The sequence below is a fragment of the Mesorhizobium sp. WSM4849 genome, assembly GCF_055811385.1.
On sequence record NZ_JBVVPW010000002.1, the window covers coordinates 56444 to 114114 of the forward strand.

A 57671-nucleotide genomic window follows, 5' to 3' on the forward strand; every position below is an offset into this window, starting at 1 on the left:
CGCGCGACGATGCTGGGGCTGTCGCGGGTGCCGTCCGAAATCGACGATTTCAGCGAGATGGCCGGCTGCACGGCACGCCAGAAACTGTGGCGCGTGCTGTTGCCGTCGGCGCGTCCAACGCTGATGGTAGGCGTCAACCAGGTCATCATGCTGGCGCTCAATATGGTGATCATCGCTTCGATGATCGGCGCCGGCGGCCTCGGTTACGACGTGCTGCTGGCGCTGCGCGCGCTAAAGGTCGGCGAGGCCATGGAAGCCGGCCTCGCCATCGTGGCATTGGCGATCGCGCTCGACCGGCTGAGCCAGGCGATCGCGCGCAATCACGCGCAAGGTCATGTCTATCAAATGGTCAGTCCGAGCTTCTGGCGGCGCTACCCCAACCTGACGCTGGCCATCGCCATCCTTGCCGTCACGACACTGCTAGGTCTGTTCGTGCCGGCCTTCGCCGCAGTGCCGAAGGCGATCACCTTCACCACCGCGCCGATGTGGAAGACAGCAGTGAGCTGGATCACGATCAACTTCTTCGACACGATCGAAGCGTTCCGCGTGGCGCTGATCCTCAATGTGCTGAACCCGGTGCGCGCCTTCTGCGAGGGCTTCCCGTGGCTGGGCGCGGTGTTTCTGCTTGGCCTTGCCGGCTACCAGCTCGGCGGCCTGCGCCTCGCCGCCCTGGTCGCCGCGCTGACCGTCTTCTGCGCGGTAACCGGTCTCTGGGAAAAGACCATGGCGACGGTCTACCTCTGCGGCATCTCGGCCTTCATCGCCTGCCTGATCGGCATCCCGATCGGGCTGATGGCATCGCGCAGCGATCGTGTCGAGAAGATCGTCACGCCGGTCATCGACACGCTGCAGGTGCTGCCGTCGTTCTGCTTCATCATCCCGGTGGTGATGCTGTTTCGCGTCGGCGACGTGACGGCGATGATCGCGACCGTCGCCTTCGCCGTGGTGCCGGCCATCCGCTACACCAATCACGGCCTCAGGCAGGTGCCGCCGGCGCTGATCGAGGCGGCAAAGGTGTCGGGCTGCACCAAGCGCCAGACGTTCCTGCGCGTGCAGCTGCCGCTGGCGTTGCCCGAGATCATGCTTGGCGTCAACCAGACGATCCTGATGGCGCTCGCGATGATCATCATCTGCGCCATGGTCGGCACCCGCGATCTCGGCCAGGAGGTGTTCATCGCGCTGTCCAAGGCCGATTCGGGCCGCGGCATCGTCGCCGGCCTGGCCATCGCCTTCATCGGCATCGTCGCCGACCGGCTGTTCAACGCCTGGACGGCGAAGGCACGGGCAAGGCTGGGATAGCTGGAAAATACATCGCGCGTCCCACCTTCGTCTTGCCCAAAATGCATCCCAAGCTGGCTTCATGCTGAAGCGTCCCACCGTGATTCTAGCCTTTCTCCTCATGCTTTCCGTCGCTGCTCACGCTGCGGACGGCCTGGAGGAGCGGCTTGAAAAGCTCTTTGATGAGGCCGAGCGCCTGACGCCGCTGCGCACGGTTGCCATCGCGCATGAGGGCGCGGTGGTGGCGGAGCGTGGCTATCGCGGCTACTCTCCGGCACGTCCTGCCAACATAAAATCCGCCTCCAAGTCGATCATCTCCGCGCTCGTCGGCATCGCCGTCGACAAGGGCGTGCTCCAAGGCCCCGACCAGAAGATCGCTCCGCTTCTTCAGGGCGACCTGCCCGCCGACGGGGATCCGCGGCTCCAGCAGGTTACGATCGGTCATCTGCTTTCCATGCAGGCAGGGCTGGGTCGGACCTCCGGCCCAAACTACGGGCGCTGGGTGGCAAGCGATAACTGGGTGCGGGCAGCGCTCGCCTTGCCCTTCGACGACGAACCGGGCGGTACCATGCTCTATTCCACCGGCTCGACCCATCTCCTTTCGGCGATCCTGACGCGCCGGACCGGCCGCTCAACGCTGGAACTGGCGCGCGAATGGCTGGGGCCGCAGGAGGGCTTTTCCATCGTCGCCTGGGACCGCGACCCACAGGGCATCTATCTCGGCGGCAACCAGATGGCCATGAGCCCGCGCTCGCTGCTCGCCTTTGGCGAGCTCTACCGCAGCGGCGGGATGAGCCGCGGAGGACGGCAGCTCGTGCCGGCCGATTGGATCAAGCTCTCCTGGCAGCCACGCACCGCCTCCCGTTTCACCGGTGACGGTTATGGTTATGGTTGGTTCATGCGTCAGATCGCGGGCGAAGCGGTCTTCTACGGGTGGGGGTATGGCGGGCAGATGGTCTACGTTGTGCCCGGGCGCGCGTTGACAGTGGTCATGACATCCGAAGAAAACGGCCCCGCCGGCCGCAGCGGCCACCGCGACGATCTCCATGCCCTGCTCGAGCGGATCATCGAGGCGACGAAAGACGTGCGCGAGGCTCGCAGCAAGTAATGCATGTCGCGCAAGCGCAGCGGTTTTGCGATAATGACATGCATAAAAAAGAACTTAAGGCGCGTCGCATGAATCCATCCAAACGCGACGCGCTTTAGACCCTCTGCACAGAGGATTTGACGGGTTCGATGGGTTGCAAGCTGGGCAGGCTGTCATGCAGCCCGGTGCGGCGAGGAAGCCGCTACTCCGCCGCCACCCCTTTCACTTCCAGATAGGATTCCATCGAATCGTCCATCGCCTGCAGCCAGGCCGTGTGGTGCAACGGCGCCATCGTGCCGGTCATCAGCGAGCGGTAGGCGTGGTCGCGGAAGCTCATGATGTCGTGCGCCTTGTGGTGCTCCCATTCCATGAAGGTCTGATTTGTCGCCTCGACGTCGAATCCCGGATAATCGGTCTGCTCCATCAACTCCTTGGTGTAGTCGCCCTGGAACCAGATCATCTGCTCGGCGTCTTCCAGCGTTTCCTCGCGCGCCCGCCATCTCCTGCCATGTTCCGCCATCACTTCTGCCGAGGGCAGTTCGATGCGGCCCATGATGACGTCGCGCGCGAACCAGGCCTGCGCGTCGAACATGTTGAAAGTGTAGAATTGGTCCTGCATGCCGATATAGAACAGCTGCGGGTTCTTCGCCCAGACGACGCCCTCATAGAGCCCGTCCGGCCACATGCGGTTGGCGGTCTTGAGCTTCAGATCCTCGGTGAGGAACGGGAATGAATGGAGGTAGCCCGTGCACAGGATGATGGCGTCGACATCCCTGGTGCTGCCGTCCTTGAAATGCGCGGTCTTGCCGACGACCTTCTGCAGCAGCGGCACTTCCTGCCAGTTGTCAGGCCATTTGAAGCCCATCGGCTTCGAGCGGTAGCTGGAGGTGATCGATTTGGCGCCGTATTTGTAGCATTGCGAGCCGATATCCTCGGCCGAATAGGAGCGGCCGATGATCAGAATGTCCTTGTCCTTGAATTCCATTGCGTCGCGGAAATCATGGCTGTGCAGGATGCGGCCATTGAAGGTCGAAAAACCCTCGAAATAGGGAACGTTGGGTACGGAAAAATGCCCCGAGGCAACAACGACGTTGTCGAACTCTTCGGAATAGGTGACGTCGTTGGTGCGGTCATGCGCGGTGACGGTGAACTTTTTCGTCGCGTCGGAGAAGGTCACCATGCGCACCGGGCTGTTGAAGCGCACCCATTTGCGCACGTCGGATTTTTCGACGCGGCCCTTGATATAGTCCCACAGCACCGCGCGCGGCGGGTAGGAGCCGATCGGCCGGCCAAAGTGCTCCTCAAACGTGTAGTCGGCGAATTCGAGGCATTCCTTCGGTCCGTTCGACCAAAGGTAGCGGTACATCGAGCCATGCACCGGGTCGCCATGCTCGTCGAGGCCGGTGCGCCAGGTGTAATTCCACAGGCCGCCCCAGTCGGACTGCTTTTCGAAGCAGACGATTTCCGGAATGTCAGCACCCTTGTCGGCCGCCGACTTGAAGGCTCGAAGCTGGGCCATGCCGGAAGGTCCGGCTCCGATGACGGCAACACGACTTTTCATTGCGGGCCTCCCGGTTCATTTCTCTAACGAAACAAATTTCACTGACAGGACAGTAATTGCCCATTCGATGCTGTCAACAGGCCTTCTGCTGAAACCACGTTTCAGCAGATTGGATTTTCAGCAAAACCGCTGATGGCGGAAACCCGGAGAGCACGCCATTCGACATAAAGTGGCTTGCTGTCGCAGTTGCGCTCTGTATCCGCACTGAATATGTTCACCGTGAGTGAAATAAATCTGCAGAACGGGGTGGCGACATGGCGAAAAAAGCTTCCAATTTCAGGAATGGGGCAGCCGCCAAGGCCAAGCCATCGCCGAAGGGCGTGGCAACGATCCGGACGCCACTGACCCAGGACCCGCACGCTGTTCGCGACACTCGCGAAAAAGTCCTGGAGGTGGCGATCGGCCGCGAGGTGCGGGCGTTTCGCAAAAAACTCGGCATCACCGTCGCCGATCTTGCGGCTGCCACCGACATTTCGCTTGGCATGCTGTCGAAGATCGAAAACGGCATCACCTCGCCGTCGCTGACCACTTTGCAGGCGCTGTCGCGGGCGCTCGGCGTTCCGGTCACCGCCTTCTTCCGCCGCTTCGAGGAAGAGCGCAGCGCCGTCTTCGTCAAGGCTGGCGAAGGCCTCGACGTCGAGCGCCGCGGCACGCGTGCCGGCCACCAGTACAATCTGCTCGGCCATATCGGCTCCAACACCAGCGGCGTCGTCGTCGAGCCCTATCTGATCACGCTGACCGAGGATTCCGATGTGTTCCCGACCTTCCAGCACGAAGGCATGGAGTTCCTCTACATGCTTGAAGGCGAGGTTACCTACCGCCACGGCAACAACCTCTATCCGATGAAGCCCGGCGACAGCCTGTTCTTCGACGCCGATGCGCCGCACGGACCGGAGGTGCTGACGGTTCTGCCGATGCGCTATCTCTCGATCATCTGCTATCCGCAGAGTAGTGCGGGATGAGCGGGACGCAAGCAGACCCCCTCACCCGGATTACCAACCGAATTGCGAAGGGCAATTCGGGGCAATCCGACCTCTCCCGAGGGGGAGAGGAGACCGGCAGCGCCGGCGCCTACCTCTCTTCTCCCCAGCGGGAGAAGGTGGCCGCGAAGCGGCCGGATGAGGGGGACCTTGCTTTAGTCCGGCCCGAAGCCTGCTGACGTCGGGCTGCCGTCGTCGAGCTTCGACAGCCACTCGACCAGCGTCGGCCGATAGCGCGTCAAGCCCTTGTAATTGGCGAGTTCTTCGGGAAGGTCACGGATGACGCGGTGCAGGCGCCGCGCCCATTTCGGCTGCGTCACCAGTTCGTCCATCTTGATCAGATAGCAGCGGATCGGGAAGACGATGCCGTTCGAGCGCGGCAGCCGCCAGAAGCTCTGCAATTCGACGCGAAGATGGACCTTGTCACCGACGTTTTCGGGCGTCACCGTCGCCCGGTCCGGACCCCATTTGTGATAGTTTTCCGGGCTGGTGTCGAGGCGCGGATTGATGGTCATCGTCCAGTTCAGCCGCCGCGCCGGCTTGCCTTGCTGGATGTTGGTGAGGAATTTCAGCGCCCGGACGAATATGCCCCTCTCATGCGCCAGCGGCACCGGCGCGTGCCACTCGAAGAAATTCATGCCGATGTCGAAATCGAGCGACCAGTCGGCCTGGGTGGTGACCATGCCGGCATCCATCCACAGGTTGCCGTCGCGCTGGTCAAGGATGCAGAAATCGCCTTGTGATTGCCGCGTGATGTATTCCATCGGCCCATAGGGCAGCGTCGACACGTCGCCGAAGGTGAACGTGTCGTCGATGCCGAGCGGCCGGTTTATCCAGCGCCATCTGTCGCCGTCGCGCGTCAGCGTGAAATGCTCGGGATAGCCCAGCGCCTGCTGTTCCATCAGAAGTTCGAGCAGGTCCCAGCCGGCCAGCGTCATGTGCGGCAGCGACTGGCAGCGCAGCGGGTCCTCCGCCAGCACCAAAGCGCGGTCCTGCATTTCGGCGACATAGTGCTCGTCAACGTCGATCAGGTTTTCGAGCACGCTGCCCTTCGGCCCCAGAACATGCGGCTCGATGTTGACCGCATACATGTAGCTGTCTTCGTGGAACGGGAACGGAAACCGCCTGATGTGCTCCGGGCTGTTCCTGAAGGTAAAATCGTTACGGAACGTTTCGTTACGAAAGGTGATGCCCAAGCTCCGCCTCCTATCTTTCCAGCACCAGCGACCTGCCCTCGAAGCGCGATACGCAAGGCATGATCTTCTTGCAGGATCGGTGCTCTTCCTCGCTCAGCCAGTGGTCGTTGTGGATGAATTTGCCGTCATGCGCGATGACATTTGTTTCGCACTGGCCGCAGACGCCGCCGCGGCAGAGATAGGGCGGATCGACGCCGGCGGCCTCGATCGCCTCGAGCAGGCTCTGCTGCTCGCCAACGCGGATCGTCTTGCCGCTGACCGCCAGCGTCACGTCGAACGGCGCGCCGGGCTGCGGTGCGGCGAAATGCTCGAAATGCACAGTTTCCGCCGGCCAGCCCAGCGCAGCGGCACGATCGCACACCCAGCCGATCATGCCGGACGGGCCGCAGACATAGAGATGCGTGCCGAGCGGCTGCGACGACAGCAGCCGGTCGAGCTCGATGCGCTCGTCGCGATCGTCGTGATAGAGCCTGACCCGGCGGTCGTAGCGCTCTCTCAGCACATCGGCATAGGTGCCGAGCGATGCGGTGCGGCAGGTGTAGTGCAGCTCGAAATTGCCGCCTTGCGCCGCCAGCTGCGCGGTCTGCGCCATGAACGGCGTGATGCCGATGCCTCCCGCCAGCATCAGGTGTTTTCTGGCGCGCAAATCGAGCGAGAACAGATTGACCGGATAGCTGATCACCATCTCCATGCCCGGCCTGACGTTGCTGTGCATGAACAGCGAACCACCGCGGCCGACATCGTCGCGGCGCACCGAGATCGTGTATTCGCGCGTATCGAGCGGCGAGCCCATCAGCGAATAAGGATTGAGCCTGGTCCGCTCGCCGTCGCGCATTTCGACGACGACATGAGCGCCGCCGGAAAATGTCGGCAAAAGCTGCCCGTCGCGCCTGCGGAAATGGAAGCGCGTGACCAATTCGTTGACCGGAACGACGTCGCTCACCACGACGTCGAGCTTTGTGGTGCCGGTGCTCATCGAAAGATCTCCTCCGTCGGAGGAATTTCGCTGCGGTCTTCCGCATTGATGCAGACGCCCTGGAACGCCGCGAGGCGCCTGGAATAGTGATCGCGTACCAGGAGAAGCAGGCCGCAATGCGAACAGGTCGCCGGCTGCGTCGTCACGTTCTCGGTGATGCCCTTGCAATGGACGCACTGGATGCGGCGCGCCAGCGAGCCGCGATGCTCGGTCTGGATCGAGGTGTGGTCGATGCCGGCTTCGAGCGCCACCTGCATGGCCTGGCCGATCAGGCCCTCGGTACCGGCGAGATAGAGGCGCAGGCCCATATGCGCGTTGGCCAAGGTCTGCTTCAGCCGCGGCAGGGCGCTGGCGAAGGTAGGCCCCCGGTAGAACTGCGCCGGCTTCAGCGCCTCGAGCGCCGTGACATGCTTGCCGTCATTGCCGGGGATGAAGATGATGTGGGCATCGGCAAAGAAGCCGGCCGGCGCCTTGGCGGCCAGGTCCGATATCGCCAGCGCACCTTCTGCATCGGCCACGAAAAGATGGTGCTTGCCAGGCTGCGGCGACAGGGTTCCGTAGACCGGCCGGCTGATGATGCTTTTCGCTGCCATCCTCCCAGTATGCCTCAGCCTTTCGCCGTGCGCTTGGTCTTCTTCGGATCATCGAACGGAAGCGGCTCAGCCGTCGCGCTGATGGCGCCGCTCTGGTTGCGGATCTCGAGCCTGGTGCCCTGGACGGCACAGTCGACATCGAGCCGGGCAATGCCCATCGATTTCTGGACCAGCGGCGAATACATGGCGCAGGTCACCACGCCGACCTTTTTGCCGTCGCGATAGACCGGCGCGCCCTCGTCGGCCGGCTCCTTGCCTTCGAGCAGCACGCCGAAGATCTTGAACCGCTCCTTGCCCTTGAGGCGGTAGTGCTCCTCGGCACCGCGAAAGCCTGTCTTGCCGGGGCTGACGGTGAAGTCGAGGCCGAGTTCCCACAGCGTGTCGCCGGGGCCCTCGTTCTCGAACGGATATTTCTGCGAATTGTCGTAGGGATAGAACAATAGGTAGCTCTCGACACGCAGCATATCGAGCGTGGTGAACCGGCACGGGATGATGCCGGCGCTCTTGCCCTCATCGAGGATGGTGTCCCAGATCGTGCCGGCATCCTGGCCACGGCAGAAGATCTCGTAGCCGCGTTCGCCGGTGTAGCCGGTGCGCGAGATCATCACCGGAAAACCGAACAGCCGCGTCTGCATGTGATGGAAATAGGCGAGGTCGCGAATGCCCGGCACATGCTTTGCCAGATAGTCGACGGCTATCGGCCCCTGCAGCGAGAGGTCGTGCAGATTGTCATCGAAGCGCAGCGAGACATCGCGGCCCATGGCGGCCCGCTGCAACTCCTCATGGCCGGTGCCCGAACCGTGCACGACCATCCAGGCATTCGGGCCGGTGCGGTAAAGGATGCAGTCGTCGGTGAATTTTCCCGCCTCGTTCAGCATGCAGGCATAGGCAGATTTGCCGGGATAGATCTTCTCCACGTCGCGCGTCGTCGCCAGGTCGATCAGATGCGAGGCATGCGGCCCGGTGATGTGGACCTTCTTCAGGCCCGACACGTCCATCAGCCCGGCCTTGGTGCGGATGGCGATGTATTCCTCGTCCGCGTCCTTGTCGTAGGTCCAGGCGGTGCCCATCCCGCTCCAGTCTTCGAGCTTCGAACCAAGCGCACGATGGCGATCCGCCAAGGTCGAAAATCTCCAGGATGCCGTCATCCGCTCGTCCTCCGTTGTGAAATTCGCTGTTCCCCGCTCCTGTGCGCGGAGGCCGGAGCATTGACCGAATATTGACCGCAAACGCAGGAGCCCTGCAATACCCGCAAGCAAATTATTTCATTGTCAGGCAAAATCCGGCGCGGAACAACGGTTAATCGAGTGTAAAATCGGCTTGACAATTCCAGAATTCGGACAGAACTTATGAAAAAAATTTCACTCTCTTGAAAGAGAGCGATGGAGGGGAAACGATGTCCAACCTGCAACAGCGCATTGAAGCGTTATACCGTTCCGACGTGCGCGGATCGGTGCTCCTGATCGTTTGCCTGTGGGCGACGATCCTCTTCGTCCTTGTGATGACCTGGCCATACATCCCCGACATGGGGATCAAGGTCGTCGTCGCCGTCGCTGCCGCCGCCGTGCTGATCTTCAACACGGCCGCCATCCTGGCGATGGTCAACCACTACAAGGAAGACAAGGACTTCATTTACGGGCTCGACATCAAGCACGCCGACGCCTTCCGCAACCGCAAGTCCTGAGGGGAGAGAGCATGTCGCGCTATACACCGCCGGAGCAAAGCAAGGCCGGCCAGGTTTTCGATATTGCCGTCGTCGTGGTCGCCATTTTCGTCGCCCTATGGCTGCCGCTCAAGTTGGGACTGGCGGGTGCGGCAAAATCGATCGACAAGATCGACGCGGCGACATGGGAAGCGCTTGGCCAGAACCCCACAATGGCGTCGATCTGGGAGAAGCTCGGCTACACGCCAGCGACCGCGCATGACATCATCCAGAACCGGTTTCACTACGTCATCGACTGGCCGACGCTGATCATCATGGCCGCGGTTCTGATCGGCTATTTCGTCTTCCTGTTTCGCGCATCGGACCGCGAATATCGCGACGTTATCAACGAAAAGTTCGGCGACAAATAAAAATTCGAAGACGAAGACAGGCAAATATCGGGGAAGCGTCATCATGTGGATCGCACTCTCTTATGCATCGTGGGGCATCTCGATCGTGCTCGCGCTGTGGATGCTCTACGACTGGTTCAAGATCGACACGACTTTTTCCGAGGAGGTTCTGACTTCGTCGCGTGAAGGCGAGCTTGAAGCCGTGGCCGAAAAACACCGGATCTGAGTGGAGATTGAACAATGACGATCGCACTTGAACCAGCAGTGCAAGGTGACAGGGTTTCGCTGCTCAGGGTGCTCGGCCCGGCCCATGTCTGGGCGCTCGGCGTCGGCATCGTTCTGGTCGGCGAATTCACCGGCTGGAATTTCGCGGCGGACAAGGGCGGCGCACTGGCGGCGCTGATCGTCTGCTGGGTTGTCGGGCTGCTCTACACGTCCGTCGCCATGATCGATTCCGAGGTCACCTCGACCGTCGCTGCCGCCGGCGGCCAATATGCACAGGCAAAGCACATTGTCGGGCCGCTGATGGCGTTCAACGTCGCGCTGTTCCTGGTCTTTGCCTACACCATGCTGGAAGTGTCGGATTCCATCCTGCTCGGTGACACGATCATCGCCAAGGCGGGCGTCGAGGGGCTCAACCGCAACGCCTTCATCGCCGCCACCATCGTCGTGCTGGCATGGCTGAACTACCGCGGCGTGCTGATGACGCTCAATGTGAACTTCGTCATCACGGCGCTCGCCTATGTCTCGATCGTCATCCTGTTCTTTTCCGTCAGCCCATGGACGCAAGGCGCCGTGCTAAAGCTGAACGAGCTGGTGACCCCCGGCAATGCCCTGCCCTATGGCTGGATCGGCGTCATTGCCGCGTTTCAGTTCGGCATCTGGTATTATCTCGGCATCGAGGGCACCACGCAGGCAGCCGAGGAAGTGCGCTCCCCGGCCCGCTCTTTGCCTTACGGCACGATGGCCGGCATGATCACGCTTTTGATCGCCGCAGCCATGACCTGGTATGTCTGCGCCTCGATGATGCCGTGGGAATATCTCGGCACCACCTATTATCCGCTTTGGGACGCGGCCAAGCTGACCGGCAGCCCGCTGCTTGAAAACCTTTTGTTCATCGCGACGCTGCTTGCGGCGCTGGCATCCGCCAATGGCTGTATCAACGACGCGGCGCGCGCCTGGTTTTCGCTCGGCCGCGACCGCTATTTGCCGAGCTGGTTCGCGGCCGTGCATCCGAAATACCGCACGCCCTATCGCTCGATCCTGTTCCTGCTGCCGATCGCGCTCGCCTTCGCCTTCATCGCCGACCTCAACCAGGCGATCACCTTCTCCATTCTGTCGGGTGTGCTGCAGTACACCTTCATGAGCATCAACATCATCATGTTCCGCAAGAAATGGCCCCTCGGCTCGATCCGTCGCGGCTACACGCATCCGTTCCATCCGCTTCCGGCCATCGTGCTGTTCTGTCTGTGCGTGGTCACCTTCTTTGCAATCTTCCTCGGTTTCGGCTCGCAGCTGATCGCGATGGTGGCGTTCTACTTCCTGATCTCGCTGTGGTTCCATTTCTATCGCTATAAATTCGTGCGCCGCGGTGCCCAATTCACCATGCCGTGGCCGAAGCCGCAGGGGTATTAGAGCGCCGCGCCTCCACGGTTTACGGGCGGGCGTCGGCGTGACGAGGTAGTTCAAGTGATCTCAGCATTGCTCGCCGGCGCGGTCGCCCTGGCACTTGTGCTTCACCTTGCCTGGCTTGCGCGCGCCAGCCGCGACAGGGCCTTGGCCGCGCTTGCCGCCGATGAAGCCAGCGTCCGTGCCATCATCCCGGACGCGGCCAACGTCTCCGACGGCACGGCCGGCGTCGTCACCTGGGCCGGCTCGTGGAACGGCCGGCGGGCCCAGGTGCGGACCATCATCGACACGCTGGCGACAAGAAAGCTTCCGACGCGATGGCTCAGTATTTCGATTACCGAAAGAGTCGCGGTGCCAGGCACATTCGATATGATGATGCGGCCGGGTTCGCCGACCACCTTCTCCAACTTCGATCATCTCGACCATACGCTTCCCAAGCCGGCAGGATTTCCAGCCGAGGCGGTGCTTCGAACGGATCGCAAAGGCGTGCGCTTCCCGCTGGACACCATCACGGATCACCTTGATATGTTTGCCGACGGACGCGCCAAGGAACTGTTGATCACGCCAAACGGTGTGCGCATCGTCTGGCTGCTGGCAGAGGCCGAACGGGCCCGCTATGGCGTGTTCCGGCAGGCTGAATTCGGCAGTGTCAGGTTTGATCCAGCGCTGATCGAAAAGCTGCTCAAGTCCGCATCCGCGCTTCGCGATGCCATCAATCTTGCCGAACGGCGGGTCGCATGATCAGCCAGACCACGTCGCCCGCACCACCAAACCCGTATTTCGTGCTCGGCGCCGCGATTGTTTTGCCGGGAAGCGGGCATGTCGTTTTGGGCGTGCCGGTGCGCGGCCTGCGGTTTCTTTTCTTCATGGTGATCCTGGCATGGGTCACGGCCAAGATCGCACCAGCCGATGCCAGCTTCATCGGCCGCCACGCCGGCGGCGTCCTGATCTATGCTCTGTCGGTCCTGGACGCCTATAAGATCGCCCGCATCCGCCATGCCAAATGGGTTCACAACACCCTCCAGGGCAGCGATAGTGCGAGCGGCGATCCACAGGTCGATCTGTAACCACAGGAAAATTTTTTTCATCCCAATTGAATTTCCAAGACTCATTCGATACATCTCCAAGGGAACAAACCTCGGGAGCCTGACATGTGCGGAATCGTCGGACTGTTTTTGAAGGACAAGTCGCTCGAGCCTCAGCTCGGCTCGATGCTGTCGCAGATGCTGATCTCGCTCAGCGATCGTGGTCCGGACAGCGCCGGCATCGCCATCTACGGCGCGCCAACAGGCAACGAGGCCAAGATCACCATCCAGTCGGCAAAGCCGGAGCGCGACTTCCGCGGTCTCGACGCTGAACTCGCCAAGGCGATCGGAGCCCCGGTCGGCATTGCGGTGAAGTCGACGCATGCGGTCGTCAGAACCACGCCCGCCAAGATCGATGAAGCGCGCGAGGCCATCCAGACGCTGCGCCCAGACGTCCGCATCATGGGTGCCGGCGACGTCGTCGAAATCTACAAGGAAGTTGGCTTGCCTGAAGCGGTCGTCGATCGCTTCGACGTGCGCAGCATGACCGGCACGCACGGCATCGGCCATACCCGCATGGCGACGGAATCGGCGGTGACGACGATGGGCGCGCATCCGTTCTCGACGGGCGCCGACCAGTGCCTGGTGCACAATGGCTCGCTCTCCAATCACAACAATGTCCGCCGCGAACTGATCCGCGAAGGCATGACATTCGAAACCGAGAACGACACGGAAGTTGCGGCCGCCTATCTCTCCTCGCAGATGGCGCATGGCAAGAATCTCGGCGAGGCGCTGGAAGGCACGCTGAGCGACCTCGACGGGTTCTTCACCTTCGTCGTCGGCACCAAGAACGGCTTCGGCGTGGTGCGCGATCCGATCGCCTGCAAGCCTGCCGTCATGGCCGAGACCGACCAGTATGTCGCCTTCGGCTCGGAATATCGCGCGCTCACCAAACTGCCCGGCATAGATAATGCGAGGGTCTGGGAACCCGAGCCCGCAACCGTCTATTTCTGGGAGCATTGAGTTCATGCCGGCAATCAACGTCTCCAAGGCACTCGACCAGAGCCATGCGTCACGGGTCTTCGACCTGGCCGAGATGCCGCTGCGCGAGCTCAACCAGGCGCTTCATAATTTGACCCTCGGTTCGAACGAGACCGCCTGGGAAGTGCTCAATCCGAAAGGCAGCCATTCGGTCGCTGTCGGCGTCGACCAGCCGGTCACCATCGATGTCCGCGGCAGTGTCGGCTATTATTGCGGCGGCATGAACGACGGCAGCGCCATCACCGTGCATGGCTCGGCCGGACCCGGCGTCGGCGAAAACATGATGTCGGGTTCGATAACGGTCAAAGGCGACGCCAGCCAGTATGCCGGCGCCACCGGCAGGGGCGGGCTGCTGGTCATTGAGGGTAACGCGTCGTCGCGCTGCGGCATTTCGATGAAGGGCATCGACATCGTCGTCCACGGCAATATCGGCCACATGTCGGCCTTCATGGCGCAGTCCGGCAATCTGGTGGTGCTGGGCGACGCCGGCGATGCGCTCGGCGATTCCATCTACGAGGCGCGTCTGTTCGTGCGCGGCAAGGTCGAAAGCCTTGGCGCCGACTGCATCGCCAAGGAGATGCGGCCAGAGCATCTGGAATTGCTGCAAGGCCTGCTCGACCGCGCCGGGGTGACCGGCGTCAAAGCGGCGGAGTTCAAGCGTTACGGCTCGGCACGCACGCTCTACAATTTCAACATCGACAACGCCGACGCGTATTGAGGCTCAATGACTTATCGCAACCCGCCGACGACGCCGCGCAAATCCGCGACCTTCGACGACTACACACTCTCCGAGATCCGCCGCGCCGCGGCGACCGGCATCTATGACATTCGCGGCGCCGGCGCCAAGCGCAAGCTGCCGCATTTCGACGACCTGCTGGTGCTCGGCGCCTCGATCTCGCGCTATCCGCTCGAAGGCTATCGCGAGCGCTGCGACACCAGTGTCGTGCTGGGCTCGCGCCATGCGAAAAAGCCGATCGAGCTGAAAATCCCGATCACCATCGCCGGCATGAGTTTTGGCTCGCTGTCCGGCCCTGCGAAAGAAGCTTTGGGCCGCGGCGCGACGCTGTCGGGCACCTCGACGACCACCGGCGACGGCGGCATGACCGAGGAAGAACGCGGCCATTCCAAGACGCTGGTCTACCAGTACTTGCCGTCACGCTACGGCATGAACCCGCGCGATTTGCGCCGGGCGGATGCGATCGAGATCGTCGTCGGCCAGGGCGCCAAGCCCGGCGGCGGCGGCATGCTGCTTGGCCAGAAGATCTCCGACCGTGTCGCCGAAATGCGCACGCTGCCGAAGGGCATCGACCAGCGCTCGGCCTCGCGCCACCCCGACTGGACCGGGCCCGACGATCTCGAGATCAAGATCCTGGAACTGCGCGAAATCACCGACTGGGAAAAGCCGATCTACGTCAAGGTCGGCGGCGCGCGGCCCTATTACGATACAGCACTTGCGGTGAAATCAGGCGCGGATGTCGTCGTGATCGACGGGATGCAGGGCGGCACCGCCGCAACCCAGGAAGTGTTCATCGAGAATGTCGGCCAGCCGACGCTTGCCTGCATCCGGCCGGCGGTGCAGGCGCTGCAGGATCTCGGCATGCATCGCAAGGTGCAGCTGATCATCTCGGGCGGCATCCGCAACGGCGCCGATGTGGCCAAGGCGCTGGCGCTCGGCGTCGACGCGGTGTCGATCGGCACCGCCGCACTTGTCGCGCTCGGCGACAACGATCCGCGCTGGGAGGCGGAATACAACGAGCTCGGCACCACCGCCGGCGCCTATGACGATTGGCACGAGGGCCGCGATCCGGCCGGCATCACCACGCAGGACCCCGAACTAATGAAACGGGTCGATCCGATAGCGGCCGGCCGACGGCTGGCGAATTATCTCAAGGTGATGACGCTGGAGGCGCAGACGATTGCCCGCGCCTGCGGCAAGAACAGCCTGCATAATCTCGAGCCCGAGGATCTCGTCGCGCTGACGATCGAAGCCGCCGCCATGGCCGGCGTGCCGCTGGCCGGGACCAACTGGATACCGGGGAAGAACGGCTTCTGATATCAAACTACCAAATACCAATAAGCGAGGAACTATAATGGGGAACGATCTCGCCGCCTTCGCCAAAGGGAACGGCGTCAAATATTTCATGATTTCCTACACCGACCTGTTCGGTGGGCAGCGCGCCAAGCTGGTACCGGCGCAAGCCATCGCCGATATGCAGAAGGACGGTGCCGGCTTTGCCGGCTTTGCCACCTGGCTCGACCTGACGCCGGCGCATCCAGACATGCTGGCGGTGCCGGATCCAGATTCGGTCATCCAGCTGCCGTGGAAGCCGGAAGTCGCCTGGATTGCTGCCAATTGCATGATGGACGAAAAATCGGTCGAGCAGGCGCCGCGCAACACGCTGAGGCGGCTGATTGCCGAGGCGGCGGGCGACGGCATGCATGTCAAGACCGGCGTCGAGGCCGAGTTCTTCCTAATCTCGCCGGACGGCAAGACGATTTCCGACGAATACGACACGGCGTCAAAGCCCTGCTACGACCAGCAGGCGGTGATGCGGCGCTACGATGTCATCGCCGAGATCTGCGACCACATGCTGGCGCTCGGCTGGGGCGCTTACCAGAACGACCATGAGGACGCCAACGGCCAGTTCGAGATGAACTGGGCCTTCGACGATGCGCTGGCGACCGCCGACAAGCATTCCTTCTTCAAGTTCATGGTCAAATCTGTTGCAGAAAAGCACGGCCTGCGCGCCACCTTCATGCCAAAACCATTCCCCGGCCTGACCGGCAATGGCTGCCACGCCCACATCTCGGTGTGGGACAAGGACGGCAAGACCAACGTCTTTGCCGACAACGCCATGGAGCTCGGCCTGTCGGCGAAGGGCAAGAATTTTCTTGGCGGCATCATGAAGCATGCCTCCGCACTTGCCGCGATCACCAACCCGACGGTCAATTCCTACAAGCGCATCAATGCGCCGCGAACCATCTCGGGCGCCACCTGGGCGCCGAACTCGGTGACTTGGACCGGCAACAACCGCACCCACATGGTGCGCGTGCCCGGCCCCGGCCGTTTCGAGTTGCGCCTGCCCGACGGCGCGGCAAACCCTTATCTGCTGCAGGCCGTCATCATCGCCGCCGGCCTCGATGGCATCCGCTCGAAAGCCGATCCCGGCAGGCGCTACGACATCGATATGTACCAGTTTGGCCATACGGTGGAGGGCGCGCCGAAGCTGCCGCTCAACTTGCTCGATGCATTGCGCGAGTTCGACAACGACAAATCACTCAAGGCGGCGCTGGGTGAGGAATTTTCGTCGGCCTACCTAAAGCTGAAGCACCAGGAATGGAATTCCTATGCTTCCCACTTCACCCAGTGGGAGCGTGACCATACGCTCGATATCTAAAGCATCGGACCGAAAAGTGTGAAGCGGTTTTCGGATGATTCCGATGCGTCAAGAAAGGTCCTGCTTGGCGCGAGCGACCTCGGAATAGATTTATGAAATACTCGATCTTCTCCCTCGCCCGCGCCGCATTTTCCGGCCACAAGAATTGGCAGCGCACCTGGCGCGACGCCAGCCCGAAGGACCGCTACGACGTGGTGATCATCGGCGGCGGCGGTCACGGCCTGGCGACGGCATGGTTCCTGGCCAGCGAGTACGGTATCAGGAATGTCGCCGTGCTCGAAAAGGGCTGGATCGGCTCCGGCAATGCCGGCCGCAACACAACCATCATCCGCTCCAATTACGGGCTGCCCGGCAATACCGGCTTCTACGAGCTGTCGATGAAGCTGTGGGAGCGCATGGAGCAGGATCTCAACTACAACACTATGGTCAGCCAGCGCGGCGTCATCAATCTCTACCATTCCGATGCGCAGCGCGACGCCTATGCGCGGCGCGGCAATACGATGCGCATCAACGGCATCGATGCCGAACTGCTCGACCTGGCGGCGGTCAAGAAGGTGATGCCGTTCCTGAACTTCGACAATGCACGCTTTCCCGTGCAAGGCGGCCTGCTGCAGCGGCGCGGCGGCACGGCGCGCCACGACGCGGTGGTCTGGGGCTATGCCCATGCGGCGAGCGCGCTCGGCGTCGACATCATCCAGAATTGCGAGGTGACAGGTTTTGCGCGCGACGCCAACGGCAAAGTGACCGGCGTCGAGACGTCGCGCGGCACAATCGGCGCCGGCAAGGTCGGCATGGCCGTTGCCGGCAGTTCGTCGCGCGTCGCGGCGATGGCGGGAATGCGCCTGCCGATCGAGAGCCACGTGCTGCAGGCCTTCGTCTCCGAGGCGATCAAGCCACTGATCCCCAACGTCATGACCTTCGGCGCCGGCCATTTCTACGTAAGCCAGTCCGACAAGGGCGGGCTGGTCTTCGGCGGAGACATAGACGGCTACAATTCCTATGCCCAGCGCGGCAACATGCCTGTGATGGAAGACGTCTGCGAGGGCGGCATGGCGCTGATGCCGATGATCGGTCGCGTGCGCCTCTTGCGCCAATGGGGCGGCATCATGGACATGTCGATGGACGGCTCGCCGATCATCGACAAGACGCCGGTGGACGGGCTCTATCTCAATGCCGGCTGGTGCTATGGCGGCTTCAAGGCAACGCCCGGCTCCGGCCTTGTCTTTGCCCATCTTCTGGCCCGCGACGAACCGCACAGGGAGGCCACCAGATTCCGCCTCGACCGGTTCCGGCGCGGTGCTGTGATCGATGAAAAGGGCGTCGGCGCCCAACCGAACCTGCACTGAGGACGGTCCAAAGCATGCGTATTGTCTGTCCCTTCTGCGGCGAACGCGAACTCGGCGAGTTCACCTATCTCGGCGACGCCAAGCCGGCGCGTCCGGCAGCCGGCGCCTCGGAAGACGCGGTGTTCGACTATGTCTACCTGCGCGACAACATTGCCGGTGCGATGAGCGAACATTGGTACCATGCTGGCGGCTGCCGGGCCTGGCTGAAGATCACCCGCAACACGCTGACGCATGAGATTTCCTCGGTCGAGCCGGCGGCAGGCGTTGGTGCGAGGCGGTCCGCGAAATGAATTCTCCTGTCCAACTCAGCGCTGCCCCTCACCTGCCTGCCGGCATCCTCTCCCCGTATAGGGACGGGGAGAGGGACGCTGTCGTCGGCGATTTCGCCAATCGCCAGCGTTGCAGACGGAATGCCAAGGTCGCGGCCAGCCCCCTTCTCCCCGTCACTATACGGGGAGAAGTGCCCGGCAGGGCGATGAGGGGCGGCGCGGCGCTCCTGCATGATCTCGAAGCGACGGAAGGCCGGCAATCGTGATTTCCAGCCAGCCCTATCGTCTCGCATCAGGCGGTCTCATCGACCGCTCGGCGCCGCTGAACTTTCGCTTTGACGGCAAAACCTTTGCCGGCTTCCAGGGCGACACGCTTGCCTCGGCGCTGATCGCCAATGGCGTCAAGCTGGTCGGCCGCTCGTTCAAATACCATCGGCCGCGCGGCATCCTGACATCAGGCTCGGAAGAACCCAACGCGCTGGTCGAGCTGCGCACGGGGGCGCGGCGTGAGCCCAACACCAAGGCGACCACGGCCGAACTTTATGACGGTCTGGAAGCGGCCAGCCAGAACCGCTGGCCGTCGCTGCGCCACGATGTGATGGCGGTGAACCAGATGTTTTCGCCGATCTTCGTCGCCGGCTTCTACTACAAGACCTTCATGTGGCCGGCAAAATTCTGGGAGGCGATCTACGAGCCGGCGATCCGCCGCGCCGCCGGTCTCGGCCGGGCGGCGGGCGTTGCTGACCCAGATCATTACGACAAGGCTTGGGCGCATTGCGACGTACTGATCGCCGGCTCCGGCCCGGCCGGGCTGGCCGCAGCGCTCGCCGCCGGCCGATCTGGCGCCCGCGTCATCCTGTGCGAGGAAGATTTTGCGCTTGGCGGCCGCCTGCTTGCCGACGGCGGCACGATCGACGGTATGCCGGCGGCCGAATGGATCTCCCGCACGCTGGCCGAGCTCGCCTCGCTGCCCGGCGTCCGTCTCATGACCCGCACGACGCTGTTCGGCGTCTATGACGGCGGCAGCTATGGCGCGATCGAACGGGTCAACGATCACCTGCCCTCCCCGCCGGAGCATCAGGTGCGCCAGCGACTGTGGCGGATCATAGCAAAGCGCTCAGTTGTTGCCGCCGGTGCCATAGAACGGCCGATCGTCTTTGCCGGCAACGACACGCCCGGCGTGATGATGGCTTCGGCGATGCGGACTTATGTCGCGCGCTATGCGGCAACGCCCGCAAAGCGGATCGCGCTGTTCACCAACAATGAGGATGGCTGGCGCACGGTCGAGACGGCGCTTGGCGCCGGATTGCAGATCGCGGCGGTCGTCGATGCGCGTCCGGACGTGTCCGCCACGCATCGCGCGCTCGCCGCCAAAGCCGGCTTTGCCGTTTTGAACGGCTCCGTCGTCGGTGTCGAAGGCGGCAAGGACGGTGTCAGGAAAATCTCGATATCGCTGGCCGGCGGCGCACGCGCCGAAGTCGAAGCCGACGGTCTTGCCGTTTCCGGCGGCTGGAACCCGGCAGTCGGGCTGACCTCATACCATCGCGGCCGGCCGAAATGGCAGGGCGATATATCCGCCTTCGTGCCGGACGGCGCCCCTGCGGGCATGGCGGCCGCCGGTGCCGCCAACGGCGCTTTTGGCCTCGGCGCCTGCCTGCGACAGGGATTCGCCGCCGGTGCGGCGGCAGCGCAGAGTGCCGGAAACAGCGGCAATGCCGGCGCTCCGCCAGTCGCCGACGACGAGGCTTTTTCGCTGACCCCGCTCTGGCATGTTGCCGGCAAAGGGAAAGCCTTTGTCGACTACCAGCACGACGTCACCGCTGCGGACATCGAACTGGCGCAGCGCGAAGGCTTTGAATCCGTCGAGCATCTGAAACGCTACACGACGCTCGGCATGGCCACCGACCAAGGCAAGACCTCGAACGTCGCCGGCCTCGCCATCATGGCGGCGGTATCAGGCAAATCCATCCCCGAGACCGGCACGACGATCTATCGCCCGCCCTATGTGCCGGTCGCAATCGGCGCCTTCGCCGGCCATCATCGCGAGGAGAATTTCCATGCGACGCGGCTGACGCCGTCGCATCACTGGGCGGCCGAGCAGGGCGCGGTGTTCATCGACACCGGCCTGTGGAAGCGCGCGCAATGGTATCCGCGCGCCGGCGAGAAGGGCTGGCTGGAATCGGTCACCCGCGAGGTCAAGGCGGTGCGCGGCGGCGTCGGCTTTTGCGACGTCTCGACGCTCGGCAAAATCGACGTGCACGGACCGGATGCCGGCGCGTTCCTCGACCGCGTCTACATCAACACCTTCTCCAATCTCGCTGTGGGGAAAGCGCGCTACGGGCTGATGCTGCGCGAGGACGGCATCGTCTATGACGACGGCACCACGTCGCGACTGGCCAAGGACCACTATTTCCTGACCACCACCACCGCCAAGGCCGGTCCGGTGATGCAGCACCTCGAATTCTGCCGGCAGGTGCTGTTTCCAGAACTCGACGTGCAACTCACGTCAGTCTCCGACCAGTGGGCGCAATTCTCGATCGCCGGGCCAAAGACCCGGGACCTACTCCGCGAAATTGTCGATCCAGCCGAGGATTTGTCGAACGAGGCGTTTCCATTTATGGGCGCGCGGGAAGTCGCGCTTCGCGGCGACATCGGGGCGAGGCTGTTCCGCATTTCGTTCTCCGGCGAGTTGGCGTTCGAGATTTCCGTTCCGGCCCGCTACGGCGACGCGCTGGTGCGCAATCTGATGCTAGCCGGCAAACAATTCGGCGTGACGACCTACGGCACCGAAGCGCTTGGCGTCATGCGCATCGAAAAGGGCCATGTCGCCGGGCCGGAACTGAACGGCACGACGACCGCCGCCGACCTCGGGCTCGGCAAGATGATGTCGACCAAGAAGGATTTTATCGGCCGCGTCATGGCCGGGCGCGAGGCGCTGGCGGCAGCGGATCGGCAGGTCGTGGTCGGCATCAAGCCGACGGACAGAGCGCGCCGCCTGCGCTCCGGCGCACATGTCATTCCGAAGGGCGAGATACCGGGTTCCGCCAACGATCAGGGCTATGTCACGTCGGTCTGCTTCTCGCCGACGCTCGACCAGTGGATCGGGCTGGCGCTTGTCGAGCGCGGCCGCGAGCGCATCGGCGAGATCGTCCATGCGCATGATCCGCTGCGCGGCGAAGACTATGACGTCGAGCTGTGCAATCCCGTCTTCTACGATCCGGATGGAGGGCGCCAGCGTGGCTGAAATTTCGTGGATTTCTCGCAGTCCGCTGGAGCATGTCCTTGTCGTGGGCGCCTATGGCGCGCGCGACGTCGAACCGGGCATTTCGCTCACCGAGATTCGCAATTTCGACCTGATCCAGATCATGGCGCGGCGCGGCAAAGGGGCGGAACTGGCAAACGCCGCCAAGGCCCGTTTCGGCATGGCGGCTCCGGAGGTGCCGAAGGCCGTCAGCGCTTCGGACGTGATGCTCATCTGGTCGGGGCCGGATCAGTTCCTCGTCCTGTCGAAGGGCGGCAAGCATGCGATCGACATTTTGAGCCAGGCGTTTTCGCAACCCGCCTCGCTGTCGGACCAGTCGCATGCGCGCGCCCTGATCAGCGTCTCGGGAACGAAGGCGCGCGCCATGCTGGCCAAGCTGTCGTCGCTCGACCTGCACCCGGCGTCATTCCCGATCGGCGCCGCTGCCGCGACATCGATCGATCATACCAGTGTCAATCTCTGGCGTGGAAATGACCGGCCGGATGGGCAGGCGGTGTTCAATCTTCTGGTGTTTGCAACCTTCGCCGAAAGCCTGTGGCGCACGATGCTCGACGCCGCCGCAGAGTATGGCGTCGACGTCGGGCACTCGGAGGAATTGGGGTAGTCTCGACTTTTGCCGGAAGAGGGCCAATTTGATATCTCGGCGCTGCCCCTCATTGCCCTGCCGGGCATTTCTCCCCGTTAACGGGGAGAAAGAAGCTGGCCGCAACGCTGGCGCCTTTTTGTGCAACGCTGGTGATTGGCGAAATCGTCGAGGAGAGCGCCCCTCGCCCCGTTTACGGGGAGAGGATGCCGGCAGGCAGGTGAGGGGCGGCGCCGACGCTTGGAAGATAAGCTCGATCGGCGAACTCAAACCCAAGCGATTGCGCCCAGCCCATCCCCTTTGCCTTGCCAAAACTGCAAGCACTGCTATTCTTCCCGCTAAAATAATTTCACGTACAGGCAAACTTGTTTCTCAAGACATAGGGTTGAGATGAGCCAGTCGCCCTACCCCGCCGTCGCCGCCGGACCGCCCCGGCCGAGCCTCATCCTGCGGCCCGGCCAAATGGCGCTGCCGGCTGGCATGGAGCGCTATTTCGTTCACGGCAATGGCGCGGTGCTCATCGATGTCGAGGCCGACGATACCATCAGCGTACGCAACGTAGAGGGCGGCCAGGCTTGCGAACTGCTGGCTTGGGACAAGAGCGGCGCTACCGACCCCAGCATTTTAGGCGAGAAATCGAACAGCAACGCCGCCGGCATCAAGGCGCTGCTGGCCGATGGCGACGACAGCCTCGCTTCCTTGCGCCGAGGGCTCGAGCGACGCCAGGTGCAGCTTGATCAGGCAAAGGCGGTTCGCGTCTTCGGCGGCGCCACCCCGGCCGGCACCGAACAGGGTTTTACGGTCGCCCGTAATGGGTCGATGCTGATCGCCGCCCCGGGTGGGCCGATGTTGGTCGACGGCCACGACACGGCGACACCGCTCAACGTCATCGTCCGCCGCGCCACGATCCGTCCGGTGGCGAAGTCGCAATTGGGCGATCCCCTAGCCGATCCGGTGCTCGACCTGCGCGTCCATTCGGCGACCGCGGAAGCCTACTTCGTCAAGGCAGGCGACTATCTGCAGATCATCGATGTCGACGGGCGCCAATGCACCGACTTCCAGTGCTTTTCGGCGCGCAAGCTTGACAAGGGCAGCGATCATCCGCTCGACGTGACGACGACCCGCACGCTGATGGGCTCGAGCTATCCGATGCCAGGCCTGCACTCGAAATATTACGACCAGGACATGGAGCCGCTGGTCGAAGTGGTGCAGGACACATGCGGCCGGCACGATGCATTCGCGCTCGCTTGCGCCGCCAAATATTACGACGACATCGGCTATCCCGGTCACCCCAACTGCTCGGAGAATTTCAACCGCGCGCTCGCCGACAAGGGCGTCACCCCGCGCGCGGGCTGGATGGCGATCAACTTCTTCTTCAACACGGCGATCGACGCGCATGGCGTCATGGTGTCCGACGAGCCGTGGTCGCGGCCGGGCGACTATGTGCTGCTGCGCGCCTTGACCGACATCGTTTGCGTTTCGTCGGCCTGCCCGGACGACACGACGCCGGCCAATGGCTGGAACCTGACCGACATCCATGTGCGGACCTATTCCGGCCAGCACAAATTCTCGCGAGCGATCGCCAGACGCATGACGCCCGATTCGGAACCGAAAATGACCCGCGAGACATCATTTCATTCGAGCTTTGCCAAACACACCCGCAACTTCGTCGAGTACAGGGGCTATTGGCTGGCCAATTCCTTCGCCAGGCAAGGCCCGATCGACGAATACTGGGCCTGCCGACAGGCCGCCGTCATCATGGACCTGTCGCCGCTGCGCAAATTCGAGGTCACCGGCCCGGATTCCGAAGCGCTGCTGCAATACACGCTGACCCGTGACATCAAGAAGCTCGGCGTCGGCCAAGTCGTCTATTCCGCTATATGCTACGAGCATGGCGGCATGATCGACGACGGCACGCTGCTTCGGCTCGGCAAGGATAATTTCCGCTGGGTCGGCGGCGACGATCTATCCGGCGAATGGCTGCGCGACACCGCGCAAAAACTCGGCCTCACCGTGCTGGTCCGCTCGTCGACCGACCAGATGCACAATGTCGCCGTGCAGGGACCGAAGAGCCGCGACATCCTCAAGGAGATCATCTGGACCTCGCCGCTGCAGCCGTCGATCGACGAGCTTGAATGGTTCCGTTTCGCGGTCGCCCGCATCGGCGGCGGCAACGGCATTCCGGTCGTGGTTTCGCGCACCGGTTACACCGGCGAGCTCGGCTACGAGATCTGGTGCCATCCGCGCGACGCCGAGAAGGTGTTCGACGCCATCTGGGAGGCCGGCCAGCCGCACGGCCTGAAGCCGATGGGGCTGCAGGCGCTCGACATGGTGCGCATCGAGGCCGGGCTGATCTTTGCCGGATACGAGTTCTCCGACCAGACAGATCCGTTCGAGGCCGGCATCGGCTTTACCGTGCCGCTGAAGACCAAGAGCGACGATTTCATCGGCCGCGAGGCGCTGATCCGGCGCAAGGAAAACCCACAGAAGAAGCTGGTCGGCCTCGATATCGACGCCAATGTCGTGGTCGGCCATGGCGATTGCATCCATGTCGGCCGCGCCGAGATCGGCGAGGTCACTTCGAGCATGCGCTCGCCGGTGCTGAACAAGACCATCGCGCTGGCCAGGCTCGACGTCACCCATGCCGCCATCGGCACCGAGGTCGAGATCGGCAAGCTCGACGGCCACAGCAAGCGGCTGCCGGCGCGGGTCGTCGCGTTCGCCCACTACGATCCGCAAAAGACCAGACCGCGGTCCTGACGACGGTTGGTTCTTACCTTCTCCCCTTGTGGGAGAAGGTGGATTGGCGCGCAGCGCCAAGACGGTTGAGGCGCCTTCATTGCTGGAACACCCCGACCGAGCTTCGCTCGGCCACCTTCTCCCACAACGAGGGGAAAAGGAAAGGCCGCACCGTTGGCAGCGCGCCGCGAAAGCTAGCATGTTCCACATCTGCGATGTGCACAGCTTCACAAAAAAGCTTGACGTGAAAGCGTGACGCGCCGATGTTCACTGTCAAGAAAAAAATACTACTGAGCGGAAAACGCCTAAGGTCGTTCAACGCGTGCGTCGGTGACGCCTCGCGCGGTTGCGACTGTCGCCGATGGGGAACATCAGAAATGGGGAATTCACGTAAATGAGCACGATAGTCTCTGCCTTAGTGCCGGCTGCCGAAGGGAAGCTGCACCGGAACATCGATTGGCGCGGCGCCTTCTGGGTGGCAAGCGGCGTTCCCGCCCTTGTCCTGTTTTCGATCGGCGGCATTGCCGGCACGACCGGCAAGCTTGCCTTCCTGATCTGGACCGTGTCCATGATCATGGGCTTCCTGCAATCCTTCACCTATGCGGAGATCGCCGGCCTGTTTCCGAACAAGTCCGGCGGCGCTTCGATCTATGGCGCCACCGCCTGGCTGCGTTATTCCAAGTTCATCGCGCCGCTTTCGGTGTGGTGCAACTGGTTCGCCTGGTCGCCGGTGCTGTCGCTCGGCTGCTCGATCGCCGCCGCCTACATCCTCAACGCGCTGGCGCCGGTGCCGCTGTTTACCGACACCTCGCCGGAAGTCGCCGCCTATATTGCCGCAAATACGGGGACCAGTGCCGCCGACGCCATCGCGGCGGTGACCGCGGCCGCCACGCCGGCGATCCGCAACTGGACGCTCTACGGCCACACGCTGGGCCCGGTCTCCTTCACCTTCAACGCCACTTTCTTCATCGGTGCGGTGCTGATGCTGATCATCTTCTCCATCCAGCATCGCGGCATCCTTGGCACCGCCAACGTGCAGAAATATATCGGCCTGTTCGTCATCATTCCGATGCTGATCGTCGGCGTCGTACCGATCGTCACCGGCCAGATCGACTGGGCGAACTTCTCGCCGCTGGTGCCGCTGGCGGCCGCCTATGCGCCCGAGCCCGGGGCGTGGAACATCGCCGGCTGGACGCTTGTTCTCGGCGGCATGTTCATCGCCGCCTGGTCGACCTACGGTTTCGAGACCGCCGTCTGCTACACGTCGGAGTTCAAGACTCCGGGCACCGACACGTTCAAGGCGATCTTCTATTCCGGCCTGCTGTGCATGCTGCTGTTCATCCTGGTGCCGTTCACCTTCCAGGGCGTGCTCGGCTTGAACGGCATGCTGGCAACCCCGATCGTCGACGGCTCCGGTGTTGCCGATGCCTTGGCCGGCATGGTCGGCGGCGGCCAGTTGATCCATAGCCTGCTGGTGATGCTGATGATCCTGGCGCTGGTGCTGTGCATCATGACGGCGATGGCGGGGTCCTCGCGCACACTTTATCAGGGCTCCGTCGATGGCTGGCTGCCGCGCTATCTCAGCCATGTCAACGAGCATGGCGCGCCGACGCGGGCGATGTGGACCGACCTGATCTTCAACCTGGCCGTGCTGGCCATCGCCTCGGCCGACGCGACAAGCTTCTTCTTCATTCTCGCCGTGTCGAACTGCGGCTACATCATCTTCAATTTCCTCAACCTCAATGCCGGCTGGATCCACCGCATCGACAACGGCCATATCGCGCGGCCGTGGAAGGCACCGAGCTGGCTGCTCGGTCTCGGCGCCATCTTTGCCTATGTTAACATGATCTTCATGGGCGCCGGCGCCAAGGTCTGGAACCCGATGGCACTGTGGGCAGGACTGATCACAGCTGCCCTCATCATCCCGGTGTTCTGCTTCCGGCATTACATCCAGGACAAGGGCAAATTCCCCGACCACATGCTGGCGGATCTCGGCATGAAATCGTCCGATCTCGCCATCAGAAAGGCGGGCATCCTGCCCTACCTGACGTTGATCGCCGGCGTCGCTGTGATGCTGCTCGCCAACTGGCTGTTCGTCATCTGATATTGGCCTGAAAGGATCGAGTGCGGACCGCCGCGCTCGATCCGATTTGCTTCCAGAGGCTCGTCGCAAGCTCGCTCACTGGAAGCTCGCGATCGCGAGGTCGGGTAGTGTCTCAGTTTGAAATTTGACGCCGCGCTTGTCGCGATCCGGGCCGAACTCCTATATGCTTAGCGGAAAGCATTGGAGCGGCAATGAAGCTTGAGAGCACCATCACTTGCCCGGACTGTGGGCACCAGTCTGTGGAAACGATGCCGACCGACGCCTGCGTTCACTTCTACGAATGCAAAAACTGCAGGGTACTCCTGAAGCCCTTAGCCGGCGATTGCTGCGTTTTCTGCTCATATGCCGATCTGCCATGCCCGCCGCTTCAGGAGAGTAGCCATGCCAACCGGATCTAAAGGCCAGAAGCGCCCCGCCGACGTGATCGGCAACGCCGTCCGCGTCATGCGCATTGCGACCGGTACAAGAAGCGGAATAGCGAATGATTGTCAGGATAGCAGAACTGGAGATCGATCCCGACCAGATCGAGGCTTACGGCGCACTCCTATCAGAAGAGATTGAAGCCTCGGTGCGGCTAGAACCTGGGGTCATCTTCCTGTACGCGCTGTCGGTCAAGGGAAGCCGCGATAAGGTGCTGGTGATTGAAGGCTACGCTGATCAAGCGGCCTATGAGGCGCACCTCACCACGCCACATTTTCTCAATTACAAGACTCAAACTGCCGACATGGTGAGATCGCTTCGGCTAATCGAGACGGACCGATCTCGCTCAAAGCGAAAAATCAGATTTCAAACTGAGACACTACCCGAGCAACGACCCGCCGCCGAGGCGGGTTTTTTGTTTCAGGCTTTGCCGGCATCTTGGCGGTCAGCGCCGCGGTGGAGGATTGGCAGGCGGATCGCTCAATCGATCTTGATGAACACGCCCTTGGTGTTGAGATACTCGTCGAGGTGCTCGGCGCCGCCCTCGCGGCCGTAGCCGCTCATCTTGTAGCCACCGAAGGGCACGGCCGGATCGATGGCGTGATAGGTGTTCACCCAGACCGAGCCGGCGCGGATTTTTCGCGACAGCTGGTGCGCCGTGGCGACATTGCGGGTGAACACCCCGGCAGCAAGACCGTAGGGCGTGTTGTTGGCCCGCTCGACTGCCTCATCGAGCGTTTCGAACGGCAGCGCCGAAATGACCGGCCCGAAGATTTCCTCGCGCGCGATTTTCATGTCGTCCGAAACGCCGGCAAAGACGGTCGGCGCGACGAAATTGCCAGCGGCCAGCGCACCCTCCGTCAGACGTTTACCGCCGGTGACGAGGGTCGCGCCCTCCGCCGTGCCGGCTTCCAGATACGAGGCGACCCGTTGCAGCTGCTTTTCGGAGACGAGCGGGCCGATCTCGGTTGCCGGATCGATGCCGTCGCCGATCCTGAGACCCTTGGCATAGGCCGCCAGCCGCTCGACGAACTCGTCATGGATGGAGCGTTCGACGAACAGGCGCGAGCCGGCGATGCAGATCTGGCCGGAATTGGCGAACACCGACATCGCCGCCACCGGCACCGCTTTGTCGAGATCGGCGTCGGCGCAGACGATGACCGGCGACTTGCCGCCGAGCTCCAGCGAGACGCGCTTGAGGTTGCTGGCCGAGGCGCGGACGATCGACTGGCCGGTCGCCGTCGAGCCGGTGAAGACAATCTTGTCGACGCCCATATGCTCGGCAAGTGCGGCACCTGCGTCGGCACCGGTGCCGGTCACGATGTTGACGACACCTGGCGGGACGCCGGCCTCGTTCATGAGGTCGGCGATCAGAAGCGGCGTCAGCGGCGCCTCTTCCGAAGGTTTCAGCACCACCGTGCAGCCGGTCGCCAGCGCCGGCCCGATCTTCCAGATCGAAGCGGCCGTCGGTGCGTTCCACGGGATGATGGCGCCGACGACGCCGACCGGCTCCTTGCGCGTGAAGGAAACGATTTCGCCCGGCAGCGAGTTCTCGATCGTCTCGCCATGCAGGGACGTCGCCATGCCGGCGTAGTAGCGCAGCATACCGATGACGCGGTTGCGGTTGGCGCGGGTGCGCACGATCGGCATGCCCATGTCGGTCGTGTCCGAGCGGCTGATCTCCTCCCAATGCTTTTCGAAGAGGTCGGCGATCCTGAGCAGCAGCACCTGCCGCTCATAGGGCTTGAACCGGCTCCACGGCCCGTCGAAGGCCTTGCGCGCCGCCGCCACTGCCAGCTCGACATCCTGGCGGTCGCCGCGCGGCACCGTGGCAATGACCGCGCCGGTGGCTGGATTGCGGGTTTCCATGGTGCGGCCCGAGCGGGCGTCGACCCAGGCGCCATCGACGAACATTTGGCGGTGGCGTCCGTTGATCGGCCGGCGCAGCGCCACCGGTGCCTGAGTTATGGTCATGACGTCCTCCTCGGCGCAGTAGCCTTTCCCGGTTTAGACCAGCGGTATCGTGTATCGACTCCGTGGGTGATCTGTAACAATCACTTGAGACTAATTGTCGATCTCAGCGCCGCCCCTCATCTGCCTGCCGGCATCTTCTCCCCGTACAGTGACGGGGAGAAGGACGCCTTCGCAAAGGATTTCGCCAATATCCAGCGCTGCAAAAAACGCGCCGAGCGGTGCGGCCAGCCCTTTCTCCCCGTCACTATACGGGGAGAAATGCCCGGCAGGGCAATGAGGGGCGGCGCCAACCTTGCGCAATTGCCTCGACCGCTATTCGGCCGCCAGGGGCAGTTGCGGCTGGTCATCGTTCTCCGCCAGCTTCGGCTCGGCGGCCGGCTCGGCGGCCTGCTCCGTGTCCCTGGCCTTCTTGCGCTCCCTGCCGAAGAACAAGGCATAGCCTGCCGGAAGGACGAGGATGGTGAGCACGGTGGCGACGAGGATGCCGCCCATCATGGCATAGGCGAGCGGACCCCAGAAGACGCCGCGCGAAATCGGGATCAGCGCCAGGACCGCCGTCAACGCCGTCAGCATGATCGGCCGGAAACGGCGGACCGCCGAGCCGATGATGGCCTCCGAGCGTTCCATGCCGGCCGCGATATCTTGGTCGATCTGGTCTACCAGGATGATCGAGTTGCGCATGATGATGCCGAGCAGCGCGATCACGCCGAGGATGGCGACGAAGCCGAACGGTGCGCCACTGATCAAAAGTGCCGCCGCCGCGCCGATGATGCCGAGCGGACCGGTCGCCAGCACCAGCATCGCCTTGCCGAAGTGCTGCAATTGGATCATCAGCAGCACGACGATGACGGCCAGCATGATTGGAGCCTTCGCAGCAATGGAGGCCTGGCTTTCGGCCGAATCCTCGGCGCCGCCCTGGATCTCGATGTTGTAGCCGGGTGCCAGACCGTCGCGCAGGCCCTGCATCTCGCTGTACATCTTCATGACGACATCGTTCGACTGCACGCCATCCGGCAGCGTGGCACGCACGCTGATGGTCGGCAGGCGGTCGCGCCGCCATTCGACGCCTTGCTCCAGCACCGGGACGACCTTGGCGACCTGCGACAGCGGCACGAAGCCACCGAAATCCGTCGGGACAGAGACCGAGTCGACCGCCGAAAGCAGGTGGCGGCTCGCCGCCGGTTCCCGGGCGACGATCGAAACGGTCTCCTCGCCGTCGCGGAAATCATCGAGCGGCGCTCCCGACATGCTTGCCTGCAGCATCTGGCGGATGCGCTGCGAGGTGACGCCGAGCGCCCGGGCGCGATCCTGGTCGATCACCAGCTTCATCTCCGGCACCGGCTCCAGCCAGTCGTCGTGGACGGCGCCGAGCAGCGGATTTGCCTGGAACTTCGCCTTCACCTCGTCGGCGATGCGGCGCACCTCCTGGCGATCCGGGCCCATGACGCGCATCTGCACCGGCCAGCCCGTGGGTGGCCCGAGGAACAGGCGGTCGACCTTGGCGCGGACCGACGGGAAATCCTCGGCCAGAATGGTGCGCAGCTTGACGATCAGCCGTTCGCGGGCCGGTTCGTCATTGGCCATCACCAGAAGCTGGGCGAAGTTCGGATTGCGAAGCTGCTGGTCGAGCGGCAGGAAGAAGCGCGGCGCGCCCTCACCGATATAGGTGGCGATGAAGCGCTTGTCCTTGTCGTCCATCATCCTGGTTTCGAGCGCCTTGGCCTGCGTCTCGACTTCCTTGATGCTGGTGCCCTCCGGCAGCCAGAGGTCGACAAGGATTTCCGGACGCGATGACTGCGGGAAGAAATTCTGCGGGATGAACTGGAACGCCCACAGGCTGGTTGCGAAGGTCACCAGTGTCATGACCAGCACGATGATGCGGTGGCGCACGGACCAGCCGACGGTGGCGCGAAGCCGGCGGTAAAAGGGCGTATCGAAAACATCGTGATGGCTGCCGGCGTGTTTTCGCTGCTTGAGGATCATATGACCAAGCCACGGCGTGAAGTAGACCGCCACGAACCAGGAGACGACCAGCGCGATGCCGACGACGTAGAACAGCGTGCGTACGTATTCACCGGCCGTCGAGGCGGCGAAGCCGACCGGAATGAAGCCGGCCGTGGTGATCAGCGTGCCGGACAGCATCGGGAAGGCCGTCGAGGTATAAGCGAAGCTCGCCGCCTCGACCTTGACCAGTCCCTCCTCGAGCTTGCGCTCCATCATTTCGACGACGATCATCGCGTCGTCGACGAGCAGGCCAAGCGCAATGATCAGCGCGCCGAGCGAAATGCGCTGCAGATCGATGCCGATCTCGTACATGATGGCGAAGGTGGCGGCCAGAACGAGCGGGATGGTGATCGCGATCACCAGGCCCGAACGCCAGCCGATCGTCAGGAACGAGACGACAAGCACGATCAGCAGCGCCTCGCCAAGCGCCTTCATGAACTCGCTCACCGCTTCCCGGACGACTTCCGGCTGGTCGGCGATCTGATCGACCGAAACGCCGTAAGGCAACGCCTCTTCGAAGCGGTGATAGGTCGCCTCGACCTCCTTGCCGACGTCGGTGACGTTGAAGCCCTTGGCCATGACGACGCCGACCTGGACACTGTCGTGGCCGTTGAAGCGGTATTTGCGCTGATAGGGATCTTCGAGGCCTGTGGTCACGGTGGCGATGTCGCCGAGGCGCGTCACCTGGTTGCCGGCGCGCAGGCGAAGTTCGCGGATGTCGGCCGCCTCCGTCACATTGCCTTCGACCGAGATGCGCACCGAACGCTGGCCGGTGTCGACCGAGCCTGCCGGATCGACATTGTTCTGGCCCTTGATCGCGTTCTGCAGATCGGTGAGCGTCAGGCCACGCTCGGCAAGCACCTTGGACGAAACGTCGATGTAGAGTTTTTCCGGCTGGTCGCCGATGATCACGGCCTTTTCGACGCCGGGCGTCGTCAGCAGCATGTCACGCGCCTGGATGGCTAATTTCTTCAGCTCGGGATAGTTGTAGCCGTCGCCGCTGATCGAATGCAAGGTGATGAAAGTGTCGCCGAACTCATCGTTGAAGTAGGGCCCGAGCAGCCCCTGAGGCAGCTCATTGGCGATGTCGCCGACCTTCTTGCGCACCTGGTAAAAGGCATCCGCGACTTGCGTGGGATTGGTGTCGCCTTCCACCTGCAAGGTGATGATGGCGCTGCCGGCGCGCGTGTAGGAACGGACGAAATCGAGATGCGGGGTTTCCTGCAGCTTGCGCTCGATCTTGTTGACGACCTGGTCCTCCATCTCCTGGATCGAGGCCCCCGGCCAGACAGCCTGGACGACCATGACGCGGAAGGTGAAATCCGGGTCTTCCTTCTGGCCCATGCGCATCAGGCCGAGCGCACCGGCAACGATGATCAAGCCGAACAGGAACCGCGCAATGCTCGGGTGCCCGATTGCCCAGCGCGAAAGATTGAAGGGCCGCTTTTCATTGGTGTCGGTGGTCATAGCGCCAGTCCATTTGTCTGATCGTCAGCGCACGCACACGGCATGCCCACGGAGCTTCTAATGCTGGCTTCCGGGCGGCGAGGCTTTCCGAGCGGAGAGACACTCATCGCGGTGGGACGCAAGGATCGATGTGGGGGGTTACATCGACCTGACGTCTCGACGATCGGGCACCCTGCCGCCCGGAAACCATGAACCGCTTGACCTCGCCGCTTGCGCCGATGCGAGGAAAGCCGGTTTAATTTGCCTGGCCGTCAGCGCACGCGCTTGGCGGCATCGCCATCATCGTCCGCCGATGCGGACTGTTGCACCGCATCGCCGGGCAGCTTGACCTTGAGATTTTCGGCCATGAATTGCGTGCCCGCCGCAACGACGACGTCGCCGGGTTTCAATCCTTCGGCAACATGCACGCCGTCGGCGGTGAACTCGGCGACCTTGATCGGACGTGCATGGACGGTCTCGCCGTTGCGGTCCACGGTCCAGACGATCTGCTGGCCATCTTTTTGCGCCAGGGCGCTCAACGGGATCGATACGCTTTGCGGGCTGCTGTTGGCCGCCGAAGCCTCGATGTTCGCGGTCATGCCGAGAAGCACGCGCGGATCGTTGGGCAGGCTGACGCGAACGGCAAAGGTACGCGACTGCTGATCGGCGCTGCCGGCGACTTCACGGACCTTGCCGTCGAGCGTCAACGCATCGTCGGACCAGAAGCTTGCCTTGACATTCTTGCCCGGCTTGAACTGGGCGATATCCATTTCCGGAACGGCGATCAGCACTTCCTTTTCGCCATCGACGGCAACGGTCACTACCGGCGTGCCGGAGCCGACCACCTGACCGACATCGGCGGCGACTGATGTGACGATGCCGTTCCTGTCCGCCTTGAGGTCGGTGTAGAGGACCTGGTTTTTCGCCTGGTCTAGCGCTGAGCGGGCGGAATTTCGGGTGGCGACTGCCTGATCATAGCTAAGCGTTGCCTGTTCGAGCTGCGATTTCGATGCAAAGTTCTTGGCAAACAACTGTTCGGCACGACGGCGGGCAAGGTTCGTTGTCTCGACCTGCCGCTCGGCGGCCTCGAGACTGGCCTCGGCACTGTTGACTGAAAGGTCGTAGTCGGCGGGATCGATGCGGGCAAGAACATCGCCCGGCTTCACGCGCTGGCCGATGTCGACCAGGCGCTCGGTGATCTTGCCGTTGATGCGGAAGCCAAGGTTCATCTCGGTGCGGGCGCGCACCGATCCGGAGTAGGAAAGCTCTCGGGTATCGTTCGCCTTGGCGATCTCGACGACCTTGACCGGCCGGACGATGTCCTTGACTTCCACTTTTTCCTGCGAGCAGCCGGCGAGCCCAAGCGCCGCGACGACGACCAGAGCCGGACCAATGGCCGGCAGCCTGTTCATGATGGATTTGGACAAAGGCACTTGCGTACTCCCGAACTGGATATGGATTGTCGACGACCGGCGGACGCCGGTCATTTCTTCAAGGCCCTGATCGCAAACTCGATAAGCTCGTCCGGCATCGCCCGATTCTTTTTGGCAAGGCACTGGGCGACCATCTGCGGATGACAGAGGGTGATGATAGCGGCGCTGAAACACCGCGAAGCGACTTCCGGGTCCTGATCGGCAAACTCGCCGGTTGCGATACCGTCGCTGATCACCTCCGCCACCAAGCCGCGGATCCTGTCGATATGCTTCTCGATGACATGCCAATCGCGTTCGATGGCAACGACGACCATTTCGTGCACCTTCTCCTGGTCGAGCATGGTGTCGCGGGTCCACTGATAATGGGTTTGAACGTAGCGGCGAAGCTTTTCGCTGGCTGTTCCGGGACCATGGCAGGCGTCGTAGGTCAGTTGGTAGCAGGTAGCGAGCATGCGGCCGCAAACGGCCTGGTGGATTTCGACCTTGGAGGCGAAGAAACGGTAGATGTTGGCCGTCGACATGCCGAGTTCACGCGCTATGTCGGCGACGTTGGTCTTGCCATAGCCGTAGTGGCGGAACAGCCGCTCTGCGCAATCGAGGATGCGCGCGACATTCTCCTGCCGGACCACGTCGGCCGCCGTATCGAGGGTATCAAGGGTATCATTCATCGTGTTTCATTAGCTCAATTACGAGTGACGAATTTTGAATTTCGTCAGTCGTAATTCGAAATCGCCCGCCTGTCAACTGCGACATTATCCGTCTTGGGCGACTGGTGACATCTGTTGACACAACTTGGGCGTGAACAGCGTTAATGAAGCCTGCTGCGGGCCGTGCGCGGGCCACCCGCCAGGCTCAGGTGATCGGGCGCCTTATTTTATTCAAGACGTGCTCCGCGGCGCGCAGCAATGCGTTATCATCCAAGCCGCGGAAAGGAGAGTTGGGATGACCGTGCTGCGCATCGTCTCGAATATCGCAACAGACAGCATTCCGGATGTTCGGAAGTTCTATACCGACCTGTTCGGGCTCGATGCCGTCATGGATCACGGGTGGCTCGTCACGCTGGCGTCCAGTGAAACAACCATTCCCCAGATCAGCATCGCCAGCGAGGGCGGCTCAGGCACCCCGGTGCCAGATCTGTCGATCGAGGTCGACAATGTCGACGAGGTGTATCTTCGCGCAAACGAGATCGGTTGCAGAGTGGTCTATGATTTGACCGACGAACCGTGGGGCGTAAGACGTTTCTTCATTGCCGACCCGACCGGCAAACTGCTCAACGTGCTCTCGCATCTTCGCTAGAGATTGTTCTGCAATGCAGGACATTGGCAACCGTCCAAACATTCAGCCGAACGACTGAAACGGGCCCGCGGGTGATCGGAGGAAACCATGAGCAGAACAATTCCATTTCATTTCGTCGATGTCTTCGCGGTAGAGCCGCTGACGGGCAATTCACTTGCGGTGGTCGACGGCGGTGGCGAGTTGGCGCTCGAGCTCATGCAGAACATTGCACGTGAGTTCAACCAGTCCGAGACAACCTTTGTGCTACCGGCGACCCGGGCGGACGCCGACTGGAAGTTGCGCTCTTTCACGCCGAAAGGCGTAGAGGTTTTCGGTGCAGGCGGCCACAACACGCTAGGGGCTTGGTGGTGGCTCGCTGCAGCGGGGCGGCTCGATCTGGACAATGGCCCAACATGGTTTCACCAACAGATCGGCGACTTGGTATATCCATTGGCTATCTGGCAAAGCCAAGGGAAACTCGAAAAGATCATTATGCAGCAAGAAGCCCCAGTGGCCGGCCGGCAGCTCTCAAATCTTGGCGCTCTTGCCACGGCACTCGGCCTTAATGCTGAAGAAATAGCGGCTGAGGTCGTGCCTTGCCAGGTGGTCTCGACCGGTGCTGCCCATCTCCTGGTGCCGATCCGCGATCGCGAAGCCGTCGACCGGATTTCGCCGGATGCCAAACAGCTTTTCGACCTGCTCAACGAGGTCGGCGGGGAAGGCTGCTACGTCTTCTCACTCGATCCACGGCAGCCCGAAACCACGGCGTATGCACGCTTTTTCAACCCGACTGTTGGCATTTCCGAGGATCCGGCGACCGGTACGGCGGCTGGTCCGCTCGCCGCACATCTCGTTGCACACGGTCTTGCACAGCCCGGCGTAATCAAGATCGAGCAAGGCACGGCGCTCGGACGTACCAGCATCATCGAGGTAGATGTAGATGCCGACTCAGTGAGCGTCTCTGGACGCGGCATCGTGGTGGCGAGCGGGGCGTTTTCGATCTAGTCGAAGGTGTAGTCCGGGTGGGCGCGCAGGCAGCGAAGCTGTGCCTGTCCCACAATGTCGCAGCAGGTGGAGCCCCGCCATTTGGCGCGGCTGTGCGGATGGCGTGGTCTGCCACTCGCCTTCGGCCTGGATTCGCCTAGGTAGCCGATTTGTTTAATCTGTTCAGGCTTTCGCCCAGTATGACAAGCGCGATGCCGAGCAGCGCGATGTCCTTGATCAGGAACTGACCGGCGGGACCGAGCGCGGGAAAGCCCAGCGTAGGCTCCCAGATCGGCAGGGCAGCCATGATCGAACAGGTGACCAGGAAAATCAGGGCGGCCAATGCCCCGCCGGCGACACCGGCGCGCGTCGACCAGGGAGAGGCAATCAGGAGAAGCGCGGTCGCGATCTCGACGACGCCAAGCACATAAGAGGCACCGGCTTCACCAAATACCGGATACATCCAGGCGAGCCAAGGCGTGCCGCCGATCAGCGGCCTCAACGCCTCGATCTCAACAGCCGTGAACTTCATCCCGCCGATCATGAGAAGCGGCAGTATGACCCCGGTCAGGGCGACGATCCGCCCGGCTTTCCTGACCGCGGCGGCTTTTCGCGCCCATGGCCGAGGAAGTATCTCGTCTTGACCTTCAGGCTCTGATGTTCTGAGAACCGGCATGAGTTTCCTCCTCCGCCAATTGCACCACTCGCGCTGTCACGATCGCTTGACCCCAATGCGCTGCTCAGTCCGGCTTGTAAGGATACGAGTGATGCTCGTGAGCGATGATCCAAAGGTCACCTTCCTTCCGTAATCCGACGGTGAGCCGGAGGCGGGTTGCCGGGTCCTTTTCAAGCTCTTCCCTGGTGCCGCACCGCAGCAATGCGGTAGCAAAAGCAACCCGGTCGCCCGCCGTGACATCCAGCCGCTCGATCGCGAAAACGCCGCCCTGCTTGAAGTGCTCGAAGAACGGGCCCCAGCTATCGCGGTAGGCCTCAATTCCCCTGAGTTCGTTCGGGGGTGGGACATCGAACATCACAAGGTCCGTCGCGTGATCCGCAATGATTGTCTCCAGGTCTTGCTGCTGCACGGCATTCGCCCAACGCTCGATGAGCGCCTGGATGTGTGCCTCGACGTCGCGCGCTGTGTTCTCCATTGGAATGCTCCTCCTGCTAATCTTCTTGGTTCTGTATCGAGGACGATCGGGAGGCGCTCGATCCGACACTGAGTGATCCTGTTTGCTCCGTTCAGCCGATCCAGCCGCTGCGAGGCAATCGAGGGAGCGATCCGCCAAGGCCGAAAGGTCACGGCATTGAAGAGCGGGTGGTTGTTCCCCGATAAGATGGAGATACGGGCTCACGACTGGACGCCGGGCCCAAGCATCGAACGGAGAACAACCATGAGCGAGTATATCGGGCTCGACATGCCGTTGAAAGAGGCGGCACTTTCTGTGCGGCGCGATCGCAAGCGGATCTGGCGCGGCAAATGCTCGTCGGGACCGAGCCTGGTTGTGAGTTTGCGAGGTTGCAATTAATTGGCGCCCGAGCCGTGTCGAGGTCAATGTCCGTGCCCGCCTTCGACACTCGAAAGCAACAGCCGACCTTCGCGTCTTGGCGATGGCCGGCCGGCACCCTAAAGCGCGTCGCGTTTGACCGGCCATATGCGACGCGCTTTAGGTTATTGTTTTATGCACGTCGTTATCGCAAAACCGCTGCACACTTTTGCGCGACATGCATTAGAGCGACACGTTTTATCCCGCCGCTGTGCGAATGCAGCGCACATCACGCGGGCCGCTACGAGGGATATTTCCCTTTTTGCGCGCGCGCTCGAAGCGGCGATTGCATTCGCGACGCGCGCGATCGCAGGCGTTGTCCAGTTTGGCGGCGGAGGCGTATCCCTGTATTGCGAGTTTTCCGGTCACGACGCCATGACCGTCATGGTACAACCGATAATAGCATCCGGCGGCTTCAGCGGGTGCAGTCGATCCAGAGACGATAACAAGGCGAGGGCGGCTGTCCCGGCAAGCAAGAGTAAGCCCTTCATGTGTTCTATGCTCGATTTTGGATTACCTCCGCGACTGCAGAGTAATCGGAACACAGCTATGTCGTCGGGCACGACTGAAAGGTTCATTCATGCTGGATGCCAGCGGCCACTGGCTTAAAGCTGTGGCGCCTTCGCCATCTCCCTCAGCCTGAACTTCTGGATCTTGCCGGTTGAGGTCTTCGGGATTTCGGCGAAGATCACCGCCTTCGGCACCTTGAAGCGGGCGAGCAGCGCGCGGCAGTGATCGATGATCTCGGCTTCGGTCGCCGTGCTGCCCGGCTTCTGCTCGACATAGGCGACCGGCACCTCGCCCCATTTGTCGTCGGGCCTGGCAACGACGCCGCAGGATGCGACGGCAGGATGCTTGTAGAGCGCCTCCTCGACCTCGATCGAGGAGATGTTCTCGCCGCCGGAAATGATGATGTCCTTGGAGCGGTCCTTGAGCTGGATGTAGCCGTCGGGATGCCTGACGCCGAGGTCGCCCGAGTGGAACCAGCCGCCGGCAAAGGCCTCGTCGCTCGCCTTGCGGTTCTTCAGATAGCCCTTCATGACGATGTTGCCGCGGAACATGACCTCGCCGATCGTCTCGCCGTCGGCCGGCGTCTCCGCCATCGTCTCGGGGGCCATCACCGTCAGATCCTCGAGCGCGGCATAGCGCACGCCTTGCCTGGCCTTCCTCGCCACCCTGAGACCCTTGTCGAGCCCGTCCCACTCGCCATGCCATTCGTTGACGACGGCCGGGCCATAGGTCTCGGTAAGGCCATAGAGGTGAGTGACCGCAAAGCCTGCATCGGCCATGCCCGACAGCACTGCTTCCGGCGGCGGTGCCGCGGCCGTGCTGAAGGTGACTGTCTGCGGAAATTGCCGCTTGTCCTCGTCCCTGGCATTGATCAGCACCGACATCACGATCGGCGCGCCGCACAGATGGGTGACGCCATGATCGGCAATGGCGTCGTAGATCGGCTTCGGCCGCACCCAGCGCAGGCAGACATGGGTGCCGACCTGCACGGCCAGCGTCCATGGAAAGCACCAGCCATTGCAGTGGAACATCGGCAGCGTCCACAGATACACCGCATGCTTACCCATAGCGGCATGGATGGTGTTGGCGTAGGCCATCAGCGCCGCACCGCGATGATGATAGACGACGCCCTTCGGATTGCCTGTCGTGCCGGAGGTGTAGTTGAGCGAGATCGCATCCCATTCGTCGTCCGGCATCGACCAGGCGAAATCCTCGTCGCCACCCGCGACGAAGTTCTCGTAGTCGAGCGTGCCGATCCGCTCGCCCTTGGGATAAGGGGCATCAGTGGCGTATTCGGGATCGTCATAGTCGATGACCAGCGGTTTTACCTTAGCCAGCGCCAGCGCCTCGCTGACGACATTTGCGAATTCGCGATCGACGACAAGCACCTTGGTTTCGGCATGGTCGAGTTGGAAGGCGATGACCGCGGCATCGAGGCGGGTGTTGAGCGAATGCAGTACCGCCTTGGTCATCGGCACGCCGAAATGCGCTTCCAGCATCGGCGGCGTGTTGGACAACATCACGGTGACGGTGTCGCCCTTGCCGATGCCGCGCCTCTGCAGCGCCGAGGCAAGCTTCAGCGACCGCCGCCAGAAATCACGATAGGTCGTGCGCTGGCGACCATGGATGATAGCGACATGATCGGGAAAGGTCTTTGCCGCCCGCTCCAGATAACTGAGCGGCGTCAGCGGCTGGTGGTTGGCTGGATTCCTGTCGAGATCCTGTTCGTAGGGATTTCCCATCCCGTCCTCCCCTGGCGCATGCCCCCCAAAATCGGAATCGATTTTCGGGGGCATGCGCAAGATCAAAGTGTTACAGCGTCCATTGCGCGTCCGAAAGGACGCGCGGCGCTGTAATGTCTGATCGAGACCTTCTACCCCACAGGCTTCCGGCCCGTCACCACCAACGATGCCACGATAGGGCGCATTTGGCACAATGATGATCTAGATAAAGCAAGCGAAAGGGCATCGTTTACCCTCGCTCGGTTTGACTTTTGTCGAGAGCCGTGAATAATGTCAGCAAGGAGATGGCATGGCGATCCGACCGGCAGAACAGCTTATTCACAAGGCCGCCTGGCTCTACTATGCCCACGGATTGCGCCAGGACCAGGTGGCCAGCCAGCTCAAGATTTCCCGAGCCTCGGTCGCCATGTACCTACGCAAGGCGCGCGAGACCGGCATCGTCAACATCTCGACCTCGACCCAGCTTTTCACCGACGACGTCATGGCGCGCAAACTCGAAGACGGGTTGAAGCTCGATGCCGTCTGGATAGCGCCGGAAAACGGCCATGTCGCCGATCCGTCGACCGACATCGCGGTGCTGGCGGCAAGCGTCTTTCTCGAACTGATCAAGAAGGGCGACCGCATCGGCGTCGCCTGGGGGCGGACCATCTATACGATCGCCGACATCATGTCCTATGCCGATCTGCAGGACGTCACGGTGGTGCAACTCTGCGGAAATCTGGGAGCCCCCTATTCCTACCGGCCCGACCAATGCACCATGGAAATCGCACGCCGGCTCAACGCCAAGGGGCTCAATTTCTATGCACCGCTGGTGCTGACGACGGAAGAACTGGCGCGCGGCCTGCGCGCCGAGCCGGTGATCCGCGAGCAATTGTCGGGCATCAGTGCGTGCAATCTGGCGCTTTACTCGGTCGGCACCGTCGACGCCGACAGCCATGTCGTCAAATGCGGCGCGCTGACAGCTAGCGAAATGGAGGTGCTGCGCCGTGCCGGGGCTGCCGGCGTCATCGCCGGGCAGATCATCGACGCGCAAGGCAAGGCGCTCGACTGCAGCTACAACCGGCGGATCATTTCGGCGGAGCTGTCATCGCTGCGCAAGATTGAAAAGCGCCTCGTGGTGGTGCAGGAGGACAGCAAATTCGGACCGCTGGTGGCGGCGATCGCAGGTGGGCTGTGCACGCATCTGGTGGTCGGCGCTCGCATGGCGCGACGGCTGCTCGACCATGCCGGACCGGCAGCGGAAAAGGTCGCCTAGGCACGCAAACTCCGCCGCGGACGCATTGTCATCAAGGCGTCGCGGCATTCCTGTTTCACAACGAGCAAATCGGAAGAAGCGAACATGAAGAACCTGTGGAATGACGGCGACGCGGAGAATCTGGTTGCCGACTATGCAAAAAAGGGTGTGGCCCGCGACCTGGCGCTGCGCGTCTATACGACCAGGCTTCTAGGCGGCGAACCGCGGCTTGTCCTGCATGGCGGCGGCAACACCTCCTGCAAGACAAAGGCCACCGATCTCGTCGGCGACGAATGGGACGTGCTTTGCGTCAAGGGCAGCGGCTGGGACATGGGAGTCATCGAGCCGCAGGGCCTGCCGGCGGTCAAGCTCGGCGCGCTGCTGAAGGCGCGATCGCTCAAAAAACTCTCCGACGAGGATATGGTCGCCCTGCAACGGGTGAACCTCATCGATCCGTCTTCGCCGAACCCTTCGGTCGAGACGCTGCTGCACGCCTTCCTGCCGCACAAATTTGTCGACCATACCCATTCAACCGCCGTTCTGGCCGTCGTCGACCAGGACGACAGCGAGGCGCTGAGCAAGAAGGTCTTCGGCAGCAAGATGGGGTTCGTGCCTTACATCATGCCAGGCTTTGACCTGGCGAAGGCGGCGGCCGATGTCTTCGACGCCGACCCGACGGTCGAAGGCCTGATTCTCGACAAGCATGGCATTTTCACCTTTGGCGACGACGCCAAACAGGCTTACGACCGGATGATCCATTATGTGAACGTCGCCGAGGATTTCATCGCCAGCCACGGCAAGCCGCGCACCGAAAAAGCCGCCTTGCCGGCCAGGCTGGCGAAGCCTGCGGATATCGCGCCGCTGCTGCGCGGCGGCGTGGCGGTGGCACGCGGCGAAGGCCGCTTCGATCGCATGATTAGCGATTTCCGCACCTCGGAGGCGATCGTCGATTTCATCAATTCGGCAAAGATCGCCGACTATGCCGGGCGCGGTGTGTCGACACCCGACCTGTCGATCCGCATCAAGACCGGACCGATGGCGCTGCCAGCGCCCGACGCGGACAAGATCGGCGACTACAAATCCGTCATCCGCCAACATGTCGAAAAATTCGCCAACAACTATCGCGCCTACTTCGAAACCAACGACGCGCTCGACGATGTGAAGCGCACGATGCTTGACCAGATGCCGCGGCTGACGCTGGTGCCGGGCCTCGGCATGTTCGGCCATGGCCGCACACTGAAGGACGCGAAGATCGCCTCCGACGTCGGCGAAATGTGGATCGAGGCGGTGCGCGGCGCCGAAGCGGTCGGCGACTTCCGTCCACTGTCCAAAGCCGACCTGTTCCCGCTTGAATACTGGTCGCTGGAACAGGCCAAGCTCGCCTCCAATAAGCCGAAGCCGCTGACCGGCCAGGTTGTGCTGGTCACCGGCGGCGCCGGCGCAATCGGTGCCGCCACCGCAAAGCTGTTCGCCGACAACGGCGCCCATGCGGTCGTCGTCGATCTCGACGCGGCAAGGGCTGCCGAGGCAGCAAAAAAGGCCGGCAACAGTTCGATCGGCATCGGCGCCGACATCACCGATCCGGCGCAGATGCGCGCTGCGTTCGACAAGGCGGTCGCCGTCTACGGCGGCCTCGATATCCTGGTCTCGAATGCCGGTGCGGCCTGGGAGGGCAGGATCGGTGAGCTCGACGACGCCACTTTGCGCAAGAGCTTCGAGCTCAATTTCTTCGCCCACCAGTCGGCGGCGCAGAACGCGGTGCGGATCATGCTCGAACAGAGTACCGGCGGCGTGCTCCTTTTCAACACCTCCAAGCAGGCAATCAATCCCGGTCCGAAGTTCGGCGCCTATGGCATCCCAAAGGCGGCGACGCTGTTCCTGTCCAGGCAGTATGCCCTCGACTATGGCGCCCACGGCATCCGCTCGAATGCCGTCAACGCCGATCGCATCCGTTCCGGGCTTTTGACCGACGCCATGATCGCAAGCCGCTCGGGCGCGCGCGGCGTGTCGGAAAAGGAATACATGGCGGGCAACCTGCTCGGCCAGGAAGTGACGGCCGAAGACGTCGCCCAGGCCTTCCTGCATCAGGCGCTGGCCGAGCGGACCACCGCGGATGTGACGACGGTGGATGGCGGCAACATCGCGGCGGCGCTGAGGTAGGCTCAAGAACAGTCCAGACGCTAAAAGAGCGGCCGAAAGCCGCTCTTTTCTTTTGCCTGCGATAAAGAGTTATTTCGCGTTCGGGTTCGGCATCCAGGCCGGCATCGCGACATCGGCATGGGCGAACTGCGGCAGCTTGGCCGAGAGGTCTTCCATGTTCTTGATGTCCTTGTCGATCAGGTCCTTCTGGGTGATCAGCGTCGGCGGCACGATGACGTTGTGGCCGGGGTCTTCGCCGGCCAAAAGCTGCGCCAGCGCGCGCACCGAAACCTGGCCGACGACAGCCGGATTGGTGGCGGCGGTTGCCGCCCAAGCGCTGTCGGGCTCGCGCATTGCGGCGATGTCGGAGGTCGAGATGTCGGCCGAATAGATCTTGATGTCCTGGGACAGACCGGCCTCGTCGACGGCGATCTTCACGCCCTTGGCGAATTCATCATAGGGCGCGAACATCACCTTGATGTCGGGGTTGGCCGACAGCACCGAGCGGGCCTGGTTGGCGACGGAATTGGCGATCGGATTGTCGAGCGTGCCGAACATCGCAGCCTCGTTGATGCCCGCATATTTCTTCTTGAAGTCGATCCAGGTCTCGTTGCGGCGGTCGAGCGGCGCGATGCCGGCGACATAGACGTAGCCGGCCTTCCAGCTCTCGCCATTGTCCTTGACCGCCTGTTCGAGCGCGAGGCGCGCGAGGTCGCGGTCGGACTGCTCGATCTGCGGTATCTTGGGGTTTTCGACATTGACGTCGAAGGCGACGACCTTGATGCCGGCGTCGACCGCGCGCTGGGCGGCTTCCTTCATCGATTCCGTCAAGCCGTGCTGGATGATGATGCCCTGAACGCCGAGCGCGATGGCCTGGTCGACCATGTCTGCCTGAAGGGCGGCGTCCTGACGGCTATCGAGGACGCGCAGATCAACGCCAAGCGCCTTGGCCTGCGCTTCGACGCCGGAAAGGTAGGCCTGGAAGAAGTCACCGGTCGAGAGATAGCGGACCAGCGCGATCTTGACGGCGCCGGGTTTGTCGAACGGCGCCGGCTTGTCCTGCGCCATCGCCGGGACCTGCATCAGCAGCGCGGCGCCGGCAAGCCCAAGCGCTGCCTTCCCCAAAAGTCTTCTTGTGATCTTCATGTTGTTTCCTCCACTTGTTGAACTCAAATTTCAGCCGGTCGAAATCCTATCTGTCGAAATCCTATCTCTTGCCCTTGCCGGAAAGGGCGAAGGTGAAGACAAGGGCAACCACGAGAACCAAGCCCTTGATGAAATCCTGCGTGTAGTAGGGCGCGTTCATCATCGTCAGGCCCTGCAGCAGCACGCCGACAAACACCGCACCGACGGCCGTGCCGAAGGCGTTCGGCTTGGCAGCGCCGAGGACCGCGTAGCCGATGAGCGCCGCCGCTACAGCATCGAGCAGGAGATTATTACCCGAGGCGATGTCACCGCGTCCAAGCCGGGCAGCGAGCAAAATGCCGCCGATCGAGGCAAAAACCCCTGAAATAACGTAGGCCCAGATTTTGTATGCCTTGACAGGCGCGCCGGCGAGCTCGGCAGCCCGTTCGTTGCTGCCGACCGCATACATCATACGGCCGAAACGGGTGTATTCGAGAAAGAACCAGATCAGCACCGCAAGCACGAGCAGGACGACCACCGAAACCGGGATGAGGTTGGGGATGAAGAAATCGAAGCGGTGGCGGCCAAGCGCCAGAAAGCCAGCGCCGAACGTGCCGTTGGCGACCGAGCCATCAGGCATCGTCATGCCGGTGGCGATCGAGCGGCCCTCGGTCGGGATTCGCTGCAAGCCGACGAGCAGGAACATCATGCCGAGCGTCGCCAGAAGGTCCGGTACACGCATATAGACGATCAGCCAGCCATTGATGAGCCCGACGATGACGCCGATCGCGAGACAGGCGACAACCGCGACGACAGCGTTCTGCTCCAGCACCACCATGACATAGGCGGCCGCCATCATGGCGCTGGTGGCGACGGAGCCGATCGACAGGTCGAAGCCGCCGACGACCAGGGTGGCGGTGATGCCGAGCGCCAGCACGCCGGTGATGGCGACGGACTGAAAGATGAAGATGGCGCTCTGCGGCGAGACGAAGCCATCGGCGGCGACGGCGAAATAGGCAATCAACCCGAACAGCAGAACGATGAAGCCATAGCGGATGGCATGGTCGCGCGCCGCTGCCATCCTTACCCAACCCGAACTCATGCCCTCTCCATTCCAGGTCCCATGATCTGCCCGCCCTTTACGCTGCGCTGTGCAACGGCCCGCCCGCCACTTCGGCCAGCAGGCGCTCGAGGTCGATGTCGGCATTGCGATGTTCGCCAACGATTGTCTGCTCCGACATCACCAGGATGCGGTCGGCGGTCTCCAGCGCTTCGTCGAGTTCGGTGACGAACAGCAGCGTCGCACGGCCGTTCGCGCTCGCCCGCAGCTTGGCCGCGATATCGCGCCTGGCCGAAATGTCGACGCCCTGAAACGGCTCGTCCAGGATGAACAGTTTTGCGGCCTGCGAAATCCAGCGGGCGACCATCACCTTCTGCTGGTTGCCGCCGGAAAGGGCAGACATTTCGTCCTTCTCCGAGCGGCAGACGATGCCCAGCTCTTGGATCTGCCGGCGGGCGGTGGCGCGCTCGATGCGGCGCTTGAGAACGCCCAGACGCGACATCCGCCTGTGGAACGGCAGGCTGATATTTTCCTGGATGTTGAAGTCGCCGACGATCCCGTTTTCGCCCCGGTCCTTGGCGACGAGAAACACGCCGGCGGCGATCGCCTCGCCTGTCGAACCCGGTGCATAGGGTTTGCCGTTCAGCATCATGGCGCCGGACAGCGGCTTGCGCACGCCAAACAGCGTCTCGGCGAGCGCGGTCTTGCCGACGCCGACGAGGCCGGTGATGGCAACGACTTCGCCGTCGCCGAGCGTCAGCGAGATCGGCCTGGCGCCTTGCGCAATGCGCAACCCGTCGATCGTCAGGACAGGCCTGGCCGAATTCCTGGCGACGATCCGGTCGAGGTGGATCTTGCGGCCGAGCATGGCGCTGACCGCGCCTTCATAGTCGAGCGGCTTTCGGTCGAAAACGCCTGAGATGACGCCGTCGCGCATCGAGACGATCCGGTCGGCAAGCCGCCTGATGTCCGACATGCGGTGCGAGATGTAGAGGATTGCGACGCCGTGCTCGCGAAGCCTGTCGAGCAGCGCGAAAAGCCGGTCGGCCTCGGCGCTGGACAGAGAGGACGTCGGCTCATCGAGGATCAGCACTTTCGGCTGATGCGCCATGGCGCGGGCTATTGCCACCATCTGGCGGTCGGCCAGCGAGAGATCGCTGATCCGGGCTCTCAGGTCGATGGCCAGCCCCATGCGGTCGGCAACCGCCTTTGCCTCGCGACGCACCCGGCCCGGATTGAACAGGGTCGGCGCGCCGCTGCCGCTCAGCCTGTCGAGCGTCAAATTGGTGGCGACGTCGAGGTCGGCTACGACACCATCATTGATGTTTTGATGAACGGTGACGACACCGGCGCGTATCGCCTCCGCCGGCGTATTCGGCGCGAAATCGTGGGGCGCGAAGTCTTGGGGCGCGAAGTCGTGGCCGGCAAGGCTCATCGTGCCGCCGCCGCGCTCGTAGACGCCGCTGATGATTTTGACCAGGGTGGATTTGCCGGCGCCGTTGGCGCCCATCAGCACGGTCACTTCACCAGCATGCAAATCGAGCGAGACGCCGCCAAGCACCTCGATATGGCCAAAGGACTTCCTCAGGCCGTGCACGCGGAACACGGCATTATTGCCCATTCGTTCCTCCCTGACCATGACGCTAGGGGCTGCCCCGGCAATTGTCAACACGATTGACAATTGCCAGAGAGCTTCCTAGCTTGGACCAACCGCCTTGGCTCCACTATGATGGGAGCACATCAGCGGGAGGGTGAGGATGACTGGGAAATTGCCGTTCGAAGCACTGTCGGTCGACACCCTGGCAGCACGTCTCGGCGCCAACGATGCCCTGTGTTCGCATATCGGCAAAGATACAATCCGCTGGAAGGTCCGCGAGGTCGGCGACGGCAATCTGAACCTGGTCTTCATCGTCGAGGGCGCCACGGGTGCGGCCGTCGTCAAGCAGGCCCTGCCCTATGTCCGCCTGGTCGGCGACAGCTGGCCGCTGCCGTTGAAGCGCTCCTTCTTCGAGTATCACGCGCTGACGCGGCAGGAGGCGAGAGCGCCAGGTTCGGTGCCTGCGATCCATCACTTCGATGAGAGCCAGGCGCTGATCATCATGGAATATCTGTCGCCGCACATCATCCTGCGGCGCGCGCTGATCGAGGGCCGGCAACTGCCGAACATCGCCAGAGACATCGGCCTGTTCATGGCTCGCACCCTGTTTCGCGGCTCCGACCTGCATATGGCGACCAAGGATCGTAAAGCCGATCTGGCGCTGTTCGCCGACAATGTCGAGCTCTGCGACATCACCGAGAACCTGGTGTTCTCGGACCCGTATTTCGACGCCAAGATGAACCGGCATACGAGCCCGCAGCTCGACAGCATCGTCGCAGAGTTGCGCGCGGACCGCGATCTCAAGGTCGAGGCGCAGCGGCTGAAGCACATTTTTGCGGCCAATGCGGAGACGCTGCTGCATGGCGACCTGCATTCCGGCTCGATCATGGTCACCGAGACAGAAACGCGGATGATCGATCCCGAATTCGCCTTCTACGGCCCGATCGCCTTCGACGTCGGCATGCTGCTCGCCAATTTCTGGATGGCGTTCTTCTCGCAGCGTGGCCACGAGCAGAATGGAAGGCGCGACACCATGCGCGCCTATCTGCTCGATGTGGCGGTCGACACATGGTCGGTCTTCCGCACCGAGTTCTCGCATCTGTGGCGAACCGAGCGCACGGGCATGCTCTACCAGAAGAGCCTGTTCGAGGATCAGGGCGACAGGCTTGGCGCCGAACAGGCGCTCGACCACATGCTGCATCAGGTCTGGACCGACATGCTGGGCTTTGCCGGCGTCGAGGTGCACCGGCGCATTCTGGGCCTCGCGCACAACGCCGATTTCGAGACCATTGCCGACGAGGATCTGCGCGCCACATGTGAGGCAAAGGCGCTGAAATTCGGCCGCCACATCGCCGTCAACCGGCGCCAGATTCACAGCATCGACGAGGTCAACACGCTGGCCGCGCTGATCGAGCAGGAGAACAGAATTTGAACGTCGGCGACCGCCACTATCGCACCATCTGGCTGAGCGACGACGGGCGTTCGGTGGAGATCATCGACCAGCGCTGGCTGCCGCATGATTTCCGCGTGGAAAAAGTCGGCACCGTTGCCGGCATCGCCACGGCGATCCGCGACATGTGGGTGCGCGGCGCGCCGCTGATCGGCGTCACATCAGCCTATGGCGTCGCAATGCAAATGGCCGACGATCCTTCCGATGCAGCGCTCGACGGCGTCTGGGAGGTCTTGCACGAAACGCGCCCGACAGCGATCAATCTGCGCTGGGCGCTCGATGAGATGCGCAATTTCCTACGGCCGCTTCCATCTGGACAACGCGCCGAGGCTGCCTACCGGCGCGCCGGCGAAATCGCCGACGAGGATGTCGGCCTCAACCGCGCCATCGGCGCCAACGGCCTTGAAATCATCAAGGAAATCGCGGCGCGCAAGCAGCCGGGCGAACCGGTCAACATCCTGACCCACTGCAACGCCGGCTGGCTGGCCACCGTCGACTACGGCACCGCCACGGCGCCGATTTATCTGGCAACGGAAGCCGGCATTCCCGTTCACGTCTATGTCGACGAAACCCGCCCGCGCAACCAGGGCGCTCAGCTGACCGCATGGGAGATGGCCGGCCATGGCGTGCCGCATACGCTGATCGTCGACAATGCCGGCGGCCATCTGATGCAGCGCGGCCAGATCGACATGGTCGTTGTCGGGACCGACCGCACCACCGCTGACGGTGATGTCTGCAACAAGATCGGCACCTATCTGAAGGCGCTGGCCGCGGCCGACAACGACGTGCCGTTCTATGTCGCGCTGCCCTCGCCGACCATCGATTGGACGGTGGGTGACGGGCTTGCCGAAATCCCGATCGAACAGCGTTCCAGCGACGAGGTCTCACTGGTCTGGGGCAAGACCGCGAATGGCGAGATCGCGCAGGTCCGCATCTCGCCGGAGACGACGCCCGCGGCGAACCCGGCCTTCGACGTGACGCCGGCACGGCTGGTCACCGGGTTGATCACGGAACGCGGCGTCGCCAAGGCCTCGCGCGAAGGTTTGAAGGCGATGTTTCCCGGACGCTGATGATCCTGTCCCGCGGATACTGCTGAAACGGTTGGCAGCGGACCACCGCCTAAACGTCAAGACTGCCGGTCTCGCCGGACCCTGAAAGACCCGCCCTCGCGGGCTATGAAAAGATCTGCGTCTACAAGACTCGGGCATTTCGATGTCGATCCACCTCATGATCCCGACAAGGCCGCCACCAAGTGGCGCAGCCAACGGCGCGGGACTGCGCCAATGGCATTGGCTCTCTTGAACTCGTTCGTCCCAAATCGGATTGCCAAGCCATGGTAGTGTGATTATACCAGTTACTAAGGTGACGATCGGCAGGGCCATCGTTCGAGATCAGGAGTACGGCTAGATGACAACGATTGCGCTGTTTGGTGCCGGCGGCAAAATGGGTTACCGCCTGTCGACCAATTTTCGCGGCTCTCCCTACACGATACGCCATGTCGAGGTCAGCGACGCCGGCTGCGAGCGGCTGAAGACGGGGCTGGGCATCGACGCGGTCAGCGCAGATGAAGCCCTGAACGGCGCCGAGGTGGTGATCCTGGCGGTTCCGGACACCCATATCGGCAAGGTTGCGGCCAGCATCGAGGGCAAGCTTGCTTCCGGCACGATGGTCGTCGTGCTCGACGCCGCGGCACCTTTCGCCGGCCATTTGCCGAAACGGCCGGACCTGACCTATTTCGTCACTCATCCCTGCCACCCGCCGATTTTCAACGACGAAACCGATATGGCGGCCAAGAAGGACTATTTCGGCGGCGTCAAGGCCAAGCAGCATATGGTCAGCGCACTGATGCAGGGACCCGAAGAAGACTTTGCCAAGGGCGAAGCGATAGCCAAGATCATCTGGGCTCCGGTCATGCGGTCGCATCGCGTCACCGTCGACCAGATGGCGCTGCTCGAACCGGGCCTTTCGGAGACCGTCTGCGCCTCCCTGCTCGTCGTCATGAAGGAAGCGGCCGACGAGGTCGTCGCCCGCGGCGTCGACCAGCAGGCCGCGCTCGACTTCCTGCTTGGCCACATGAACGTGCTCGGCGCCGTCATCTTCGGCGAGACCAAGGGCGTGTTCTCCGACGCCTGCAACAAGGCCATCGAGTTCGGCAAGCCAGTGCTGATGCGCGACGACTGGAAGCGGGTCTTCGAGCCTGAGGAGATCGCGGCCAGCATCCAGCGCATTACCTGAGGCGGAAGTGACTGAAAATCATGGAAGCATTTTGAGCCGTCCGCCCCGGGCGGCTTTTCATTGATTGATTTGCTCCCTCAACAATGCGGTTGTGGCCCGGCATCGAGGAGGGGCAATCTCATGCAATGCTGGCCAATCCTGACTGTATTTCTCGTGCTACCCTTTGCGTGACAGGCGCGTCCTATGTCACCGCGGTGACCCTGCCCGCCGCATCGAGGCGACAGCCGACTCGCGCCTGCCGAACCTCGATGCCGCCTTGTCTTGCGTAGTGTATGCGCACCTCGATCCGCGCCATGAGTGCGCCCCGACGTTGCTGCAACGGACCTGCGCTTACCGCGTAAACACGTACGGCACCAAGGGGCGTCGCAGCCGACGCGATCGCCGTGCGGCAGGCGCGCACCACAGCTTGTGGGATACCGGGTTTCGCTTTCAGTGGCGCCACAAATACCAACGGATAGCCATTGGTGATTGGCGTCAATGCGTCACGACCAGTTCCGGAAGGCCTGAGCGCGCGCGGCAGTACGGCGAATTGTCTCGCGGCCTTGGCCTTGGCGGCGGCAGGCGTGATGCCGGCGCTGCCGCTCGCGACTTGCCCAGAGCCCGCGGCCGATCCGGACGAACGGTCGCCAACACCGACACCTGTGGATAGGCCGCCGCTTGCGCCGCCGAGGTTGCCGCTGACGCCAAGTCCGGCACCGAGCGATCCTTTGCCCGCGCCGAGCGATCCGCCAAGGCTTGCTCCCCCTACTCCGTCGACGCTCGCGCCGCCCGCCACAGAGGCGCCTTTCGAGCCGACGCTCACACCAGCACTGACCCCGACACCGCCAAGTTTACCGCCAAGCCCCGCGTCAAGAGCCGAGGCAGGGCCAATTGCGATCGCGATTGTCAATGCGGCTGCGACGTATTTATTCATTACCATATTCCTCCTGCGGCATGTATTTCGGCCCACGGAAATGCCCTCCGCCATCAGCCCTCGCTAGCGAGAGCCGAGCTTCGGCGGTCGCGTCGGGAGCAATGCGTCGGGAAGCGCGATGGTCGCCACCAGGACAGGTCGCGATGGCCTTTTGACCTTCACTTTGCGGTTTTCCCGCAACCCCGGTTGACGGGCTGGTTGTGCCCCCGAGCGTGCAGACACATCTGCACGTGAAGTTGCGGTGGCACGTGCTTTCGGAGCGCGGTTCATACGCTCAGTGCGACGCTCACCCTGGGCCTTGCTGAGGTCAATTGCCTTGCGCGCGGCGCTGAGGTCGCGGGCTAGACCGATGGCCTTGTTGCGTTCTTGCTCCAACGCTACGCTCAGCTCTATCGAGACGCGGCTCGCTTCCTGCTTTGCCGCGTCGCGTTCCCGGCGAGCCCTGTCGAGATCACGTGCGGCTGAATCTGCCCGTTCGCGTTCCAGTTCGAGTGCGTCGCCAGCTCGCTTTAAAGCCGCCTCGGCCACCTGTCGGTCCTTGATGGCGTTGGTCTGCGCGACCACAGCCAGATTTGCGCTTGTCTTAAGAGCGTCGATAGTTTGGCGCGCCGCGCTGAGTTCGCGTTCGAAGCGCTCAGCCTTGTGCCTCTCCTCATCAAGCGCTCGCTGCGCCTCAGCCAGATTGGCCTCCATAGAGTGACGCGCTTCAAGCATGGCGGCCTTCTCGTGATCCGCGAGAATGGCTTTGGCCTTTAAGCCTTTGACTTCGCGTTGCGCCACTTCCAGATCGAGCGCGAGCTCTTCGGCTCTTCGCCGCTGCTGTTTTAGGGCTTGTCCTTGTTCAGCCATCATGTCGGCTACCGCACGTGCCTGCGCGCTGGCGTCGCGTGCGCCGCGCTGCATCGCGCCCAGTTCCGCTCGCGCCGCCGCCAATTCGCGGCGCTCATTATCACCGCGGGCCGGCTGCACGCTCTTCCTGAGCGCGTCGACTTCCCTCAGCGCCGCAAGGAGCTTCTGTTCCAGTGCGCCGCGATCAGTCCGCACCGCATCGAGTTCCTGCACCAAGGCGGCAGCCCGTTGACGCGCCGTCGCAAGGTTCTGATTGTCTCGGACGGCATCGTTGCGAGCAGTCTGGCGAGCCGCAAGTGCTTCCCCGCGAGCTGTCGCGACTTCCATACGAGCGGCCGACAGCTCATTCAGCAATTCATTCATTTTCAACCGTTCCCCTTCCAGAGCTTGCTGCTGCTCCGCTGCAGGCTCCCAACGTGTGTGGGAACCGCGCACGCTCGGTTGCGTCCCGGCCTGGCCCTTCTCGACACTGGCGCGTTCCGAAGCCACGGCCGAGGAGCTGTCGTCGGCTGCGTCTGCCGGCGGTTCGGGCGCTTTTTGTTTGCCCGGGTGTTCCACCGAACCTGTGATGTCCGAGGGCGGATTTTGTATCAGTTTGACGGTTGTATCCGCCCGTTCTTGACGGCCGCTCCTGGCTTGCAAGCGATCGGAAATCAGCTCTGCCAGCTCCTCCTCACGTAGACCTGCGGCGGCAATGTTCCCGATCACTGGAAGGTCAAGCGTGCCAGCCGAGTCGATGGTGAAAGTATGGTTGAGCTGCAACGCCTCCAAAACGCCATCGCGCAAGGCAGTCCATCGCCAAACGTGCAGTTCGATCGTGTCTCGCGGGGCAAGTCTGTCGTCAGCCTTCGGCCGACCGTGTGCAGCGGATTCCAGCAGCAGGATGATACAGAACGAAATGAGGCACAACATGGCGCTGCAGCTCCTGCCGCACATGCCACGAAATGAAGCCAAATGCCGTCGGTCAGCAAAGCTTAGCGCGGGGTTGCAGGATGGCGGCCTGGAACTCTGCACAAAATTCATAGCTTAACCTCACCGGCAACGCGTTCCTTGCCGCGAACGGACCCACAAGAAACCCGCGCGCAGGCTGGGCCGCGGGAGAAATCCACAACCAAAGCGCGATACTAGCAAAGCCTGCGGGTACCGCTGAGCACCGAATAAGGCTTAGGAGCGTCTCCTCTTTACTTACTTCTTACGCTCTCACCTGCGTATCATACGCCTTACGGTGGCGGTCATCCGGCTTAGCCAGCTGCCGGCGCATCAGGGAACGAAGTATCGCTCTTGGTGGATGACTCTCCGATGGCTGGTTTTGATGCAGGAGCCGCTCGCTGCTCATCAGATACATATCATCTGAATTTGTGGTTGACTCATTATACCAGTTGGCTTAGCTGTTGGAATGGCTTTGGCCAGCCGAGGCCGGGCTGAAAATTGGGTAGATGGCAGGTGGAGGGGCAGCCTGGGGACGGAATCGAACAGGATGATCCGCCCAGGTGAGCCGGCAAATGACCGATCCGCGACACGGACGCGATCCGCCTGGCGAACTGGGATGCATTTTAGCCTGGGCCGCGGAGGCACAGGCTTTTTCAAACGGGAGGAAATCATGAAACTCACTCGCAGAATGACACTTGCGGCTTTCGCCGGCATGCTGGCGCTTGGCACCGCCGCACCCGCCTACGCGGCGGATCTCATTGCCATCATCACGCCCTCGCACGACAATCCATTCTTCAAGGCCGAAGCCGTCGGCGCGGAAGCCAAGGCCAAGGAACTCGGCTACGAAGCACTGGTGCTTGTCCATGACGACGACGCCAACAAGCAGTCCGAGCTGATCGACACCGCGATCGGCCGCGGCGCAAAGGCGATCATCCTCGACAATGCCGGCGCCGACGCCACCGTCGCCGCCGTGCAGAAAGCCAAGGATGCGGGTGTTCCCTCGTTCCTGATCGATCGCGAGATCAACGCCACCGGCGTCGCCGTCGCGCAAATCGTCTCCAACAACTACCAGGGCGCCCAGCTCGGGGCGCAGGAGTTCGTCAAGCTGATGGGCGAGAAGGGCAATTTCGTCGAGCTGGTCGGCAAGGAATCCGACACCAATGCCGGCATCCGCTCGAAGGGTTACCACGATGTCATCGACGACTATCCGGACCTGAAGATGGTGGCGCAACAGTCGGCCAACTGGAGCCAGACCGAGGCCTATTCCAAGATGGAATCGATCCTCCAGGCCAACCCGGACATCAAGGGCGTGATTTCCGGCAACGATACGATGGCGATGGGCGCCTATGCAGCGCTTGCCGCCGCTGGGCGCAAGGACGTCATTGTCGTCGGCTTCGACGGATCGAACGACGTGCGCGACTCGATCGCTTCAGGCGGCATCAAGGCCACAGTCCTGCAGCCGGCCTATGCGCAGGCGCAGATGGCAGTTGAGCAGGCCAACGACTTCATCAAGAACAAGAAGTCTCCTGCCGAGGAAAAGCAGCTGATGGACTGCGTCCTGATCAATGGCGACAATGCCGCCAAGCTGGAAACCTTCGCGCTGACCAACTGAGCCGGCGTGACATCAATAGCAAGGGACGAGCTTCCGGCTCGTCCCTTGCTTCCATTTCCTGGGTGCCCCTGACCGCCATGCCGAGCAAGCCGACATGTTGAACAAGCTGACTTGGCCGACCGTTGCCTGGCCGATCCTCGCCGCGCCGATGCTTGCCGTTACCGTCGGCATCAGCCTGACCGCCTGCAAGATCCTGCCGACACCATCCGGAGAGAACGACGGCAAAGCGCCGGCCTTCAATGCGGACAAGATGGTCGGGGATATCTGGGCTGCCAAGGTGATGCCCTATCTCCAGCAGAAGGCCGGACCGTTTCCCGAGGTTCATGCCCTGGCGAAAGCCGATCCAGCGGCTGCCGGCGCCAAGTATGGCAATCCGAAGAAGCAGGCGAACTCGCCATGGACCTTTGCGGTTCACCTCGAAGGCAAGGTGGTCACGGCGAATACACAGTCACGCGCGGCGACCATGGACGTCGATGCCGACGGCGACGGCAAGGCGGATGCGCGGGTGCAGATCGGACCGGCGATGCGTGGCACCGCGCTGCGCGACAGTCTCGACTTCATCCAGTTCAACGATTTCACCAACCAGATCGACTTCGCCCAGTTCGGCAAGGCGTTCAACATCTATGCCGACAGGACAGTGCTTTCCAAGCTGCCGCGCGAAGCGCTGGAGGGCCGGAGCGTTAGGGTTGTCGGCGCCTATGCCATGGGCAGCGGCCAGGACCTGCCGCTGGTGACGCCGGCGGAGGCAGAGATCGGGCCGAAGCCATGAATGCCGCCATCGATCACGATGTCATCCTGAAACTGGAAGACGTCTCGAAGGTTTACTCGGGCACCGTCGCGGTCAAGCGCGCGAATTTCGAGGTGCGCAAGGGCGCGGTCAACGTGCTGGTCGGCGAGAACGGCGCCGGCAAATCGACGCTGATGAAGATCATCGCCGGCGTCGAACAGCCGACGCTCGGCCGCATTCTCCTGGAGGGCGAGGAGGTTTCCTTCTCATCGTCGGGGGACGCGGTGAGCCGCGGCATCGGCATGGTGTTCCAGGAGCTGAACCTGTTCGGCAATCTCACGGTCGCCGAGAATATTTTCGCGACGCGCGAGATCACCAACCGGTTCCGCAAGATCGACAGCCGCGAACAGGAGCGCCGCGCGGCGGAATTTCTCGAGCGCCTGGAAGCCGGCATCCGGCCCGATATGCTGGTCGAGGATCTGCGCATCGGCCAGCAGCAGCTGGTCGAGATCGCCAAGGCGGTTTCGCTCGATGCGCGGATCCTAATCATGGACGAACCGACCTCGGCGCTGAGTGCGGCGGAAGTCGAGATCCTGTTCAAGGTGATCGCCGACCTCAAGGCGCGCGGCGTGGCGATCGTCTACATCTCGCACCGGCTCGAGGAGCTGATCCGCATCGGCGACTACATCACCGTACTGCGCGACGGCCGCATCACCGGCCAGGAGAAGATGAAAAACGTCGACACGCAATGGATCGTGCGGCAGATGATCGGCTCGGACGCCAAGGACTTCGCCAAGGCCGACGGCCACGTTCCGGGCGAAGAGATATTCCGCGCCGAGGACGTCTGCCTGCCGCGCGTGACGGGCGGGCTTGCGGTCGATCATGTCTCGCTGTCGCTGCGTGCCGGCGAAATCCTTGGCATTTACGGGCTGATGGGCGCCGGTCGCAGCGAGTTGTTCGACTGCATCATGGGTCGCCACGGCCATGCAACCGGAACGATCTTCATTGCCGGCAAGAAGGTGAAGGAGCGCGACACGACACGGCGCATCCGGCGCGGGCTGGCGCTGATCCCCGAGGATCGCCAGCGCGAAGGTCTGGTGTCGATCCTCTCGGTCGCCAGCAATCTGACGCTGGCCAGCCTGTCGCGGTTTGTCCGCCTGTTCCATATCCGCAGCGCCGGGGAAAACCAGGCCGTGGCGCAGATGGTGCGGGAACTGGCGATCAAGGTCGCAGACCCGGCGCAGGAGGTCTCGTCGCTGTCGGGCGGCAACCAGCAGAAGGTGGTGATCGGCAAGGCGCTGCTCACCGGACCGAAGGTGCTGCTGATGGACGAACCAAGCCGCGGC

The 57671-nt window shown here is 62.6% G+C and carries 49 protein-coding genes and 1 pseudogene (2 of these 50 running past the window's edge); 33 read left to right on the plus strand and 17 right to left on the minus strand.

The window, feature by feature from the left end:
* Positions 1-1299, plus strand: the 3' portion of a protein-coding gene (locus AC0L3L_RS02140) for an ABC transporter permease (protein ID WP_473488290.1). Its footprint begins 684 nt before the window's first position; 1299 of the gene's 1983 nt are visible here — the last part of the coding sequence; the start codon falls outside the window, past its left edge; its stop codon occupies positions 1297-1299.
* A 61-nt stretch (positions 1300-1360) separates the two neighbouring features.
* Complete coding sequence (locus AC0L3L_RS02145; RefSeq protein ID WP_473636370.1) at positions 1361-2386, plus strand: serine hydrolase domain-containing protein; 1026 nt, start codon at positions 1361-1363, stop codon at positions 2384-2386.
* A gap of 181 nt (positions 2387-2567) precedes the next feature.
* Here the strand turns inward: AC0L3L_RS02145 and AC0L3L_RS02150 are convergent, their stop codons facing one another.
* Positions 2568-3926, minus strand: coding sequence for an NAD(P)-binding domain-containing protein (locus tag AC0L3L_RS02150; RefSeq protein ID WP_473636371.1), 1359 nt, complete (start codon positions 3924-3926; stop codon positions 2568-2570).
* Positions 3927-4180: 254 nt separating this feature from the next.
* Here AC0L3L_RS02150 and AC0L3L_RS02155 point away from each other — a divergent pair, with 254 nt between their 5' ends.
* Entirely contained in the window at positions 4181-4888 is a 708-nt protein-coding gene (locus AC0L3L_RS02155; protein WP_095495023.1) for a helix-turn-helix domain-containing protein, read from the plus strand.
* Between the two features lie 173 nt (positions 4889-5061).
* On the opposite strand, the gene AC0L3L_RS02160 is transcribed toward AC0L3L_RS02155, so the two are convergent.
* The 4 genes from AC0L3L_RS02160 to AC0L3L_RS02175 are packed head-to-tail and all read right to left on the minus strand — an operon-like array spanning position 5062 to position 8819.
* Entirely contained in the window at positions 5062-6102 is a 1041-nt protein-coding gene (locus AC0L3L_RS02160; protein WP_473636372.1) for a heme-dependent oxidative N-demethylase family protein, read from the minus strand.
* A 10-nt stretch (positions 6103-6112) separates the two neighbouring features.
* Positions 6113-7078, minus strand: coding sequence for a PDR/VanB family oxidoreductase (locus AC0L3L_RS02165; protein WP_473636373.1), 966 nt, complete (start codon positions 7076-7078; stop codon positions 6113-6115).
* Positions 7075-7671 (minus strand): dimethylamine monooxygenase subunit DmmA family protein, encoded by a 597-nt coding sequence (locus AC0L3L_RS02170; protein ID WP_473636374.1) that lies wholly within the window; start codon positions 7669-7671, stop codon positions 7075-7077. The genes AC0L3L_RS02165 and AC0L3L_RS02170 overlap by 4 nt, the downstream gene beginning before the upstream one ends.
* A 14-nt stretch (positions 7672-7685) precedes the next feature.
* The gene (locus tag AC0L3L_RS02175; RefSeq protein ID WP_473636375.1) at positions 7686-8819 is read right to left on the minus strand and encodes an aminomethyl transferase family protein; all 1134 of its coding nucleotides are present in this window, start codon (positions 8817-8819) and stop codon (positions 7686-7688) included.
* 248 nt (positions 8820-9067) lie between these two features.
* On the opposite strand from AC0L3L_RS02175, the gene AC0L3L_RS02180 reads away from it, so the two are divergent.
* From AC0L3L_RS02180 to AC0L3L_RS02270, 19 genes are all read left to right on the plus strand, one after another.
* Positions 9068-9355 carry a hypothetical protein gene (locus tag AC0L3L_RS02180; RefSeq protein WP_473636376.1) on the plus strand — a complete coding sequence of 96 codons (288 nt, stop codon included), beginning with the start codon at positions 9068-9070 and terminating at the stop codon, positions 9353-9355.
* 11 nt (positions 9356-9366) lie between these two features.
* Positions 9367-9744, plus strand: a complete 378-nt coding sequence (locus AC0L3L_RS02185) for a hypothetical protein (RefSeq protein WP_473636377.1) — start codon at positions 9367-9369, stop codon at positions 9742-9744.
* Between the two features lie 43 nt (positions 9745-9787).
* Positions 9788-9949 carry a hypothetical protein gene (locus tag AC0L3L_RS02190; protein ID WP_473636378.1) on the plus strand — a complete coding sequence of 54 codons (162 nt, stop codon included), beginning with the start codon at positions 9788-9790 and terminating at the stop codon, positions 9947-9949.
* 14 nt (positions 9950-9963) lie between these two features.
* Complete coding sequence (locus tag AC0L3L_RS02195) at positions 9964-11358, plus strand: APC family permease (protein ID WP_473636379.1); 1395 nt, start codon at positions 9964-9966, stop codon at positions 11356-11358.
* A gap of 54 nt (positions 11359-11412) precedes the next feature.
* Positions 11413-12093, plus strand: a complete 681-nt coding sequence (locus AC0L3L_RS02200; RefSeq protein ID WP_473636380.1) for a hypothetical protein — start codon at positions 11413-11415, stop codon at positions 12091-12093.
* Positions 12090-12419 carry a hypothetical protein gene (locus AC0L3L_RS02205; RefSeq protein ID WP_473636381.1) on the plus strand — a complete coding sequence of 110 codons (330 nt, stop codon included), beginning with the start codon at positions 12090-12092 and terminating at the stop codon, positions 12417-12419. The genes AC0L3L_RS02200 and AC0L3L_RS02205 overlap by 4 nt, the downstream gene beginning before the upstream one ends.
* Before the next feature lie 84 nt (positions 12420-12503).
* Positions 12504-13400, plus strand: a complete 897-nt coding sequence (locus tag AC0L3L_RS02210) for a class II glutamine amidotransferase (protein ID WP_473636382.1) — start codon at positions 12504-12506, stop codon at positions 13398-13400.
* Positions 13401-13404: 4 nt separating this feature from the next.
* Positions 13405-14136 (plus strand): GltB/FmdC/FwdC-like GXGXG domain-containing protein, encoded by a 732-nt coding sequence (locus AC0L3L_RS02215; protein ID WP_473636383.1) that lies wholly within the window; start codon positions 13405-13407, stop codon positions 14134-14136.
* A 6-nt stretch (positions 14137-14142) separates the two neighbouring features.
* On the plus strand, positions 14143-15471 hold the full coding sequence (locus AC0L3L_RS02220) for an FMN-binding glutamate synthase family protein (protein ID WP_123146944.1): 1329 nt from the start codon (positions 14143-14145) through the stop codon (positions 15469-15471).
* 37 nt (positions 15472-15508) lie between these two features.
* On the plus strand, positions 15509-16816 hold the full coding sequence (gene glnT, locus AC0L3L_RS02225; protein ID WP_473636384.1) for a type III glutamate--ammonia ligase: 1308 nt from the start codon (positions 15509-15511) through the stop codon (positions 16814-16816).
* A 92-nt stretch (positions 16817-16908) separates the two neighbouring features.
* Positions 16909-18162, plus strand: coding sequence for a sarcosine oxidase subunit beta family protein (locus AC0L3L_RS02230; protein WP_473636385.1), 1254 nt, complete (start codon positions 16909-16911; stop codon positions 18160-18162).
* Positions 18163-18176: 14 nt separating this feature from the next.
* Positions 18177-18452: a sarcosine oxidase subunit delta gene (locus tag AC0L3L_RS02235; RefSeq protein ID WP_473636386.1), complete on the plus strand. Its 276-nt coding sequence runs from the start codon at positions 18177-18179 to the stop codon at positions 18450-18452.
* Between the two features lie 244 nt (positions 18453-18696).
* Entirely contained in the window at positions 18697-21675 is a 2979-nt protein-coding gene (locus AC0L3L_RS02240) for a sarcosine oxidase subunit alpha (protein WP_473636559.1), read from the plus strand.
* Positions 21668-22297: a sarcosine oxidase subunit gamma gene (locus AC0L3L_RS02245; RefSeq protein ID WP_473636387.1), complete on the plus strand. Its 630-nt coding sequence runs from the start codon at positions 21668-21670 to the stop codon at positions 22295-22297. The genes AC0L3L_RS02240 and AC0L3L_RS02245 overlap by 8 nt, the downstream gene beginning before the upstream one ends.
* A 369-nt stretch (positions 22298-22666) precedes the next feature.
* Entirely contained in the window at positions 22667-25036 is a 2370-nt protein-coding gene (locus tag AC0L3L_RS02250) for a DUF1989 domain-containing protein (RefSeq protein WP_473636388.1), read from the plus strand.
* A gap of 43 nt (positions 25037-25079) precedes the next feature.
* The gene (locus AC0L3L_RS02255) at positions 25080-25271 is read left to right on the plus strand and encodes a hypothetical protein (RefSeq protein ID WP_473636389.1); all 192 of its coding nucleotides are present in this window, start codon (positions 25080-25082) and stop codon (positions 25269-25271) included.
* 138 nt (positions 25272-25409) lie between these two features.
* The gene (locus AC0L3L_RS02260; RefSeq protein ID WP_473636390.1) at positions 25410-27119 is read left to right on the plus strand and encodes an APC family permease; all 1710 of its coding nucleotides are present in this window, start codon (positions 25410-25412) and stop codon (positions 27117-27119) included.
* A 191-nt stretch (positions 27120-27310) separates the two neighbouring features.
* Positions 27311-27517, plus strand: coding sequence for a GDCCVxC domain-containing (seleno)protein (locus AC0L3L_RS02265; RefSeq protein ID WP_473486021.1), 207 nt, complete (start codon positions 27311-27313; stop codon positions 27515-27517).
* An 83-nt stretch (positions 27518-27600) separates the two neighbouring features.
* Positions 27601-28095, plus strand: a complete 495-nt coding sequence (locus AC0L3L_RS02270; RefSeq protein WP_473636391.1) for a putative quinol monooxygenase — start codon at positions 27601-27603, stop codon at positions 28093-28095.
* Here the strand turns inward: AC0L3L_RS02270 and AC0L3L_RS02275 are convergent.
* The 4 genes from AC0L3L_RS02275 to AC0L3L_RS02290 all read right to left on the minus strand — a co-directional run bounded on the left by AC0L3L_RS02275 (position 28020) and on the right by AC0L3L_RS02290 (position 35064).
* Complete coding sequence (locus tag AC0L3L_RS02275; RefSeq protein ID WP_473636392.1) at positions 28020-29513, minus strand: aldehyde dehydrogenase family protein; 1494 nt, start codon at positions 29511-29513, stop codon at positions 28020-28022. The two genes, AC0L3L_RS02270 and AC0L3L_RS02275, sit on opposite strands and share 76 nt — an antisense overlap.
* Before the next feature lie 312 nt (positions 29514-29825).
* The gene (locus tag AC0L3L_RS02280; protein WP_473636393.1) at positions 29826-32984 is read right to left on the minus strand and encodes an efflux RND transporter permease subunit; all 3159 of its coding nucleotides are present in this window, start codon (positions 32982-32984) and stop codon (positions 29826-29828) included.
* Positions 32985-33235: 251 nt separating this feature from the next.
* The gene (locus AC0L3L_RS02285; protein ID WP_473636560.1) at positions 33236-34375 is read right to left on the minus strand and encodes an efflux RND transporter periplasmic adaptor subunit; all 1140 of its coding nucleotides are present in this window, start codon (positions 34373-34375) and stop codon (positions 33236-33238) included.
* Positions 34376-34446: 71 nt separating this feature from the next.
* The gene (locus AC0L3L_RS02290; protein ID WP_123146932.1) at positions 34447-35064 is read right to left on the minus strand and encodes a TetR/AcrR family transcriptional regulator; all 618 of its coding nucleotides are present in this window, start codon (positions 35062-35064) and stop codon (positions 34447-34449) included.
* Positions 35065-35338: 274 nt separating this feature from the next.
* Here AC0L3L_RS02290 and AC0L3L_RS02295 point away from each other — a divergent pair, with 274 nt between their 5' ends.
* Together AC0L3L_RS02295 and AC0L3L_RS02300 are read left to right on the plus strand one after the other, a co-directional pair.
* A complete protein-coding gene (locus AC0L3L_RS02295) occupies positions 35339-35692 on the plus strand; it encodes a VOC family protein (protein ID WP_473636394.1) in 354 nt (117 codons plus the stop codon).
* An 87-nt stretch (positions 35693-35779) separates the two neighbouring features.
* Positions 35780-36676, plus strand: coding sequence for a PhzF family phenazine biosynthesis protein (locus AC0L3L_RS02300; protein WP_473636395.1), 897 nt, complete (start codon positions 35780-35782; stop codon positions 36674-36676).
* Positions 36677-36812: 136 nt separating this feature from the next.
* Here AC0L3L_RS02300 and AC0L3L_RS02305 read toward each other — a convergent pair whose 3' ends face one another.
* Together AC0L3L_RS02305 and AC0L3L_RS02310 are read right to left on the minus strand one after the other, a co-directional pair.
* The gene (locus tag AC0L3L_RS02305; protein ID WP_473636396.1) at positions 36813-37331 is read right to left on the minus strand and encodes a DUF417 family protein; all 519 of its coding nucleotides are present in this window, start codon (positions 37329-37331) and stop codon (positions 36813-36815) included.
* Between the two features lie 64 nt (positions 37332-37395).
* Positions 37396-37806: a YybH family protein gene (locus AC0L3L_RS02310; RefSeq protein WP_473636397.1), complete on the minus strand. Its 411-nt coding sequence runs from the start codon at positions 37804-37806 to the stop codon at positions 37396-37398.
* Between the two features lie 243 nt (positions 37807-38049).
* On the opposite strand from AC0L3L_RS02310, the pseudogene AC0L3L_RS02315 reads away from it, so the two are divergent.
* Positions 38050-38160: pseudogene (locus tag AC0L3L_RS02315) on the plus strand (IS110 family transposase); the annotation flags it as partial.
* Positions 38161-38807: 647 nt separating this feature from the next.
* Here AC0L3L_RS02315 and AC0L3L_RS02320 read toward each other — a convergent pair.
* On the minus strand, positions 38808-40454 hold the full coding sequence (locus tag AC0L3L_RS02320) for an acyl-CoA synthetase (protein WP_473636398.1): 1647 nt from the start codon (positions 40452-40454) through the stop codon (positions 38808-38810).
* Between the two features lie 289 nt (positions 40455-40743).
* On the opposite strand from AC0L3L_RS02320, the gene AC0L3L_RS02325 reads away from it, so the two are divergent.
* Both AC0L3L_RS02325 and AC0L3L_RS02330 read left to right on the plus strand, forming a co-directional pair.
* Positions 40744-41709, plus strand: coding sequence for a sugar-binding transcriptional regulator (locus AC0L3L_RS02325; RefSeq protein ID WP_473636399.1), 966 nt, complete (start codon positions 40744-40746; stop codon positions 41707-41709).
* An 84-nt stretch (positions 41710-41793) separates the two neighbouring features.
* Positions 41794-43848, plus strand: a complete 2055-nt coding sequence (locus tag AC0L3L_RS02330) for a bifunctional aldolase/short-chain dehydrogenase (protein WP_473636400.1) — start codon at positions 41794-41796, stop codon at positions 43846-43848.
* A gap of 69 nt (positions 43849-43917) precedes the next feature.
* On the opposite strand, the gene AC0L3L_RS02335 is transcribed toward AC0L3L_RS02330, so the two are convergent.
* The 3 genes from AC0L3L_RS02335 to AC0L3L_RS02345 form a co-directional block, all read right to left on the minus strand.
* Positions 43918-44973 (minus strand): substrate-binding domain-containing protein, encoded by a 1056-nt coding sequence (locus tag AC0L3L_RS02335; RefSeq protein ID WP_473636401.1) that lies wholly within the window; start codon positions 44971-44973, stop codon positions 43918-43920.
* 61 nt (positions 44974-45034) lie between these two features.
* The gene (locus tag AC0L3L_RS02340; protein ID WP_473636402.1) at positions 45035-46054 is read right to left on the minus strand and encodes an ABC transporter permease; all 1020 of its coding nucleotides are present in this window, start codon (positions 46052-46054) and stop codon (positions 45035-45037) included.
* A 37-nt stretch (positions 46055-46091) separates the two neighbouring features.
* The gene (locus AC0L3L_RS02345; protein WP_473636403.1) at positions 46092-47633 is read right to left on the minus strand and encodes a sugar ABC transporter ATP-binding protein; all 1542 of its coding nucleotides are present in this window, start codon (positions 47631-47633) and stop codon (positions 46092-46094) included.
* 136 nt (positions 47634-47769) lie between these two features.
* Between AC0L3L_RS02345 and mtnK the strand changes: the two genes are divergently transcribed.
* The 3 genes from mtnK (at position 47770) to AC0L3L_RS02360 (ending at position 51294) form a co-directional block, all read left to right on the plus strand.
* Positions 47770-49041, plus strand: a complete 1272-nt coding sequence (gene mtnK / locus AC0L3L_RS02350; RefSeq protein WP_473636404.1) for an S-methyl-5-thioribose kinase — start codon at positions 47770-47772, stop codon at positions 49039-49041.
* A complete protein-coding gene (mtnA, locus tag AC0L3L_RS02355; protein ID WP_473636405.1) occupies positions 49038-50129 on the plus strand; it encodes an S-methyl-5-thioribose-1-phosphate isomerase in 1092 nt (363 codons plus the stop codon). The genes mtnK and mtnA overlap by 4 nt, the downstream gene beginning before the upstream one ends.
* Before the next feature lie 337 nt (positions 50130-50466).
* A complete protein-coding gene (locus AC0L3L_RS02360) occupies positions 50467-51294 on the plus strand; it encodes a phosphogluconate dehydrogenase C-terminal domain-containing protein (RefSeq protein ID WP_473636406.1) in 828 nt (275 codons plus the stop codon).
* A 181-nt stretch (positions 51295-51475) separates the two neighbouring features.
* Here AC0L3L_RS02360 and AC0L3L_RS02365 read toward each other — a convergent pair whose 3' ends face one another.
* Entirely contained in the window at positions 51476-52207 is a 732-nt protein-coding gene (locus tag AC0L3L_RS02365; protein WP_473636407.1) for a hypothetical protein, read from the minus strand.
* A 63-nt stretch (positions 52208-52270) separates the two neighbouring features.
* A complete protein-coding gene (locus AC0L3L_RS02370) occupies positions 52271-53968 on the minus strand; it encodes a polysaccharide biosynthesis/export family protein (protein WP_473636408.1) in 1698 nt (565 codons plus the stop codon).
* 688 nt (positions 53969-54656) lie between these two features.
* Between AC0L3L_RS02370 and AC0L3L_RS02375 the strand changes: the two genes are divergently transcribed.
* The 3 genes from AC0L3L_RS02375 to AC0L3L_RS02385 all read left to right on the plus strand — a co-directional run.
* A complete protein-coding gene (locus AC0L3L_RS02375; RefSeq protein WP_095483864.1) occupies positions 54657-55598 on the plus strand; it encodes a D-ribose ABC transporter substrate-binding protein in 942 nt (313 codons plus the stop codon).
* A gap of 94 nt (positions 55599-55692) precedes the next feature.
* Positions 55693-56367: a DUF2291 family protein gene (locus AC0L3L_RS02380; protein WP_473636409.1), complete on the plus strand. Its 675-nt coding sequence runs from the start codon at positions 55693-55695 to the stop codon at positions 56365-56367.
* Positions 56364-57671: the 5' portion of a sugar ABC transporter ATP-binding protein gene (locus tag AC0L3L_RS02385; RefSeq protein WP_473527418.1), read on the plus strand. The gene runs 249 nt beyond the window's last position; the window shows 1308 of its 1557 coding nt (coding positions 1-1308); the start codon lies at positions 56364-56366; its stop codon lies beyond the right edge, outside the window. The genes AC0L3L_RS02380 and AC0L3L_RS02385 overlap by 4 nt, the downstream gene beginning before the upstream one ends.

Excerpts from the sequence above, each read along its gene's own strand:
- AC0L3L_RS02145 (WP_473636370.1), top strand. The coding sequence starts at position 1,361 with ATGCTGAAGCGTCCCACCGTGATTCTAGCCTTTCTCCTCATGCTTTCC.
- AC0L3L_RS02150 (WP_473636371.1), bottom strand. The coding sequence starts at position 3,926 with ATGAAAAGTCGTGTTGCCGTCATCGGAGCCGGACCTTCCGGCATGGCC.
- AC0L3L_RS02155 (WP_095495023.1), top strand. The coding sequence starts at position 4,181 with ATGGCGAAAAAAGCTTCCAATTTCAGGAATGGGGCAGCCGCCAAGGCC.
- AC0L3L_RS02165 (WP_473636373.1), bottom strand. The coding sequence starts at position 7,078 with ATGAGCACCGGCACCACAAAGCTCGACGTCGTGGTGAGCGACGTCGTT.
- AC0L3L_RS02170 (WP_473636374.1), bottom strand. The coding sequence starts at position 7,671 with ATGGCAGCGAAAAGCATCATCAGCCGGCCGGTCTACGGAACCCTGTCG.
- AC0L3L_RS02175 (WP_473636375.1), bottom strand. The coding sequence starts at position 8,819 with ATGACGGCATCCTGGAGATTTTCGACCTTGGCGGATCGCCATCGTGCG.
- AC0L3L_RS02180 (WP_473636376.1), top strand. The coding sequence starts at position 9,068 with ATGTCCAACCTGCAACAGCGCATTGAAGCGTTATACCGTTCCGACGTG.
- AC0L3L_RS02185 (WP_473636377.1), top strand. The coding sequence starts at position 9,367 with ATGTCGCGCTATACACCGCCGGAGCAAAGCAAGGCCGGCCAGGTTTTC.
- AC0L3L_RS02190 (WP_473636378.1), top strand. The coding sequence starts at position 9,788 with ATGTGGATCGCACTCTCTTATGCATCGTGGGGCATCTCGATCGTGCTC.
- AC0L3L_RS02195 (WP_473636379.1), top strand. The coding sequence starts at position 9,964 with ATGACGATCGCACTTGAACCAGCAGTGCAAGGTGACAGGGTTTCGCTG.
- AC0L3L_RS02205 (WP_473636381.1), top strand. The coding sequence starts at position 12,090 with ATGATCAGCCAGACCACGTCGCCCGCACCACCAAACCCGTATTTCGTG.
- AC0L3L_RS02210 (WP_473636382.1), top strand. The coding sequence starts at position 12,504 with ATGTGCGGAATCGTCGGACTGTTTTTGAAGGACAAGTCGCTCGAGCCT.
- AC0L3L_RS02215 (WP_473636383.1), top strand. The coding sequence starts at position 13,405 with ATGCCGGCAATCAACGTCTCCAAGGCACTCGACCAGAGCCATGCGTCA.
- AC0L3L_RS02220 (WP_123146944.1), top strand. The coding sequence starts at position 14,143 with ATGACTTATCGCAACCCGCCGACGACGCCGCGCAAATCCGCGACCTTC.
- glnT (WP_473636384.1), top strand. The coding sequence starts at position 15,509 with ATGGGGAACGATCTCGCCGCCTTCGCCAAAGGGAACGGCGTCAAATAT.
- AC0L3L_RS02230 (WP_473636385.1), top strand. The coding sequence starts at position 16,909 with ATGAAATACTCGATCTTCTCCCTCGCCCGCGCCGCATTTTCCGGCCAC.
- AC0L3L_RS02235 (WP_473636386.1), top strand. The coding sequence starts at position 18,177 with ATGCGTATTGTCTGTCCCTTCTGCGGCGAACGCGAACTCGGCGAGTTC.
- AC0L3L_RS02250 (WP_473636388.1), top strand. The coding sequence starts at position 22,667 with ATGAGCCAGTCGCCCTACCCCGCCGTCGCCGCCGGACCGCCCCGGCCG.
- AC0L3L_RS02260 (WP_473636390.1), top strand. The coding sequence starts at position 25,410 with ATGAGCACGATAGTCTCTGCCTTAGTGCCGGCTGCCGAAGGGAAGCTG.
- AC0L3L_RS02265 (WP_473486021.1), top strand. The coding sequence starts at position 27,311 with ATGAAGCTTGAGAGCACCATCACTTGCCCGGACTGTGGGCACCAGTCT.
- AC0L3L_RS02270 (WP_473636391.1), top strand. The coding sequence starts at position 27,601 with ATGATTGTCAGGATAGCAGAACTGGAGATCGATCCCGACCAGATCGAG.
- AC0L3L_RS02275 (WP_473636392.1), bottom strand. The coding sequence starts at position 29,513 with ATGACCATAACTCAGGCACCGGTGGCGCTGCGCCGGCCGATCAACGGA.
- AC0L3L_RS02280 (WP_473636393.1), bottom strand. The coding sequence starts at position 32,984 with ATGACCACCGACACCAATGAAAAGCGGCCCTTCAATCTTTCGCGCTGG.
- AC0L3L_RS02285 (WP_473636560.1), bottom strand. The coding sequence starts at position 34,375 with ATGAACAGGCTGCCGGCCATTGGTCCGGCTCTGGTCGTCGTCGCGGCG.
- AC0L3L_RS02290 (WP_123146932.1), bottom strand. The coding sequence starts at position 35,064 with ATGAATGATACCCTTGATACCCTCGATACGGCGGCCGACGTGGTCCGG.
- AC0L3L_RS02295 (WP_473636394.1), top strand. The coding sequence starts at position 35,339 with ATGACCGTGCTGCGCATCGTCTCGAATATCGCAACAGACAGCATTCCG.
- AC0L3L_RS02300 (WP_473636395.1), top strand. The coding sequence starts at position 35,780 with ATGAGCAGAACAATTCCATTTCATTTCGTCGATGTCTTCGCGGTAGAG.
- AC0L3L_RS02305 (WP_473636396.1), bottom strand. The coding sequence starts at position 37,331 with ATGCCGGTTCTCAGAACATCAGAGCCTGAAGGTCAAGACGAGATACTT.
- AC0L3L_RS02310 (WP_473636397.1), bottom strand. The coding sequence starts at position 37,806 with ATGGAGAACACAGCGCGCGACGTCGAGGCACACATCCAGGCGCTCATC.
- AC0L3L_RS02320 (WP_473636398.1), bottom strand. The coding sequence starts at position 40,454 with ATGGGAAATCCCTACGAACAGGATCTCGACAGGAATCCAGCCAACCAC.
- AC0L3L_RS02325 (WP_473636399.1), top strand. The coding sequence starts at position 40,744 with ATGGCGATCCGACCGGCAGAACAGCTTATTCACAAGGCCGCCTGGCTC.
- AC0L3L_RS02330 (WP_473636400.1), top strand. The coding sequence starts at position 41,794 with ATGAAGAACCTGTGGAATGACGGCGACGCGGAGAATCTGGTTGCCGAC.
- AC0L3L_RS02335 (WP_473636401.1), bottom strand. The coding sequence starts at position 44,973 with ATGAAGATCACAAGAAGACTTTTGGGGAAGGCAGCGCTTGGGCTTGCC.
- AC0L3L_RS02340 (WP_473636402.1), bottom strand. The coding sequence starts at position 46,054 with ATGAGTTCGGGTTGGGTAAGGATGGCAGCGGCGCGCGACCATGCCATC.
- AC0L3L_RS02345 (WP_473636403.1), bottom strand. The coding sequence starts at position 47,633 with ATGGGCAATAATGCCGTGTTCCGCGTGCACGGCCTGAGGAAGTCCTTT.
- mtnK (WP_473636404.1), top strand. The coding sequence starts at position 47,770 with ATGACTGGGAAATTGCCGTTCGAAGCACTGTCGGTCGACACCCTGGCA.
- AC0L3L_RS02360 (WP_473636406.1), top strand. The coding sequence starts at position 50,467 with ATGACAACGATTGCGCTGTTTGGTGCCGGCGGCAAAATGGGTTACCGC.
- AC0L3L_RS02365 (WP_473636407.1), bottom strand. The coding sequence starts at position 52,207 with ATGAATAAATACGTCGCAGCCGCATTGACAATCGCGATCGCAATTGGC.
- AC0L3L_RS02370 (WP_473636408.1), bottom strand. The coding sequence starts at position 53,968 with ATGTTGTGCCTCATTTCGTTCTGTATCATCCTGCTGCTGGAATCCGCT.
- AC0L3L_RS02375 (WP_095483864.1), top strand. The coding sequence starts at position 54,657 with ATGAAACTCACTCGCAGAATGACACTTGCGGCTTTCGCCGGCATGCTG.
- AC0L3L_RS02380 (WP_473636409.1), top strand. The coding sequence starts at position 55,693 with ATGTTGAACAAGCTGACTTGGCCGACCGTTGCCTGGCCGATCCTCGCC.